Source organism: Clostridium nigeriense, assembly GCF_050585245.1.
Classification (GTDB): domain Bacteria; phylum Bacillota; class Clostridia; order Clostridiales; family Clostridiaceae; genus Clostridium; species Clostridium nigeriense_A.
This window is the reverse complement of record NZ_JBNOOF010000003.1, coordinates 1-57671: the sequence shown is the minus strand read 5'-3', so window position 1 is coordinate 57671 and position 57671 is coordinate 1. Positions and strand designations below refer to the sequence as shown.

At 28.9% G+C, this 57671-nt stretch carries 52 protein-coding genes (1 of these 52 running past the window's edge); 2 read left to right on the top strand and 50 right to left on the bottom strand.

The annotated features are described in order from the left end of the window. Nucleotides 1-77, top strand: partial view of a zinc-ribbon domain-containing protein gene (locus ACQPUY_RS06420; protein ID WP_430840316.1) — the 3' portion only. 76 nt of this gene lie to the left of the window's left edge; the window shows 77 of its 153 coding nt (coding positions 77-153); its start codon lies beyond the left edge, outside the window; it ends in the stop codon at nt 75-77. A gap of 204 nt (nt 78-281) precedes the next feature. Here ACQPUY_RS06420 and ACQPUY_RS06415 read toward each other — a convergent pair whose 3' ends face one another. The 46 genes from ACQPUY_RS06415 to licT (ACQPUY_RS06190) all read right to left on the bottom strand — a co-directional run bounded on the left by ACQPUY_RS06415 (nt 282) and on the right by licT (ACQPUY_RS06190) (nt 47748). Next, nucleotides 282-1715, bottom strand: a complete 1434-nt coding sequence (locus ACQPUY_RS06415; RefSeq protein ID WP_430840315.1) for a 6-phospho-beta-glucosidase — start codon at nt 1713-1715, stop codon at nt 282-284. 18 nt (nt 1716-1733) lie between these two features. Further along, entirely contained in the window at nt 1734-3575 is a 1842-nt protein-coding gene (locus tag ACQPUY_RS06410) for a beta-glucoside-specific PTS transporter subunit IIABC (RefSeq protein WP_430840314.1), read from the bottom strand. Nucleotides 3576-4123: 548 nt separating this feature from the next. Further along, complete coding sequence (gene licT / locus ACQPUY_RS06405) at nt 4124-4966, bottom strand: BglG family transcription antiterminator LicT (protein ID WP_430840313.1); 843 nt, start codon at nt 4964-4966, stop codon at nt 4124-4126. Nucleotides 4967-5274: 308 nt separating this feature from the next. Beyond that, nucleotides 5275-6072: a hypothetical protein gene (locus ACQPUY_RS06400; RefSeq protein WP_430840312.1), complete on the bottom strand. Its 798-nt coding sequence runs from the start codon at nt 6070-6072 to the stop codon at nt 5275-5277. A gap of 37 nt (nt 6073-6109) precedes the next feature. Next, the gene (locus ACQPUY_RS06395; RefSeq protein WP_430840311.1) at nt 6110-8095 is read right to left on the bottom strand and encodes a heparinase II/III family protein; all 1986 of its coding nucleotides are present in this window, start codon (nt 8093-8095) and stop codon (nt 6110-6112) included. 9 nt (nt 8096-8104) lie between these two features. Next, nucleotides 8105-8377 (bottom strand): preprotein translocase subunit YajC, encoded by a 273-nt coding sequence (yajC, locus tag ACQPUY_RS06390; protein WP_430840310.1) that lies wholly within the window; start codon nt 8375-8377, stop codon nt 8105-8107. A gap of 2 nt (nt 8378-8379) precedes the next feature. Further along, the gene (locus ACQPUY_RS06385; RefSeq protein ID WP_430840309.1) at nt 8380-8790 is read right to left on the bottom strand and encodes a PTS sugar transporter subunit IIA; all 411 of its coding nucleotides are present in this window, start codon (nt 8788-8790) and stop codon (nt 8380-8382) included. Nucleotides 8791-8801: 11 nt separating this feature from the next. Beyond that, nucleotides 8802-9617 (bottom strand): PTS system mannose/fructose/sorbose family transporter subunit IID, encoded by an 816-nt coding sequence (locus ACQPUY_RS06380; RefSeq protein WP_430840308.1) that lies wholly within the window; start codon nt 9615-9617, stop codon nt 8802-8804. After that, complete coding sequence (locus tag ACQPUY_RS06375) at nt 9607-10416, bottom strand: PTS mannose/fructose/sorbose/N-acetylgalactosamine transporter subunit IIC (RefSeq protein ID WP_430840307.1); 810 nt, start codon at nt 10414-10416, stop codon at nt 9607-9609. The genes ACQPUY_RS06380 and ACQPUY_RS06375 overlap by 11 nt, the downstream gene beginning before the upstream one ends. A gap of 12 nt (nt 10417-10428) precedes the next feature. Continuing rightward, entirely contained in the window at nt 10429-10929 is a 501-nt protein-coding gene (locus tag ACQPUY_RS06370; protein WP_430840306.1) for a PTS sugar transporter subunit IIB, read from the bottom strand. 49 nt (nt 10930-10978) lie between these two features. After that, entirely contained in the window at nt 10979-12166 is a 1188-nt protein-coding gene (locus tag ACQPUY_RS06365) for a glycoside hydrolase family 88 protein (RefSeq protein WP_430840305.1), read from the bottom strand. Between the two features lie 32 nt (nt 12167-12198). Further along, on the bottom strand, nt 12199-12942 hold the full coding sequence (locus tag ACQPUY_RS06360; RefSeq protein WP_430840304.1) for a GntR family transcriptional regulator: 744 nt from the start codon (nt 12940-12942) through the stop codon (nt 12199-12201). A 91-nt stretch (nt 12943-13033) separates the two neighbouring features. Then, a complete protein-coding gene (locus tag ACQPUY_RS06355; RefSeq protein ID WP_430840303.1) occupies nt 13034-13831 on the bottom strand; it encodes a gluconate 5-dehydrogenase in 798 nt (265 codons plus the stop codon). A 19-nt stretch (nt 13832-13850) separates the two neighbouring features. After that, nucleotides 13851-14681, bottom strand: coding sequence for a 5-dehydro-4-deoxy-D-glucuronate isomerase (gene kduI, locus ACQPUY_RS06350; RefSeq protein WP_430840302.1), 831 nt, complete (start codon nt 14679-14681; stop codon nt 13851-13853). Nucleotides 14682-14872: 191 nt separating this feature from the next. After that, on the bottom strand, nt 14873-15814 hold the full coding sequence (locus ACQPUY_RS06345; RefSeq protein WP_430840301.1) for a sugar kinase: 942 nt from the start codon (nt 15812-15814) through the stop codon (nt 14873-14875). A 64-nt stretch (nt 15815-15878) separates the two neighbouring features. Further along, nucleotides 15879-16499, bottom strand: a complete 621-nt coding sequence (locus tag ACQPUY_RS06340; RefSeq protein ID WP_430840300.1) for a bifunctional 4-hydroxy-2-oxoglutarate aldolase/2-dehydro-3-deoxy-phosphogluconate aldolase — start codon at nt 16497-16499, stop codon at nt 15879-15881. A gap of 325 nt (nt 16500-16824) precedes the next feature. Further along, on the bottom strand, nt 16825-18867 hold the full coding sequence (locus ACQPUY_RS06335; protein ID WP_430840299.1) for a cellulase family glycosylhydrolase: 2043 nt from the start codon (nt 18865-18867) through the stop codon (nt 16825-16827). A gap of 228 nt (nt 18868-19095) precedes the next feature. Next, nucleotides 19096-20145, bottom strand: coding sequence for a dTDP-glucose 4,6-dehydratase (rfbB, locus tag ACQPUY_RS06330; protein ID WP_430840298.1), 1050 nt, complete (start codon nt 20143-20145; stop codon nt 19096-19098). Between the two features lie 5 nt (nt 20146-20150). Beyond that, nucleotides 20151-21020 carry a glucose-1-phosphate thymidylyltransferase RfbA gene (rfbA, locus tag ACQPUY_RS06325; RefSeq protein ID WP_430840297.1) on the bottom strand — a complete coding sequence of 290 codons (870 nt, stop codon included), beginning with the start codon at nt 21018-21020 and terminating at the stop codon, nt 20151-20153. Nucleotides 21021-21043: 23 nt separating this feature from the next. After that, nucleotides 21044-22141 (bottom strand): DegT/DnrJ/EryC1/StrS family aminotransferase, encoded by a 1098-nt coding sequence (locus ACQPUY_RS06320; RefSeq protein ID WP_430840296.1) that lies wholly within the window; start codon nt 22139-22141, stop codon nt 21044-21046. 74 nt (nt 22142-22215) lie between these two features. Beyond that, a complete protein-coding gene (locus ACQPUY_RS06315) occupies nt 22216-22914 on the bottom strand; it encodes a WbqC family protein (protein WP_430840295.1) in 699 nt (232 codons plus the stop codon). Nucleotides 22915-22926: 12 nt separating this feature from the next. Continuing rightward, nucleotides 22927-23925 (bottom strand): glycosyltransferase family 2 protein, encoded by a 999-nt coding sequence (locus tag ACQPUY_RS06310; protein ID WP_430840294.1) that lies wholly within the window; start codon nt 23923-23925, stop codon nt 22927-22929. A 58-nt stretch (nt 23926-23983) separates the two neighbouring features. Beyond that, nucleotides 23984-25012, bottom strand: a complete 1029-nt coding sequence (locus ACQPUY_RS06305) for an ATP-grasp domain-containing protein (protein ID WP_430840293.1) — start codon at nt 25010-25012, stop codon at nt 23984-23986. A 64-nt stretch (nt 25013-25076) separates the two neighbouring features. Next, nucleotides 25077-26540, bottom strand: coding sequence for a lipopolysaccharide biosynthesis protein (locus ACQPUY_RS06300; protein ID WP_430840292.1), 1464 nt, complete (start codon nt 26538-26540; stop codon nt 25077-25079). Nucleotides 26541-26570: 30 nt separating this feature from the next. Next, the gene (locus ACQPUY_RS06295; protein ID WP_430840291.1) at nt 26571-27572 is read right to left on the bottom strand and encodes a glycosyltransferase family 2 protein; all 1002 of its coding nucleotides are present in this window, start codon (nt 27570-27572) and stop codon (nt 26571-26573) included. Between the two features lie 48 nt (nt 27573-27620). Beyond that, nucleotides 27621-28811, bottom strand: coding sequence for an O-antigen ligase family protein (locus ACQPUY_RS06290; protein ID WP_430840290.1), 1191 nt, complete (start codon nt 28809-28811; stop codon nt 27621-27623). 52 nt (nt 28812-28863) lie between these two features. Beyond that, the gene (locus ACQPUY_RS06285) at nt 28864-29874 is read right to left on the bottom strand and encodes a glycosyltransferase family 2 protein (protein ID WP_430840289.1); all 1011 of its coding nucleotides are present in this window, start codon (nt 29872-29874) and stop codon (nt 28864-28866) included. Between the two features lie 11 nt (nt 29875-29885). After that, complete coding sequence (locus ACQPUY_RS06280; RefSeq protein WP_430840288.1) at nt 29886-30788, bottom strand: hypothetical protein; 903 nt, start codon at nt 30786-30788, stop codon at nt 29886-29888. Then, entirely contained in the window at nt 30788-31537 is a 750-nt protein-coding gene (locus ACQPUY_RS06275; protein WP_430840287.1) for a WecB/TagA/CpsF family glycosyltransferase, read from the bottom strand. The genes ACQPUY_RS06280 and ACQPUY_RS06275 overlap by 1 nt, the downstream gene beginning before the upstream one ends. A 15-nt stretch (nt 31538-31552) precedes the next feature. Further along, nucleotides 31553-32485, bottom strand: a complete 933-nt coding sequence (locus tag ACQPUY_RS06270; RefSeq protein ID WP_430840286.1) for a GDP-L-fucose synthase family protein — start codon at nt 32483-32485, stop codon at nt 31553-31555. A 28-nt stretch (nt 32486-32513) separates the two neighbouring features. Next, nucleotides 32514-33584 carry a GDP-mannose 4,6-dehydratase gene (gene gmd, locus ACQPUY_RS06265; protein ID WP_430840285.1) on the bottom strand — a complete coding sequence of 357 codons (1071 nt, stop codon included), beginning with the start codon at nt 33582-33584 and terminating at the stop codon, nt 32514-32516. A 26-nt stretch (nt 33585-33610) separates the two neighbouring features. Beyond that, complete coding sequence (locus ACQPUY_RS06260; protein ID WP_430840284.1) at nt 33611-34657, bottom strand: mannose-1-phosphate guanylyltransferase; 1047 nt, start codon at nt 34655-34657, stop codon at nt 33611-33613. A gap of 55 nt (nt 34658-34712) precedes the next feature. Next, nucleotides 34713-35369 (bottom strand): CpsD/CapB family tyrosine-protein kinase, encoded by a 657-nt coding sequence (locus tag ACQPUY_RS06255; RefSeq protein ID WP_430840283.1) that lies wholly within the window; start codon nt 35367-35369, stop codon nt 34713-34715. A 10-nt stretch (nt 35370-35379) separates the two neighbouring features. After that, complete coding sequence (locus ACQPUY_RS06250; protein ID WP_430840282.1) at nt 35380-36057, bottom strand: YveK family protein; 678 nt, start codon at nt 36055-36057, stop codon at nt 35380-35382. A gap of 516 nt (nt 36058-36573) precedes the next feature. Continuing rightward, complete coding sequence (locus ACQPUY_RS06245; RefSeq protein WP_430840281.1) at nt 36574-37518, bottom strand: YARHG domain-containing protein; 945 nt, start codon at nt 37516-37518, stop codon at nt 36574-36576. A 70-nt stretch (nt 37519-37588) separates the two neighbouring features. Beyond that, nucleotides 37589-39148: an AAA family ATPase gene (locus ACQPUY_RS06240; RefSeq protein ID WP_430840280.1), complete on the bottom strand. Its 1560-nt coding sequence runs from the start codon at nt 39146-39148 to the stop codon at nt 37589-37591. After that, on the bottom strand, nt 39148-39708 hold the full coding sequence (locus tag ACQPUY_RS06235; RefSeq protein WP_430840279.1) for a hypothetical protein: 561 nt from the start codon (nt 39706-39708) through the stop codon (nt 39148-39150). Before ACQPUY_RS06235 ends, ACQPUY_RS06240 begins: the two co-directional genes overlap by 1 nt. Beyond that, the gene (locus ACQPUY_RS06230) at nt 39701-39844 is read right to left on the bottom strand and encodes a hypothetical protein (protein WP_430840278.1); all 144 of its coding nucleotides are present in this window, start codon (nt 39842-39844) and stop codon (nt 39701-39703) included. The genes ACQPUY_RS06235 and ACQPUY_RS06230 overlap by 8 nt, the downstream gene beginning before the upstream one ends. 16 nt (nt 39845-39860) lie before the next feature. Next, entirely contained in the window at nt 39861-41573 is a 1713-nt protein-coding gene (locus ACQPUY_RS06225) for a hypothetical protein (protein WP_430840277.1), read from the bottom strand. Between the two features lie 16 nt (nt 41574-41589). Then, nucleotides 41590-42081, bottom strand: coding sequence for a hypothetical protein (locus ACQPUY_RS06220; RefSeq protein WP_430840276.1), 492 nt, complete (start codon nt 42079-42081; stop codon nt 41590-41592). A 281-nt stretch (nt 42082-42362) separates the two neighbouring features. Beyond that, the gene (locus ACQPUY_RS06215; protein ID WP_430840275.1) at nt 42363-42578 is read right to left on the bottom strand and encodes a hypothetical protein; all 216 of its coding nucleotides are present in this window, start codon (nt 42576-42578) and stop codon (nt 42363-42365) included. A 56-nt stretch (nt 42579-42634) separates the two neighbouring features. Then, on the bottom strand, nt 42635-42931 hold the full coding sequence (locus tag ACQPUY_RS06210) for a hypothetical protein (RefSeq protein ID WP_430840274.1): 297 nt from the start codon (nt 42929-42931) through the stop codon (nt 42635-42637). Nucleotides 42932-43187: 256 nt separating this feature from the next. Further along, nucleotides 43188-43367 carry a DUF2922 domain-containing protein gene (locus ACQPUY_RS06205; RefSeq protein ID WP_430840273.1) on the bottom strand — a complete coding sequence of 60 codons (180 nt, stop codon included), beginning with the start codon at nt 43365-43367 and terminating at the stop codon, nt 43188-43190. An 87-nt stretch (nt 43368-43454) separates the two neighbouring features. Next, the gene (locus ACQPUY_RS06200; RefSeq protein WP_430840272.1) at nt 43455-44867 is read right to left on the bottom strand and encodes a glycoside hydrolase family 1 protein; all 1413 of its coding nucleotides are present in this window, start codon (nt 44865-44867) and stop codon (nt 43455-43457) included. 15 nt (nt 44868-44882) lie between these two features. Next, nucleotides 44883-46742, bottom strand: a complete 1860-nt coding sequence (locus tag ACQPUY_RS06195; protein ID WP_430840271.1) for a beta-glucoside-specific PTS transporter subunit IIABC — start codon at nt 46740-46742, stop codon at nt 44883-44885. Nucleotides 46743-46914: 172 nt separating this feature from the next. Next, nucleotides 46915-47748 carry a BglG family transcription antiterminator LicT gene (gene licT / locus ACQPUY_RS06190; RefSeq protein WP_430840270.1) on the bottom strand — a complete coding sequence of 278 codons (834 nt, stop codon included), beginning with the start codon at nt 47746-47748 and terminating at the stop codon, nt 46915-46917. Between the two features lie 301 nt (nt 47749-48049). Here licT (ACQPUY_RS06190) and ACQPUY_RS06185 point away from each other — a divergent pair, with 301 nt between their 5' ends. Next, complete coding sequence (locus ACQPUY_RS06185; RefSeq protein WP_430840269.1) at nt 48050-49120, top strand: acyltransferase family protein; 1071 nt, start codon at nt 48050-48052, stop codon at nt 49118-49120. A gap of 156 nt (nt 49121-49276) precedes the next feature. Here the strand turns inward: ACQPUY_RS06185 and ACQPUY_RS06180 are convergent, their stop codons facing one another. The 4 genes from ACQPUY_RS06180 to ACQPUY_RS06165 all read right to left on the bottom strand — a co-directional run bounded on the left by ACQPUY_RS06180 (nt 49277) and on the right by ACQPUY_RS06165 (nt 57352). Beyond that, a complete protein-coding gene (locus tag ACQPUY_RS06180; RefSeq protein ID WP_430840268.1) occupies nt 49277-50629 on the bottom strand; it encodes a PTS transporter subunit EIIC in 1353 nt (450 codons plus the stop codon). Between the two features lie 20 nt (nt 50630-50649). Beyond that, nucleotides 50650-52080 (bottom strand): glycoside hydrolase family 1 protein, encoded by a 1431-nt coding sequence (locus ACQPUY_RS06175; RefSeq protein ID WP_430840267.1) that lies wholly within the window; start codon nt 52078-52080, stop codon nt 50650-50652. A gap of 22 nt (nt 52081-52102) precedes the next feature. Further along, a complete protein-coding gene (locus tag ACQPUY_RS06170; protein ID WP_430840266.1) occupies nt 52103-52897 on the bottom strand; it encodes a MurR/RpiR family transcriptional regulator in 795 nt (264 codons plus the stop codon). A 369-nt stretch (nt 52898-53266) separates the two neighbouring features. Then, nucleotides 53267-57352: an immunoglobulin-like domain-containing protein gene (locus tag ACQPUY_RS06165; RefSeq protein ID WP_430840265.1), complete on the bottom strand. Its 4086-nt coding sequence runs from the start codon at nt 57350-57352 to the stop codon at nt 53267-53269. Nucleotides 57353-57671 lie beyond the last annotated feature (319 nt).

Here is a 57671-nt window from a genome sequence, read left to right as displayed (position 1 = left end):
AAGAAAAAGGATTCGAAAATGAGCCAACAAGATGTATTTCTTGTAGAAGAGCTAGAAAAGAACAAAATAGAAGATAATTTTAGATTGTTATAAGCTATAGTGAAAACTATAGCTTTTTTGTTATTTAATATATAATTTTGATTCCATTGTTCAATTAAATCACCTATGAACTAAATAAAGAAACTTATAATACGTTAACATTTTTAACTGGTCTATGGAATAAAAAAATTCACCCTAGTAAAACAAGTTTATATTTTACTAGGGTTACATATTATATTTGCTTAAAGTATTTCTCCATTTGATTCTATAACTTTTTTATACCAATCAAAAGATTTCTTTTTATATCTATTAAGAGAACCACTTCCGTCATTTTCTCTATCTACATAAATAAATCCATAACGTTTTTTCATTTCTCCAGTAGTGAAGGATATTGGGTCAATACATCCCCAAGTTGTGTATCCTATAACTTCTACACCATCTATTTCTATAGCTTTTTTCATTTCAGCTATATGATTAGCTAAGTATTCAATTCTATTATCATCTTCAATAGTTAAATCTTCTTTAAGAACATCTACAGCTCCAAATCCATTTTCTACTATAAATATTGGAATTTCATATTTATCATATAATTGATTTAAATAGAATCTTAGTCCTACTGGGTCAATTGTCCAGCCCCAATCTGATGTTTTTAAGTATGGATTTTCTACTACATCTGCCTTACCAGCTGAATCATTTCCAGTTCTCTTTATATCTTTATTAGCTGTAACTACTGTAGTTAAATAATAGCTACATCCAATATAGTCTACAGTTCCTTCTTTTAAGATTTCCTCGTCTTCTTTAGTTATATCTAATTTATAATTATTTCTTTTCCATAACTTTAAAGTATGCTTTGGATATCTTCCTCTAACATGAACATCTGTAAACATAAGCTGTTCTCTATTAGCTTCTTCAGCCTTCATAATATCATCTGGATTACATGAATAAGGATAACTTGGCATTGCTGCAACCATACATCCTATCATAAAGTTTGGGTTAATTTCATGTCCCATTTTTACAACCTTTGCACTAGCCACAAATTCATAGTGAGCAGCTTGGAACATTACTTCTTCTTTATTTTCATCTTCTTTATAAATTATTCCTGAGTTAGTGAATGCATATATAGGATTAGTAGTTATTGTTTGATTATTTATTTCATTAAAAGTCATCCAATACTTAACCTTATCCTTATATCTTTTCATAACTACTTCACAGAATCTTACAAAGAAATCAATAAGCTTACGATTACGCCATCCACCATAGTTTTTCACTAAATTATATGGCATTTCAAAATGACTTAATGTTATTACAGGCTGAATATTATACTTTAATAACTCATCAAATAAATCATCATAAAACTTAAGTCCTTCTTCATTTGCCTCTAAATCGTCACCATTAGGAAATATTCTAGTCCAAGCTATACTAGTTCTAAGACATTTAAAGCCCATTTCAGCAAATAACTTTACATCCTCTTTATATTTCTCATAAAAATTAATACCTTCATGGTTTGGATAATAATTACCTTCAATAATTCCATCAGTTATTTTTCTAGGAATTGTATGAGTCCCTGCTGTCATTACATCTGCAATACTTATACCTTTTCCGCCTTTATTATAACCACCTTCTACTTGATGAGCTGCTACTGCTCCACCCCATAAAAAGTCTTTTGATAATCCCATATTAAATACCTCCCTAGTTTAGTGAATAACTTTTATAATTACATCATTTTCTTTAACTTCTTTATTATCAACCACAATTACATCAGCTAAATCACTTGAATTAGTAATTAAAACTGGAGTAACTGTGCTATATCCTTCATTTTTAATTCCTTCAATATCAAAAGATACTAATCTTTGTCCTACCTTAACTTTATCCCCAGCATTTATATGTACATCATAGTATTTACCATCTAAAGAAACAGTATCTATTCCTATATGAATTAAAATTTCTGTTCCATTTTCAGACACTATTCCTATAGCATGTTTTGTTGGAAATATAGTTGATACAACTCCATTAACTGGTGAAGTAACTTCTCCTTTTTCTGGAACTATTGCAACTCCAATTCCTACAGCTCCTGATGAGAAAACTTCATCTGGAACTTCAGATAAATCAACTTGTTTTCCTTTAATTGGTGCTACTAATTCTTCAAGCCTATTGTCATCTTCACTTTCTACTTTAACTGTTTCAGATTCCATTTCTTTAATTTCTTCTTCCTTTAAACCAAAGAAATATGATAAAACCGCTCCAAGAACTAATGCTGTTCCAACTGCAATTACATATCCAAAGAATGGAGTATAAACTGGTGCTGAGAAAATATTGTGGAATACATATGCATTACAAGTAACTCCAAAAATACCAGCTATTGCACCACCAACACCACCAGCTATAGCTAGTATTGGAATAGTTCTCTTATATCTTAAAATAATTCCATATATAATTGGTTCAGTTACACCTGCTAATATACCAGTTATAGCTGTTGATCCTGATAAAGATTTAAGCTGAGAATGTTTCTTTGCTCTTAAGAATAAACCAATAGCTATACCAACTTGTGCAAATACTGCTGCAACTGCTGCTCCTTCAATTGGATCTCCTCCAGTTATTGCAAGGTTTTGTAGTGTAATAGGTGTAAAGCCCCAGTGTAATCCAAATACAGCTAAGAAAGGCATTCCTGCTCCTAAAACTATACCAGCTAATACATGACTCTTATCAATTAACCACATTACAGAGTTAGAAATAACATCACCAACAGTAGTTCCAAATGGTCCAAATAGTATAACTGTTAAAGGAACCATAATTAATAATGAAAACATTGGTACTAAGAATAATTGTAAGTCTTTTAAAATTATCTTCTTTAATAATTTATCAACCCAATAGTAAATAAACATTGCAACAAAGATAGGGAATACAGTTGATGCATAATCAATAGGTGTTACTGTCATACCTAAAAAGTCTACGATTCCTTCTGAGCCAATTAATCCAGTATAGCTTGGATCTAGAAGTGCAGCACCAATAGCACCACCAACATACATATTTCCGCCTAATTTCTTAGATAATGTTATACCTAAGAATACAGGTAGTAAATAGAATACTCCATTTCCAGCAGCTGATAATATAGCATAAGTAGTAGTTGAATCAGACATCCATCCAAATGATGTTAATACAGTTAATAAAGCCTTTACCATTCCTGCACCTGCTAAAGCTGGTATTAATGGTGAAAAAGCACCTGATATAACTTCAAAAAGCATAGATATTATAGAAACCTTCTCACCTTTTTCTTCAGATGAAGATTCTTTTAATCCTAACTTTTTAGTAATAGTGTCATAATAATCACTAACCTTGTTACCAATTACTACTTGGTATTGTCCACCACTATTAACAACAGATAATACATCCTTCATTTTTTCTAATTCAGCTTTATTTGCAACTGAAGTTTTCTTTAATTTAAAACGTAATCTTGTAGCACAATGGACTAAACTAACTACATTTTCTTTTCCACCAACTAATTTTATAATCTCTTCAGATTCTCTTTCAAATTTCATTATAAAACTCCTCCCAAAATATTAGATATATAAGATCTAAAAATTTTACATTTTATTAAGTTCCATTTCCTATTAGAAATATTTAAGATATAAAGTTATCTTAAAAACTTATATAAAAATTAAATAATCAATGCTTTCAATTACGATATTTTATTTAAAAATAATTTTGATTCATAATTCCATAAAACTATTTCTATAAATCAATAATTGAAAGATAAATATTTATATAAAAAGTTATGAAAATAATAATTATAAAAACTCGGCCAAGATTTAAAATTTTATAATCATTATTCATACTTTATTAAAAACAAAAAATTAAAAACAAAAAGACCTAAGCTTACTAAGATAGCCCGAGTGTAAACTATTTACACAAATATAATCTCTACATGCAATTATAATCTCTATATGAAAATATAATCTCTGCATGCAAATATAATCATCTATAGAATTATAATTTTTTATAGTTCCATAGCATTATATTTCATAGTTAAATGACTAATCTCTTAAACTTAGGTCACGCCTGCTAAACAGTAACGATCCTACAATATTTATTTTTTATTACTAATACTTGATAATCTATTTAAATGTAATGTTAAGTAAAGTAGTTCATTTTCACTTACGTTCCATTTATAAGTTACTTCAAGAAACACTTTAATTTTCTTAGCACATTTGTAATCCTCAGGATACTTAAGCTTTACTATCTCTAGTAAGGATGTATCAACATTTACACTTTCATTTTTTAATTGTCTTTGAATAAAACAACGTAAATGTGAGATAAACCTTGTATAATCAAAGGAATATTCATTCATATCTATTCCATAATTGTATTTAATAATATCTAATACACTATCTATAATTTTTGTTAATAATACTGTTTCTTCCATATTATCTGTCTCAAGATGAGCATTTGCAAAATGGAGTGTAATAAATGCTGCCTCTGAATCTGGAATATTCTTATTTGTTTTTTCTCTTAAATATTCAACAGCTCTTTTAGAAAATTTATATTCTTCAGGATATATCTGCTTTATTTCCCATTGAAGTGGATTTTTAAATACTAAACCATCATCTATTCTTTTAAGCATATAACTTATATGGTCTGATAAAGTAATTAAAATAGTGTCACTTACTTTATATCCTAAAGAGTCTTCTCCCATTTTAATAATTTCACTTGCAAGCTCTACATCTTTCAAAGGTATTCTAGCTAATAGTGTATTAAGCTCATTTAATGACTCTTCATTATTAAATATAAATCTTTTTTCTATTTTATTTGTATCTATTAAGTCCCTAGGATACTTCTGATAGCCAACTCCTTTACCCATAACAATTAATTCTTCTTTAAGATCATTTACAACAAGTACAACATTATTATTAAATACTTTCTTAACACGCATATATACCTCCGAAATAATAAAAAATGACCCAAAATAGTGATATGTATATTATAATACCATACCATTATTTTCGGTCACGCCTGATCAAATAAATACGTCAGTAACGATCCATATTAAATTCTAAAAAAAAATCATTTCTTTTTATCATAACAAACTTAATTTAATTAAATTATAAATGAAAACTTATTCATTGTCAATGTAATAATAATATTATAATTACACTATTTCTCCTTTTTTAAATATCAACTTACCAAAATCAGACCTCAGAGTATCAAACTTTGTATACTATGAGGTCTATGTATATAGCACTATTTAGAGAATTCTACCCATCCCCATGCTTCAATTTGTGTTAGTGCTGGAAATTCCGATTCATCGTCATGTTTTATTAGGTTTGATAACTTTATCCATTCAACCTTAGATTTAGGAATATCAAAGTATTGACATTCTGGACTATTAGTTGTTTCTAGTATCATTTCTTCTCCAGTTGATAATGATAATTTAACACTTGTCCAATAACTATCATGTGGATAATCGGCTCTTAAAAATAAACCTATTTTATTTATTAAAACTTCTTTTCCAAATTCAACAGTTATTTCTGCATCCTTTTGTTTATTTATTCCCCAAGATTGATATGGCCATCTTCCATGTCCATCTGTTACACAAATCCCATCTATTGCATTACTTGCAAAAAATACTGATTCATTTCTAGTTTCAACATTTGCTGATGCATGCGGATAAACATCAATTGCATTCTTTTGATCTGAAGGATTCAATGCTACATTTCTATACATCTTTAATTCTTCTTTACTAGGTCTTTCAACTGAAAAATAATATCTATCTCCTTCAAATGCTCCTATTGGATAAGCTACCTTAGCTTCTTCAGTAAAAGGAAATTCATAATTCATTTCAGTACCTTTAAAATAAACTAGTGATTTATCAATACACTTATTTATCTTAACCCATAAATATTCACCTGGATTAGAGTTTATAATTTTTACTAATGCTCCATCATCTAGAGTTCCCTTATAGCCTAAATATACACGATTTTCACTAAAGGCTTCTTTAACTATCTCTCCGTTACCAGAAATCAATTGAATTTTTAACATTTTACTATACTCCTTTTACTATTAATTAAAACTACTTTTATAAAAGCTTAATTCTTTTATTATTCTTATTAAAAACAGTTAATTTTCCGAAGATTCCTTGTCCCTTTTCGCTATAATATATCTTATCCCCTTTAAAAGTGTCAAAGGCACAATAGAAGATTGAAAATTCTTCATCACTCTTTAAGCTTTTTATTTCAAATCCAATCATCTTATCCTTCTCAGCTTGTTCAGATTTACCATTTTGATGAACATATAAAGGCTTAATAGAAACAGTATCCTTTTCATAAAAGGCTTCCACCTTCACACCTCTATCTATAAAAGAAGAAGTAGATACTAATTTATCATTATTACATAGCATATTATATTTAGTTGAGAAAATACTCTTTGATTTAACAAAAGTATCTCCATCTAAGGAATCTACTACAAAACTCATATTTTCAGATTCAATAACTGATTTTTCATCATTCTGAATACATCTTGCTGTTGGATGAAGATTGTATATTGAACGCCACTTATGTTCACCAGGATAATCAATTGCTGTAAATACTAGTACTACATTCATTTTGTTCTCTATAAAAGCAGTTCTTCTAATTGTATATAAATTCTTTTCTAAAATTTCACCATTTTCATTTTCTGTAATATTAGCCTTTCCAGACCATACTCCTTCTAATGCTACATAATTACCTTTTTTATTATAAGTATTACCTATTGGATCTTGGACTTCAGCATATGAAGAATCTCCACTTATTTTGAAATCCTCTTTATCATCAACATCAACAGTATTATGCATCCATTGTTTCTTTAAACCCGTTCTTAATGGAGAGTTGTGTTGATAAGTAAATCTTCCTGGATCACTTACAATATCCTGCTTATTTAAATTAATTGTTACACTACCAAGAGCAGCATGTCCATGAGCGCTTCCATGTCTTCCATTAAATAGTGTTACTAAATGATTTTCATCCTTATATGCTAAGAATCCACTATCTATTTGTTTGAAACATCCTTTAATTGGATTATTTTCATAATTACTATACTTATCTTTATACATACTTCCAACAAATAGTATTCCCTTTTCATTTTTTGAAGGAGCCTCAGTTGCTAATCCAAGACATCTATATATGCTATATACATATGAAAAGTCAACATTATCACTATCATGTAAAGAAAGTAGCTTTTCATTATGATTTATGTAAAATTGAGATGCAGCAACTAAAGGCTTTAATTTCTCTCTAATGTTCATTGGTACATAATGATTTGTATATTCAGCATGCATCATAACATATGCAGTACTTAAAACAACTTCATGGTGGTACATAGGACTTTGCTCCCATTGTATACCATCTTGATAGAATTGAATATCAAGCTGATCTTCTAACAAGTCCCATGCCCATTTCCTATGTTCATCATCTACAAGTTCCGGGAATAAGATAGATACCGAAAGTACACCAGTAATCAGCAAAACTCCCCAGTTACTTAATAGTTGTTTTGGTGTATAGTCTTTATATAAAAATTCTACATGTATTTTTAGTGATTCTTCAAACTGCTTTATTTCTTCTTCGGTTAATTCTAAATCAATTCCTAAATATACAAGACTTCTCATCCAATTAGATAATCTTATACCTGTATCAAGATTACGCCAAGCATCTTTATTATAATCCGAAGGAATTCCATTATACTTAATGAAGTTAAAAAGATATTCCTTCCACTTTTCTATGTACTTTTTATCTCCAGTAAGTCTATATGCAACTGCTAAGTCAATCATAAAGCCATTACGATTTAGCATAAATGTCCATTCTGGATCTAAATTAGCACTTATATTCCATTCTATTCCATCAAAAGTATATGGAATAGAAGTTGCCTCCATATCCATAGGATCATTATAAATTATTACATTTTTACAAAGTAAATCTCCTTGAAACTTTGCTCTTTTTATTTCTTTTTTACAATTTTCTTTAACAAATCGTTTCCAATCACCTGATAAAAAGTCATTGCTATATTTATTAACTAAATCAAAAGTTATCATAATTTAACCTCAACTTCTTCCTATAATACTAGATGGCAGAACTTTTATTACAATACCTTTACTTATTTCAATAGAGTAATTTTCTTCATTTTTCTCTTTTAAAGTTCCAAAAATACCGGAGCTTAGTATTACTTTATCTCCAATACTAAGTTTATTAAGAAAGTCAGAATGTTTTTGATTATTCTGCTGTATTCCCTTATATTTAATAATAGGAGCTATAATAAAATAGAATAAAAACATTAAAACAATTAATACTATAAATATTATATTTTGAGTATTCATTGCTACATCATCCTAGGGCATAATAAAGTTGTTGTTTCTTTACATTCCTCAATAGAATTAAGTATAGCATCTTGCATCTCATCATCTGATACTTCACCAATACAACATTTCATTGCCAAATCTATAACTAAAGCAAGATTAACTCCTGAAATAATATATTGATTCATTTTTCCTGATTCTAATATTAAACGAGCTGCTATTTGATGTGGTGCTCCACCCGTTAAGTCAGCAAGAACTACAACCTTATCATTATTATCTAATAACTCTTTTAGCTTCTTTTCAAAACCTTCATGTGTTTCTTTTTCATCTAAATCAAAACTATATATATTTTCATTTTTGCCTACTAATAAAGATGCTGCTGATAAAACTCCACTTGGAAAGTTACCATGTCCTACAATCACTAATTTATACATATTAAATCCTCCTAAACTAAAATACCAAAGTATGAAAGTCCTATACCTAATGCAAATAATAAAGCTAATAATTTATATGTTGACCACTTATACTTCTTAACTAATGTAAATACTGCTATAGTAATAATAGCTGGTAACATATTTGGAAGTATTTTATCTAAAATTGTTTGAATAGATACAACTTGTTCTTCTCCAGATGCAAGAGTAGTAGCATATTGTATACCTATCTTAGCTTTTACAAAGCTAACTGATAATGCAGATATAACTGTAACCCCTACTATACTAGCTGCACTAGAAACTTGACCAATTTTTTCACTTAAAGTATCTATTACACTTGTTCCTAACTTATAACCTAAATATCCCATTAATAACTTAATAGTTAACATAGAAATTAACATAGTTGCCCAGAAAGCCATTGGAGCAAAAGTTAATCCATCCATAGCTAAACCAGCAAAAATAGTTGAGAATAATGGTGCTAATCCGAATTGACAAATTGAATCTCCTATTCCTGCTAAAGGTCCCATTAATGCCATTTTTATGCTACGTGAACTTTCTATATCTTCACCATGATCATACATTGCTATATGCATACTTGTTTCAAATGGTAAAACATGAGGATTTATATTATAAAACTCAATATTAGATGCAGCAACTTCCTTTAATTTTTCAGGATCATTCTTATAAATCTTTTTCAAAGCTGGAAGAATTAAGAATAAATATCCTGTTCCTTGATATGAATTATAGTTAAATCCATTTTGTAAAAAATAACTTCTAAGAGTTGTCTTTAAATAATCTTTTTGTGTTAATACAGGTTTTCTAGATTCCATTTGAAAAATCCTCCTCATCAGAAACATTAACAGCGTTAGCAGTTGCTACTGTGTTTTGTGCATTGTTAGTATTTAAATTATACATAATTAATGCGAATACCGCCCCTACTAAAGCTATAGCCATAGTTGGTAATCCTAAATATGATGCACAAATATATCCTAATAAAACATATGGTATTAATTCTTTTTTAATCATAACTGACATAATCATTGCAAATCCAATTGCAGGTATAAGTCCTCCAGCTACTGAGAATCCTGTGATTAACCATTGTGGTAATATATCAACAAATGCTTGTAAAGCTGGTAAGCTTATAGCTGATGTAACACCTATAATAAATCCTACTACTACGAATGCAATTAAAGTACTATTTGCAAGTAAATTAAATTTGCTATACTTTCCTTCTTTTATTAATTTCTTAGCAGTATCTGTTGTTCCTGCTAAAGCAGTATATATAGCAGTTGTAACTAATTGGAATAATACAGCAAATGGGAATGATAAAGATAAAGCAGATTCAGGAGTAACTCCTTGATTCTTTAAAGTAATAGCCATAATTGTTCCTATTATTCCAGGTCCTAATTGGTTTGGAGGAACTGTTCCACCAGCGCCAGCACCAAATCCCATAAATGCTAGTTCAGCTAAAGCTCCGAAAGTTAAAGCTGTAGGAATATCTCCTAGAACAAGACCTACGAAAAATGCCATAACTATTGAACGGTTTGTATAAATCCCTAATAGTTGTCCTGCATAACAAAATGCAGTAATTAAGCCAATTAAAATTGCTTGAGTTATTGATATTTCCATGTTTTTCTCCTCCTATTTTAAAGCATTGTTTAAAGCTTCTATAGATTTAACACCGTCCTCTGAAACTGGTGATGTTTTAGTATTAAACTTTACATGATATTTATCTCTTAATATACGTAATGCTTCTTTATCCTCTTCCCCTAAATAAATAAATTGAGAAATTTTTTCTTTTCCTTCAGCAGCATGAACATTACCTATATTTAATTCTTCTATAGGGAATCCACCTTCTGCTAATCTAAGTGCATCTTGACAAGATTTGACAACTGTAAATATAGTTTGATGTGGAGCTGCCTTAAAAATTACTTCATTAGTTCTATCAATTGTCCAGAAACGCATTCCAACCTCTTTTGGAACAATCGATTTCATTAAAGTTTGTTGAATATTATCTGTTGAAACTTTATCGTTTGCAACTATTACTAAATTAGCTCCTAAACTTTTAATCCATAATTGTCCTTGTCCATGTATCAATCTTTCATCAACACGTACCATTTTAATATTTGGCTTATTTTCCATATTAATTCCTCCATTGTAAAATTATTTATTTGTTTTTTATTTCTTTATTTTACCAATACATTTCCCAATCCTTATAAAATCTAATTAAGGCTTCCATGTAAAAATAATCTCCCCAAATATTTCCTTCATCTACACCTTTGCCTGAATGCCAAGAATAAACTCCGTGATTTATAAGTGCTGTAGCTCCATCTGTTAAGTCATCTGTGTAGTTCTTTATTAAACTACCTAACATTGCATGTTGCACATATCTATAAACATTCTTCATCTCATTAGTTTCTGGTAGGAACTTGTCCATTAAATTTAATCCACAAACCGCAATTGCTGCAGAAGATGAATCTCTTGATTGTCCGGAACCATCATTAAAAATTAAATCCCAATAACATACAAAATCCTCTGGTAATCTATTTATAAAATAATTTGATACTGCTTCAAAAATGTGTACATTTTCTTCATTCATATCATGGAAGTAGTTTAATGCTATTCCATAAATTAACCAAGCTTGACCTCTTGCCCAACTAGAATCATCTGAATATCCTTGTCTAGTCTTACCTCCAACTGGATTTCCAGTTGCTGGGTCAAAGTAATATGTATGATATGCAGAAGCATTATCTCTTACTGCATTTGCAATAGTTGTTTTAAAGTGCTTCTTAGCAATTTCTTTGTATTTCTCTTCTCCAGCTACCTCTGTTGCCCAGTATAATAAAGGAATATTCAAAAGACAATCTACAATTAATCTATAATTGTCAGCTGCTCCTAATTCTCCCCAAGCTTGAATGAATTCGCCTTTTTCTTGATAACGTTTAATTAATGCATCTGCAGCCATAATTGCTGCATCATAAGCCATTTTATTGCCTGTTAATTTATAGGCACTAACACAGGAAGGTATATAAAGAAACCCAAGATCATGATGATCAACTTCAATATTATTTACAATTCTATTGTAAAATGATTCAACATTTTTCTCTGCTAATTCTTTGTATTTATTATCTTTTGTGTATTCATATGCTAACCATAGAATTCCAGTCCAGAATCCATTAGTCCATTCAGTATTATCCATAATACCATAAGCATTGTCTTTAGTAGCTGGAGTTGGAAATTTTTCTCCAAGTATTTCAATATTTCTATCTATTTTTTTTATACACTTATCTAATGCTGCTTCTATAGTTTCCTTTGTTAGGAAACCATTATTAAAATAACGTTCACTGCGAAGTAACGGTTCTTTTATAATGTTACGCATATTTTTAAAAACTCCTTAATGTCAATTTTTAATTAGACATTATCCTCAGTTTGAATTTCTATAGAATAAAACTTATAATTTATATAGTTTCTTGCGAACTCAAATGGTACCTGAGCAGGATAGTATGTAATTCTTTCAGTCTTATATACCGGTGTATTTTCGTCTATTTTTAATGCTTCACACACATTCTTCAGTGAAATAGGAAACTCTACTTGAATTTTTTGCTTCATAGGTAATGTTATTAAATTTATTCCTAAGGCCTTATTTAATTCATCAGAAAGCCTATCATTTTCACTCAAATTATTATAGTCAAAGTTTTTTAAATATTTCTTTGGAATATAGCTATTTTGAATTTGCCAAGGCGTATCATTTACATAACTTATCCTACAAACTTGAACTAATACTTCATTAGCTCTAACATTTAACTTTTCAGCAATTTCACTATCTTCTATTTCTTTTACAAATAAGATTTTTTTACTTTCTACTATCCTTTTCTCAGAATACTTATTCTTAAATTCTTCAATTATTGGGCTACCCTCATCAAAGAAAGCACGTCTATGCTTAAAAGATTTTCTTACATATGTTCCTTCTCCTTGTTTTCTAATAAGATAGCCACTTAAAACTAAATCTTGAAGAGCTCTAACAACTGTTGTACTGCTTACATTATAAAGTTTTTTTAACTCTCCCTCAGAATAAATCTTATCTCCAGGCTTAAACTTCTTCTCTTCAATCATCTGAATAATGTCTTGTTTTATAACTTCATATTTTGCTATCATAAATCTTAACTCCTTACTAATATAACATGTTAATATTATATGCCATATTATATTAGCATTCAAGTTTACATAATTAAGATATATATTTTCCCTATGCTTCTGGTTGTTTTCCTATAGATGCAAGTATTCCTCCATCTACATATAGAATGTGTCCATTTACAAAATTAGAAGCATCTGATGCTAAGAATACTGTTGGTCCAATTAAATCATCTGTAGTTCCCCAACGAGCTGCTGGTGTTTTAGAAATAATAAAATCATTAAATGGATTTCCTTCAACTCTTAATGGCGCTGTTTGTGGTGTTTCAATATATCCAGGTCCTATACCATTACATTGGATATTACTTTCACCATATTCTGCACATATATTTTTTGTTAGCATTTTTAATCCACCTTTTGCTGATGCATAAGCACTAACAGTTTCACGTCCTAATTCACTCATCATAGAACATATATTAATTATCTTTCCATGACCTTTTTTAATCATAGATGGTATCACTGCTTTAGAAACTATAAATGGTGCATTTAAGTCTACATCTATAACTTTTCTAAAATCAGCTGCTGACATTTCTGTCATTGGAATTCTTTTGATTATTCCAGCATTATTAACTAAAATATCAATAACTCCAACTTCTTCTTCTATTCTCTTAACTAAAGCTTGTACAGCATCTTCGTCAGTTACATCACATACATATCCTTTAGCATCTATTCCATCTGTCTTATATGCAGCAATTCCTTTATCAACTAATTCTTGATTTATATCATTAAAAACTATTGTAGCTCCTGCTTTTGCTAAACCTGATGCAATTGCATATCCTATTCCATAAGATGCGCCAGTTACTAAAGCTACTTTTCCTTCTAATGAAAAATTATTCATATTAAAATTATTCATTAATCTTTATCCTCCTGTTTTACTTTAAATCATCCATAGAAACCATATCCATATCATCATATGTTATGTTTTCTCCACACATTGCCCATATGAATGTGTAATTGCTTGTACCTACTCCTGAATGTATTGACCAGCTTGGAGAGATAACAGCTTCTTCGTTTCCAACTACAATATGTTTAGTTTCATCTAGTTTTCCCATTAAGTGGAAAACTTTTGTATCTTCATTCATATCGAAATATAAATATGTTTCCATACGTCTTTCATGAGTATGACATGGCATTGTATTCCATGCGCTACCCTCTTCAAGAATTGTATATCCCATTTGTAATTGACAACTTTCACATACATTTGGATGAATGTATTGAAATATCTTTCTCTTATTTAATGTTTTACCTTCACCAACAACTCTTGGTGTAATATTATCTATGCTTATTTTCACATTTGGATATTTATGATGTGCAGGTGTTGATACAACATAAAACTTTGCTAAGTTATTTAAGTCATTAGATTTAAATATTACTTGCTTTGTTTCCTTTCCAATATAATATCCATCTTGTTTTTTCATTTCTTCTTCTTTACCGTCAATAATTATTGTTCCAGGACCACCAATATTAATAATTCCAAGCTCACGACGTTCTAAGAAGTAATCTACTCCTAGTTCTTTTGTAAGAACGATTTCTAAAGGATTGTCCTTAGGTGTTACACCTCCAAATATTTGACGATCATAATGTAAATAAGTTAAACAAATTTCACCAGGCACAAATATTCTTTGTTGTAAAAATTCACTACGTAATTCTTCTGTTGAATAATGCTCTATATCCTTAGGGCTATGTGCATATCTAGTTTCCATTCAAACCACTCCTTTCTTTGTGTTAACCACTTAACACATTAAGATGTTAATATTATATTACTACCATTTGAAACCGTAGTCAATGACTTTTCAGAAAATTTTTTATAAAAAATAAATTTATATTGTAAACCTTTTTGAAATTGCTGAGCAAATAAAAAAAGGAGATAAGAAATCTCCTTTTTTTTATTTATTTAGATTCTTTTTTCTATAAATTCTTTTAGCTCATCTTGTGTCGGTAAACCCTCATTATCACTTGAATATGTAACTTGAATTGCACCAATTGCATTGCCTCTTATAGCACACTCTTTAATTGATAATCCTTCTAATTTTCCGCTTAATACTCCTACAGCAAAGCCATCTCCTGCCCCTACTGTATCTACTACTTTCTCAACTTTAAATCCTAGTTGTTCAAAACTATCATTTCCACTTCTCACATAAGCTCCCTTGCTACCATTCTTTATAACAACTTCTTTAATACCAAGGTTTTGATAAAAATCAGCTATTTTTTCTACATCGTCACTTCCAGTTAATATTAAACCTTCTGCTACACCTGGTAATATTAAATCACATTTTTTTGCTAAATCATTTATAACTTCAATCATAACTTCTTGACTTTCCCATAAAGCTGGTCTTAAGTTTGGATCAAAAGTTACATAAACTCCTCTTTCTTTTGCTCTTTCAATTAAACGATATGTAGCTTCTCTACAGCTTGATGATAATGCTGGTGGTATTCCGGTTACATGAAGAAGTTCAACTCCATCAAAATCAACATTATCAATATCTTCTGGAATAATATGTGAAAATGCTGATCCCTTTCTATAATAAGCCGTTACAGGATCCCCATTAGAAACTTTACTTTTAAACATTAATCCTGTTTTATTTAAACTATCAAATGTTATAAATTCTGTTCCTATTTTCTCTTTATCAATAAACTTTTTAACATATAAACCTAAATGATCATCACCTAATCTTGTTATATATGAAACAGCATGTCCCAATCTTACAAGACCTGTACAAACATTCAGCTCTGCACCTGCTACAGATTTTTCAAATAAATTTACATCCTCTAATTCTCCTTCAACTTGAGCTGTAAATAGAGCCATTGGCTCCCCAAATAATAGTACTCTACTCATATTACATTTTCTCCTTGATACCTTAATAGTATAAATTATATAAACAATTTATTTTCTCAAATTATTATTTAGTAGCTTGTATTAATTTTTCACAACGTTTTCTTAACAAGTCAAGGTTAGATACATTTATTCCCTTAGTTAGATATCCACCAAATCCTGTTGCATAAGCACCATTTTCGAACCACTCTTTAACATTCTTATCATCAACTCCACCAGTTGGCATCATTTCAATAAATGGCATTGGAGCCTTAATGTCTTTAATCATTTTCATTGAAATACAATCTCCTGGAAATAACTTAACTACATCACTACCTGCTAAATATGAATTATAAACTTCTGTTGGTGTTGCAGCTCCCATTGAGCAAAATACATCTTTTTCCCTACAATAAGCCCCTACTTCTTCTACAATACAAGGTGACACTACAAAGTCAGCTCCATTATCTATTGCAAGTTTCGCTTGTTCTTTAGATAATACTGTTCCTGCTCCTATAAGTGCATTTGGTAACTCCTTCTTTAAATCAGAAATTAATTTTTCTGCATTTGGAAGACTAAATGTAATTTCTAAAGAAGTGATTCCTGATTCTACAAGAGTTTTACATATAAGCTTTGCTTCTTCAATATCATTACCTCTAATTACTGCAATTAATTTGTTCTTCATTAACTCTTTTACTTCTTTTTTATTCATAACACTATCTCCTTTACTTATCTTTTTTAATTTATTTTTATAAAAATGAAATATATATTAATATACCTATTTCCATGCATTTAACATTTTGCTTATAATAACGTTTCCATAAAAACTAGCATCTGATAATTACTCTATTTTTAATAAAAAATAATTATCACTACTAGAAATTCAATCATACTGACATTATAGCAATTTAACGTATTAACATATTAATATTATACGTTCACTGTTATTTACTGTCAATGCTTTGATTTATATATAAATAAACCCTTAGTGGAATAATCTTAGTTATTCCGCTAAGGGTCCTTATTTTAAACTCTAATTAAATTTTTTTAACTAATGTGATACCAGCACCTAATACTACAACTGCTGTAACTAATAAATACATTGGATTATTTTTACCTGTTTGAGGTAATTTATTAGTTGTAATATTATTTTGATTTTGTCCTTTATTTTGACCTGGTTTGCTATCATCTTGATCTTTTCCTTGATTATTGTCATCTGGGCTTTCTCCTGAACTGTTATCATCAGGATTTTCTCCTGGATTGCTATTATCTTGGTCTTGTCCTTGATTATCATCTCCAGGAATTTCTTCTGGAACTCCTATTACATTCTCTCCGTTTTTAACTAAAGTATAATTTATTACTTGTCCATCATAAAACTCAAAAGTAAACTTAATTTTTCCATCTTGTACAGAAGAATCATTAAAGAAGCTATTTAAAATATCTATTGTTCCATTATTATAATCTACTGAAAATGAACCATTAAGTTGCAAATAACCCCACCAGCTAGAATTTGGCCCAACTATATTTCCATTTTCATCATAGGCTGTAACTCTTCTTAATTTTGCTCCATTGAAATCTACTGGAATACTAATTTTTGATGTTGTTCCTGTAGTTTCTGATAATACAGGCTTTGAATATTTTACTAGATATTGATGCCAATTAGCTCCTGAAGAGAATTTAATTAATAAGTCATCAATTTCACCATATTCATTAGCATCTAAAGCATTAAATTTATTATTTACATATGTTGATAAAAGAGTTATTGTTGCATTTTCTTCATTATAAGTAAAATCAACACCTTCTATTAAACCTTGAATTCCTTCAAAAGTATTACCATTTAAAGTAAGCTTTATTTCTAAAACTGAATCTATAGCCTTAGATAAATATATTGTATTTAAATCTGTTACATAGGAAGATCTTTGTCCATTTAGTCCTGCATCTAACATTTCACCAACTATTGGCTTCTTCCAAGAATAATTTTCAGTATCCAACCTATTAATTCCTGATCCATTATCCCAGAACATTAAGCTTACTTCATTTTCCCTTGCTAAGTAATTCATATATTCATAATACTTTAATTCTTCTCCTAATTGATTAACTTCACTCCCAGCATCATATCCTAGAAGTCCCCATTCGCCAATTACTACTCCAATACCATTAGAAGTAAAGGTATTATTAAGTATATTAAATAAATCATTTGCTGCTGCTCTTGCAGTATATTCATTACTCCAATCATAAAGAGGTTCATCAAACCCTGTCTTTCCAAGATTTGAGCTAAATACCCATTCACTATAATAATGTACTGTAGCTATAATATTTTCATCATTTAAACTCTTAATAAAATTATAAGTTGCCTCACTTTTTTCAGTTCCATGATTAGTGTTCATTGTAGGAATTATTATCATTCTTGTATCATTATTTCCACCAGAATTTCTAATAGCATTATAGGCAGCTAAATTAATCATATCTAATTTATCTTGAGCTGTAATTTCCCCTGTATCACTAAAATCAGGCTCATTTATTGTTTCAAATGAAACCTTATCTGAATAATCTTTAAAAGTATCTGAAAGTTGTTCCCATATATCTATAAACCTTTTATACTCCTCAGACTCCTTATTGCCATCCCATTTTGAAAGCCATATCCAAGAATCATGATGCATATTAATCATAACGTAAAGACCTTCATCAACAGCCCAGCTAACAACTTCTTTATATCTTTCTACCCAATTGCTATCTAATATATATTCTCCATCAATTTCTGAATATCTTCTATAACTTGTCATTGGAATACGAATACTATCATATCCCTTTTCTTTAATTGAGTGAATAAGCTCCTTAGTAACAGTAGGATTACCCCAAGCTAATTCTCCTCCATCTTCTTTATTTAGATCTCCATCAAAACCATCAAAAGAATTCCCTAGGTTCCAGCCATTTCCCATAGCTTCAACATAAAGCTGTGAAGGTGTCTTAAAATTTTCTTCTGCAAATGCAATCTTAGATTTGCCAATAGCACTTGATAGTACCATAGATAATGTCATCGTGTAAGCTATTATCTTACTAAATGCTTTCAGTTTTCTCATAAATTCTCATCTCCTCTAACTTAATAAAAATTAACTATCCAAGGAAATGATAACATTTTCATAGTTTTAATTATACACAAAAAACTTCACTTAAAAAGCAGTATTTTTTACATGTTTTACCAAACAAATTAACCCATAGTATCCTACTATGGGCCCTTATATAAGCTCTAACCTATAAATTGAATTTATTTAAGATTAGAATTCAATTTCTGCATTATTACTCATTAATTATTTATACATATTCTCATAATATTTTTGATAATCTCCAGATGTTACGTTATTCATCCATTCTTTATTATCTAGATACCACTTAATAGTTTTAACTATTCCAACTTCGAATGTTGTTTCTGGATACCATCCTAATTCATCTTTTAGCTTTCTTGGATCTATTCCATATCTTCTATCATGACCTTTTCTATCTTCAACAAACTTCTTCAAGTTTTTAGTTACTTTAATATCAACATTTTCATTTATATATTTAATAACTTTATCTACTATTTGGAGGTTAGTTCTTTCATTATGTCCACCAACATTATAAACTTCTCCAATTCTTCCATTATTAATAACCATATCTATAGCCTTAGCATGATCTTCAACATATAGCCAATCTCTTATATTTAACCCATCCCCATAGATAGGTAAATCTTTTAATTTAAGACAATTGTTTATAATAAGTGGTATTAATTTTTCTGGGAATTGAAATGGTCCATAGTTATTAGAACATCTAGTTATATTAACAGGCATTTTATAGGTATCTCCATATGACTTTACCATCATATCTGATGCAGCCTTGCTTGCTGAATATGGGCTATGAGGATCTAATGGCGTTGTCTCCATAAAATATCCCTCATCTCCTAATGATCCATATACTTCGTCTGTTGAAACATGTAAGAATTTAACTCCTGCTTTCCAGCCTTCTTCTCTTTCCCAAGAATTCTTTGCACAGTTTAATAAATTTACTGTTCCAAGCACATTAGTTTTAACAAAAACTTCTGGTTCTCTTATACTTCTATCAACATGGGATTCTGCTGCAAAATGAACTACATAATCTATTTCATACTTCTCAAATAATGATGATACAAGCTTAGCATCACATATATCACCTTGAACAAATATATGTCTTTCATCATTTTCTATCCCCTTTAAGTTTTCTAAATTTCCCGCATAAGTTAATTTATCTAAATTTATTATTTTTATATCTTTATATTTTTTAAGCATATATAATACAAAGTTTGAGCCTATAAACCCTGCTCCACCAGTTACTAAGTAAATTTTCATAGTATCTACCCCTCATTTATTATATCTAATAAATATTTACCATACCCTGTATTAATCATTTTTTCTGCTAATACTTTAACTTGCTCCTTAGAAATCCAGCCTTTTCTATATGATATCTCCTCTAAACAAGCAATATAGGTTCCTTGAGTGTTTTGTATTGCCTCTACAAAGTTAGAAGCCTGCAACATTGAAGCATGAGTTCCTGTATCTAACCATGCCATTCCTCTACCAAACAATTCAACCTTTAAAGATTTCTCCAACATATAAAGTTTATTTAAATCAGTGATTTCAAGTTCTCCTCTTTTTGAAGGCTTTAAAGATTTGGCTTTTTCTACTACCCTATTATCATAAAAATATAATCCTGGAACAGCATATTTTGATTTGGGATGCCTTGGCTTTTCTTCTAAAGAAATAACATTTTTATTTTCATCAAACTCTACTACCCCAAATGCTTTTGGATTATGAACATAATAACCAAATATCTGAGCTCCATATTTTAACCTACTTGCAATATCTAAATAATAGCCCAATCCTTGTCCATAAAAAATATTATCTCCTAATATTAGTGAAACACTATCATTATCTATAAATTTTTCTCCTATAATAAATGCTTCTGCTATCCCATTAGGCTTTTCTTGTATAGCATATTCAATATTTAAACCTAAACTACTTCCATCACTAAATAATTTTTTAAAATTCCCAATATCTCCAGGAGTAGAGATTATTAAAATATCCTTTATCCCAGATAACATCAATACAGACATAGGATAATAGATCATTGGTTTATCATAAATTGGAACCATTTGTTTTGACATAGCCTTTGTTACAGGATATAACCTGGTTCCACTTCCACCCGCTAAAATTATCCCCTTCATTATATACCTCCAATTTATAAGGATTAATTTAGTATAACATCACAAATTCTATCTACATCTTCTAAAGATAAATCTGCATAAAGTGGCAATGTTAGAACTCTTTCAGATATATATTTAGCAACCGGAGTTGTATTTACTTGAAATTTATCTTTATAACATTCAAAAGAATTAGTTAATGGATAGAAATACTTTCTTGCTATTATTCCTTCACTTTCTAATTTTTCAAGTATTTCATCACGATTATATTTATAATCATCAAAAACTACTGGATAATATCCATAATTGCTCTTTACTCCATCTTGTGGTTTACATATCTTTATTCCATTAACATTTCTTAATCTAGAGTTATATTTTTCTACTACTAACTTTCTTTTATTTATCTCATTATCTACATGTCTAAGATTACAAATTCCCATGGCTGCTTGAAATTCATTCATTTTTGCATTTCCAGCTACAGATTTCACAGATTCTGGCCCATTAAGCCCAAAGTTTTTTAGTCCTTCTAGTACATCTTTTAATAATTCATCCTTAAAAGTTACAGCTCCCCCCTCAATTGTGTTAAATACCTTTGTAGCATGAAAGCTAAACATTGATGCATCACCAAAAGTTCCGATTCCAACACCATTTACTTTAACACCAAAAGTATGAGCAGCATCATATATAACTTTTAAATTATATTTTTTAGCTATTTTATCTATTTCTTTAACATTACATACATTTCCATATACATGAACTGGAATTATCGCCGAAGTTTTTTCAGTGATTAATTTTTCAATTTTAGTAACATCTATTGTATAATCTTCTGAATTAATATCACAAAAAATAGGTGTAAGACCATTTCTAAATATTGCATTAGTTGTTGAGACAAAAGTAAAGGGAGTGGTTATTACTTCCCCCGTAAGCTTTAAAGCCACTATTATAGACTCTAAAGCAAGATGTCCATTTGTAAAAAGTGATATATTTTTATCTTCTAAATAATCTAATAATCTCTTTTCTAGCTCTTTATGCTTTACACCCATATTAGTTAGCCAATAACTATCCCATAATTCTCTTATTTCTTGAATATACTCTTCAAATTCAGGCATAGATGAGCGAGTAACTTGAATTAAAGACAATAACATCACACCCCTTTATTACTAACTATTTCTTAATTATAAAAATATGAAATTTATTTTTCATAAACTCTACTCATATTTCACAATAATTTAAACTTAACTAACTTATCATTTATATCTTCCTTTGAGTTGAACATCATAACATCAATAATTGATAAATTATTAATAAAATCATTATTGAATTGTTTATACTCAATTGGATCTGTATTTAAAAATTTAAGTTCTATTCCACTTTCTGAAAATTTTTTATAAGAATATAATTTTCGACCACCAATTGCATTATAATATTCACTTCCCCCAAGAATCCTACAAATTTCTATAATCTTATCCTGTGCTTTTAAATCATTATTTTTACTTATATTAGATGAAATAATTATCTCAGTATTAATTGATAAGTACTTAGAAATCCTTCTTATCGAATATTCAAGATTATTTGCTAAATTTTTCTTATCACAATTAATTATTTCTCTAATAATAGGAAATACCTCATTAAAATATGGAGCCTTTTTATAACATTTATCTATAGTTGTAAGAAGTTTTCTATTATAAACTTTATCATTAGCAGCTTCTATCTCATTAATCAATTTATTTGGGCTAGCTCCTTTCATTTTTAAATTAATGAACTTTGCTTCACCATTAATAAGAATTCTATTTCTATTTATCCATCCACCCTTTTTAAAATTTACATCATCATATATAACGTATTTATCTACAGCATTAATCAATTGCCAATACCCTATATAAGGGAAAAAATATGGTTGCATTATTCCTATCTTCATTTCTTTATCCTCTTAAGTTTTAAAATTATATATACAAATATTTATATATTTTATTACTTCCTTTATTATTTGGGTTACTTTAGGAAAATAATATTTTATATTAACCTTAAATTTATCATTAATTTTTAGATTATTATAATATTCCTTACATTGTGATTTCTTTATCTCACCTTTTTTCCTACTTATTAATAATATCAACATTTTCCTATTATTAATCACCAGATCAATTGTTTTCTTATATCTATGCATTGTATAAATATCAAATCCCTTTAGCAATTTAATATCATTTTCACAATTTTTAATATCTTTATCTTTTGAATCATTTCCTGAATTTAAATTTGTTGTCCAAGAGCCCTGAATTCCAACTCTATATGAAGACATAGATTCATCTATATAATATACTTGTCCTTTGCTTGCAAGTATTAATTGAAGTGGGTAATCTTCAACGTGAGCATCCATATAAAACTGTGGTATGTCTTTAAGTGCATTTTTGTAATACATAATAGATGCTGTTGCACAAAAACCTCCCCCACCCATTATTAAATCATCTATTGAAACAATACGGCTCTCTTTATATGGTCTAACTTTTTTCCCTTGAAACATTTTATTAGCATCTACTATATCTGCTGAATGAATACACATGCTACATTCAGGATTTTTTCTCATATAATCTACCTGCTTTTGTAACTTATATGAATCAGTCCAATAATCATCCCCCTCACACAATGCAATATATTTACCAATTGCTCTAGGATTATTAAATGTATAGAACATTTTTTGCAACCCTTCTTTGTATTGATTTTCAGTTTGATATATTGGCTTAATGATATTAGGGTATCTTCTTTCATAATCTCTTATTATATCAACAGTTCCATCAGTTGAAGCATCATCATGAATAATTATTTCAAAATCAAAATCTGTTTTTTGCATTAAAAAGCTATCTAATGCATCAGATATATATTTTTCATGATTATATGTTATGCAACTTATACTTACTAAAGGTCTATTCATGATTTCCTCCTTACATGATAAAACATAGACTTTACTATTTTTCATTCTCATTCTCCCTCTAATTTTCTGATATATCAGTTTTAATAGGAACTATATTAATATCCTTATGAGCTATTAATACTTTCTTCTCAATTAAAAGCGATTTATCAACCTCTTTACCTTCTAACCAATAAACTATTGCCTGAGGTAGGTTTACTCCTGACATATGAGAGAATGGATATCCCCCTCCAAATCTTGCATTCATATCTAGAATATATGGAATGTCATTAGATAAAAAAACATCCATATCTAAATTAGAAATATGCTTCAATTTACTACTTATTTCTTTACCTAAACTCTTCATAATCTCACTTTCAATAATTTCAGCACAATCAGTTTCTCCAGAACGCATCATTAATTTTTTCTTTACTATAGTATTTTGATATTCTCCATTTAAATTATTTATTACATCTAATCCATATTCTTGACCTTTAAGCTTTTCTTGTATTAAGATACTTTCTTCCATCTTTTCCATTGATTCATACTTAAGATAGGTATCCGTTACATTTCTAATTGCTCTTTTATATAAAACCACTAACTCTTCTTCATTTTCAGCCTCATAAACAGAAATAGAGCCCATTCCCCATCTTGGCTTAATTATTACTGGATATTCTATTTCTTTATCTCTTAGAGCTAAAATAGCTGAATTTAATCCTAAAAATGTCTTAGGAGAATTAAAATTATTATTAATTAAAAAATCATAAGTTTGCCACTTATCATTACATATATTAATTACAGCTTCATCAGATACAATAACTTTGGTACCAATATCTTCAAACTCCTTCTTATTTGAAGATAGAATTGGTAGATCGATGTCAAATAAAGATATTATTGAGTTAATATTATTTTCTATACAATAATTTTTTAAAAAAGATACATAATTATCATCATATATTAATGGTGTAACTACACTTTTATCAGCATATTGAAAAGCTGGGCTAATATAACTACTATTAGAGACATGAACTTTGCCCGTTTCACATAATGCTTCCTTAAAATACTTAACTAAGTAGCTTCGTCTTCCCACTGATGTTAGTAATATATTCATTATTACTCCTCCCAAATGAATTTTCCTTACTATTCAATACTTCTAAATTATGAAACAAATATAATTACTTATTATTTTTAATTAATATGCCTTTTATTGTAGATATTAAATATTCATAACATTCTAGTTTAAATAATTTAGCTAGACCAATATATACTACCGCACCTGTAAACACTTGAATTACTAATATCAAATATGGAGATATATTTAAAAATAAGAATCCATAGACTGCTAATCCCATAATTAAAGATAAAATTAATGAAGGAAGTATATCTTTTATTTGTTCTTTATAGCCATAATTTAAAAGCTTCAAATTTGGATATGCATTTATAAACGAAGAAATTATTCCTGATAACAATCCACCTAAAGCAATTGCATATATACCATAATTCATAGAAATAATTAAAATAGTAACTCCAAGAATTTTTTTAATAATTTCTAGTTTTAAAAATATATCGCTTCTTCCAAGGGCATTAATAGCTTGTAAGTTAGAAGTGTGTATAGGCCATAAGGCATATGTTAAACAGAAAATCTGCATAAATGGTACACATGGCAACCATTTATCTGTTAAAAGTATTTTTATTAAAGGCTCTCCTACAGCAGCTAGCCCTATCATAAGTGGAAATATTAAAAATGAGCTTGTTACAATTGATCTTCTGACTAATTCTTTTACTCTTTTTCTATTCTCTTGTTCTGCAGATAAGGTAGGTAGCATAACGGATTGAATTGAACCATTAATATTATTAACTATTAATTGAGGAAACTGCTCGCCCCTATTATAGAAAGCTAACATATCAGATGTATAAACTTTTCCTACAATAAGTCCTCTTAAATTCATATATAATGTATCTATTAAAGAAGATACTAATAACTTCCACCCATAAGAAAATAAATCTCCTACCCTATTAATAGAAAAAATTAGTTTTGGCCTCCATTTTAATGTAAACCAAAGTATAAAGGTTATAGACACTTGATTTGCTATTTGTTGTGCCACTAGTGCCCAAACTCCAAGCCCTAAATAAGCTAAAGTTATCCCAACTATACCTGATATTAATATAGAAAATACGCTTACTATGAATAATTTTTTAAACTGCATGGTTCTTGCAATTATTGAATTTTGGATAGAATTAAATGCTCCAAAGAATAATATAATTGATAATACTCTTAATACTTGTTTTAATTCTAAAATTCCGTAAAAATCAGCTATAAAAGGAGAAGTAAAAAATAGAAGAATATAAAGTACAATAGATACAAATAAACTTATATATAGTACAGATGAGAAATCCTCTTCTTTTACATCCTTTTTTTGAATTAATGCAGTATTAAATCCACTTTGAATAAAAACATTAGCTAATGATATAAATATTGTTATCAGTGATATAATTCCATAATCGTTAGGTGATAGAATTCTAGCTAATACAACTTGTACTATAAATTGTATTCCTTGAACTCCCCCTCGTTCCATCAACTTCCAGAATAAACTATTGATAACTTTTCTTTTAGTATTTTGGCTATCACCTTCAATCATTTGAATATCCCCCCCATATAACGTAAGCTACTATTTTATATTTAAATTATATACACATATTCTTATATACCTTATTATCGTTTTTATTTCTTGAATTATTTTAGGAAAATAATATTTCATATTAACCTTAAATTTATCATTAATTTTTAGACTATTATAATATTCTTTACATTGTGATTTCTTTATCTCACTTTTTTTCCTACTTATTAATAATATAAGCATTTCCCTTTTGTTAATTGCTAAATTAATTGTTTTCCTATATCTGTGCATAGTATAAATATCAAATTTCTTTAATAGTTTAATATCATTTTCGCAGTTTTTAATATCCTTCTCTTTGGAATCATTTCCTGAATTTAAATTTGTTGTCCAAGATCCTTGAATTCCAACTCTATAGGCAGACATAGATTCATTTATATAATATACTTGCCCTCTACTTGCAAGTATTAATTGAAGTGGGTAATCTCCAACATGAGCATCCATATAAAATTGTGGTAAGTCTTCAAATGCTTTCTTATAATACATAATAGATGCTGTTGCACAGAACCCTCCACCTCCCATTATTAAATCATCTATTGAAACAATACAACTTTCTTTATATGGTCTAACTTTTATCCCTTGAAGCCTTTTTTCACCATCTATTATATCTGCTGAATGAATACACATACTGCATTTAGGATTTTTTTTCATATAATCTACTTGCTTTTGTAACTTATATGGATCAGTCCAATAATCATCCCCCTCACATAGTGCAATATATTTACCACTAGCCCTGGAGTCATTAAATATATGAAACATTCTTTGTCTTCCTTTGCTATATTGATTTTCACTTTGATATATTGGCTTAATAATATTGGGATATTTTTTTTCATAATCTCTTATTATATCAGCAGTTCTATCATTCGAAGCATCGTCATGAATAAGTATTTCAAACTCAAAATCTGTTTTTTGCATTAAAAAACTATCTAATGCATCGGATATATACTTTTCATGATTGTATGTTATGCAACTTATACTTACTAAAGGTTTATTCACACTTTCCTCCTTTATAATAAAAACATAGAATTTACTATATTTTTATTATTATCCTCTTGATTCAATAGTAATATTAGTATTTTCATAAAGAAGTGATAAGCACAAACTAAATGGAGCCCAAAATTCAATTGCTGAAATTGTATTATCTGTAAAACTATAAAACATAAATCCGATAATCACTGCTCTTACCATTCCTTTCCTACTTTTGCCAAAACAATTATTTTTATAAACTATAGAAAATATAATTATAAAGCAAATTAATAATATTCCTAAGCCTATATAACCACCTTCTACAAAAAATTTAATATATTCATTATGTGGAGAAAGAAACCCTAAGCGAGTGAAAAATTCATCAAGAGTTTTAATATAACCAATACCTAATCCCATACTTCTATTCCCCTGAGATAACTTCAATGTCTCCTGCCATACATAAAATCTACTTGATGTATTTAAAAAACCTACTCCATAATCAGCTCCTATATTTAGAGTTCTAGATATCATTCTGCCAAACATTAAATAACCAATAAAAATAATTATCGGTGAAAATAATACTCCATATACTAATGTCCTTTTCTTTAACTTTTTTATATGTGGTATAATGATTGGAATAAATAAAATAAGAGAAAAAATAGTACCACCTCTCATTTGCGATAAAAATGTAATTATTAAGTTAATAATTATGAACTTTCCATACTTCTTTTTACCAAATCTCTCAACTAGAACTGCAGCTGCGTACATACCAATGGAAGAATAAAAGACTAAATGGGATGTCATACCAGCAGATACTATTCTCAAGTCACTTGATAAAAAAAATCCTTTCATTAAAATTCCTATAGCAACATTAATAATCGCTAAATAACTCAATACTTTTAATCCCTTTATTACATCATTTTCATTCCATTTTATATAGAACATTAAAACCCCTATTGAAAGTGTAGAAAATGCAGTAATAAAATCAATAAATGAATATGCGGTTGTTTCCGAAGAAAATACTACTATTAAATTTATACAAAATAATATTCCTAATAAACCCAGTGGAATCTTTGTAGTTCTTTTCATACCATATTTGAATATACATATAAGAATTGAAAATAAAATCAAGAATTTATTAATAAATAAAAAGTTTGTATATTTATCTAGTCCAAATTCACATATAAGCATACCTACAGATAGAAATATTGAATACTTTGGTTTAATAAATAAACATACTATATACATAATTAAACTAATAATTCCCATAAAGTTAATTATTATAATCATAGCTCACCTTTCTAATAATTATATTTTTAAACTATTCTCTATATAATCCATTCTCCTTTAATAGAAATAATATATTAAATATCCTAGCAAAAATATAAATATTATTTTTACTTATACTTTTCATATATAAATGTCGCTTTGATTTTATTTTATTTAAATATAAATTTCTCTTCCAATTTGGAAAGTTTTTGTAGATTAGATCATATGTTTTCTTTAGTAATTCATTTCTTATTTTTTTATCTTTTATTCTACAAATACGCTCCATAGAACTACCTAGCATAATTCTTATATATAGGTATTCTAACTCACTATAATATTCTTTAAACAAGCCATTTTCTTTATAATAATTAATTATATTTTCTAGAATTCTAAAAATGTGAGCATTTTTTTCACCTTGAGTATTAGCAATTGAACCACGACGTTGAATATAATATACAAAAGGTTCCGAAACATAACTAGCTACCTTAATATAAGGAATTAGTTTGCAAAAAAACTCTGTATCTTCATAAATTAGCCCTTTTGGAAAAATCACACCAGACTTCATAATCATTTCTCTACGATAAATTTTATTCCAAGCTGCTGCAAGGGTATCAATAAACATATTTTTTTTATCAACATATTTTTTTGCCCTTACTAATTTCATTTTTCTGTTATAGACCTTATTATAATCACAAACAACAATATCACTATTTTCATCCTTTGCTTTACTATACATCTTCTCATACATCTTAATATCTATATAATCATCCGAATCAACAAAGCCAATGTACTCTCCATTACAGTATGACAATCCATAGTTTCTTGCATCAGATAGTCCCCCATTTTTTTTTATAAATGATTTAAGTAGGTGAGGAAATTTACTGGCATATTCATCTATTATATTTTGAGAATTATCTGTGGATCCATCATTTACAACAATAATCTCTATATCTTCTAAAGTTTGATTTACAAGAGACTCCAGACATTTTCTTATATACTTTTCAACATTGTAAACTGGAACTATTATACTTACCTTTACCATTCCTATTTTCTCACCCCTCATTTCATCATATACTACCAGTAGCTCCCCCCCTCCACTTTCTCCTTTTCTTTAGGAGTTTCCATACTTGATGGGCGAACCCAATACTCATTAAATAATTCTTTATATTCCGTCCTATCTTCCCAGCGCTTACCTTTTATACCAAATAGCAATTGTGTAGCACCTGCCATTAGAATTGCTTGTTTTCCCAAACTTTTAATATAACTTGCTAAAGGTACACCATATGCACCTGTCCCTATAATCGCTACATCAAAATCAATTTTTTCAATCTCACTACACATACTTTTTAAAGCTTCCAACCAACTTTCATATTCATCAGAACCTCCTAATGACTGTACAGCTTTAATATATGACACTTCTTTAAAATCAGGTAGAACTTCATCATTTTTAAATAATTTCTCCTTATTAATCAATTGCTTCTTTATAGTTTCAACAAAAGGATGAAGTATTAATAATTTCTTCCCTCTAATAGCCGATGACCATGGATTATCATAGAAGAAAGGTTCTAAAGACATAATATTTATCAACTTAGCAGTTGGACAATACTTTTTGTAAATATTTCTTTCTGCAGTAACCCCCCAGACAGCAAGGACATCGATATCTAAAATCCCTTCAGTATAAACTTCACAAAACTCTGCAATACTATTACTATCATTAGGGAAAACCCCTGATAGTTGTTTAATATTTTCTAAGTTTTCCTTATCAAAATCTTTATGATTCATCCATTTTTCTATACAACGACTTTCTGTTGCACCAAGTCTAGCAATCATACATGGTTCACCAGAAAGAATTAACTGTCTAATTAAGTCATTTCCGTCATATTCAGAAAGAATATTTTCATTTCTATATGAAGTTTTGAACCTAATAATTTTATAAATATTGGCTAAAACCTTTTTAACCTTATTATCATTATCCATTACAGTCCCCTTCTTCTCTTGTTTTCTTTAGTAATCTTCAATAAGAATTTTATATTAGTCTTCAAATACCTATTAAAAAGTCTCTTTGGATCTTGCATCAATCTATATAGCCATTCTAAACTACACTTTTGCATCCAAATTGGTGCTCTTTTTATCTTCTCTGCATAATAATCAAATCCAGCACCAACACCAAGCATTATTGCATTTATTTTATTTTTATGAATATGCATCCATTTTTCTTGTTTAGGAGCTCCAAGTCCTACCCAAAGAAAATCTACATCTTTAGAATTTATTTCATTTAAAATATCATCATTTTCTAGGGATACCTCTGATTTAAATGGAGGAGAGTACATTCCTACAATATTTAATTTAGGGTATTTCTCATTAAGTTTTATCTTTAATAACTCTAAAGTTTCTTGTGTACTTCCATAAAAATAATGCTTATATCCTTTTTCTTCTGATTCCTTAAATAAGGCTCCCATTAAATCTGGACCTGTTACTCTTTCAGCATTTTTAAATCCTCTTTTTTTACTTACAATTGAAAGTGGTTTGCCATCTGGAAGAGCTAGTGCTCCTCCGTTTTGAATTTGTCTATATTCTTCATCTTCATAAGCTGTAACAGTAGTATGAACATTTGAAATACAAATATAATTTCCTCTTAACTCTTCTAAATTTTCTTCAATGTATCTTACTGTTTCACTAAGATTGGTAACGGCTATATTAACACCTAATATATTGCAGAAGTCCACCTTTCTCCTCCAAATTTAAATTGCTACATTTTCCATAAACCATTTATAAGCCTCTCTTATTCCATCCTTTAATTCCATCTTATATTTCCAACCTGCATTTTCTAATTTACTTACATCTAATAGCTTTCTTGGAGTTCCATCTGGCTTTGTTGTATCAAAAACTATTTTCCCTTCATATCCAACAACTTCTTTTATAAGTTCTGATAAATCCTGTATCGTAATTTCCTTACCTGTCCCTATATTGAAGAAATCATTTCCTTCATAATTTTCCATTAAATAAATACATGCATCTGCCATATCTTCAGAGTATAGAAATTCTCTAAGTGGTGTACCACTTCCCCATACTACTACTTCCTTTTTACCACTTACTTTTGCTTCATGAAATCTTCTTATAAGTGCTGGCATCACATGAGAGTTTTCTGGATGAAAATTATCATATGGCCCATAAAGGTTAGTTGGCATTACGCTTATATAATTTGTTCCATATTGCTTATTAAAAAACTCACACATTTTAAGTCCAACTATTTTAGCTAAAGCATATGCTTCATTAGTTTCTTCTAAATATCCTGAAAGTAAATATTCTTCCTTTATTGGTTGTGGGCACATTTTAGGATAAATACAAGAGCTTCCTAAAAACATAAGCTTTTTAACTCCGTACTTATATGAATTTCCTATAACATTATTTTGAATTTGTAAGTTTTCATATATAAAATCTGCAGGATAAATTGAGTTTGCATATATTCCTCCAACCTTCGCAGCTGCTAAAAATACATACTCTGGTTTTTCTTCTTTAAAGAAATTTTCAACTTCCATTGAGCTCATAAGATCTAACTCCTTATGAGTTTTTCCTAGAATATTTGTATATCCTTTTTCATGTAATTTCCTAACTATAGCAGAACCTACAAGTCCTCTATGTCCAGCAACATAAATTTTACTATTCTTATCCATACGCCACCTTCTTATTAATTAATAGCACCTACTTCTTTTTCTCTATAAAATCTTGGGATCCAATTCCCGCTATTTCTTTCATATCAGCATCTACCATCATTGAAACTAATCCTTCAAAACTTACTTTTCTTTTCCATCCTAATTCTTTTTCTGCCTTCCTTGAATCTCCCCATAATAGGTCAACTTCTGATGGTCTAAAGTATCTTGGATTTACATCTACTAATAATCTTCCAGTGGCTTTATCATATCCCTTTTCATCTACTCCAGTACCTTTCCACACTATTTCGATTTCCACTTCCTTAAATGCTAAATTAACAAATTCTCTTACAGTGTGAGTTTCATTAGTTGCAATTACATAGTCACCCGGCTTATCTTGTTGAAGCATTAGCCACATTCCATATACATAGTCTCCTGCAAATCCCCAATCTCTCTTTGCATCCATATTCCCAAGAGATAATTTTTCTTGTTTTCCTGCTATAATTGATGCAACTGCTCTTGTAATTTTTCTAGTAACAAAGGTTTCACCTCTTCTTGGAGATTCATGATTAAATAAAATTCCATTACATGCAAATAAACCATAACTTTCTCTATAATTAACTGTTATCCAATAGGAATAAAGCTTAGCAGCTCCATATGGACTCTTTGGATAAAATTGAGTATTTTCACTTTGTGGTGCTGTATCAGGAAGCCCACCAAATAATTCTGATGTAGAAGCTTGATAGAATTTACATTTAACTCCTGTTTCCTTTATAGCATCTAAAATTCTTAATGTTCCAACTCCTGTTACTTCCGAGGTATATTCTGGAACCTCAAAAGATACAGCAACATGAGATTGTGCTGCTAAATTATATATTTCTATAGGCTTTATTTTTTCTATTAATCTATTTAAATTAGATGAATCTGTTAAATCACCATAGTGTAAGAATAAACTTTTATTACCTACTTCTGGATCTTCAAATAAATGATCTATTCTTGAAGTACTAATACTTGAATGTCTTCTAATTATCCCATGTACTTCATATCCTTTTTCTATTAATAACTCTGCTAAATATGATCCATCTTGTCCCGTTATTCCCGTAATTAAAGCAACTTTTTTCATTTATAGTTCCTCCAAATTTTAATCTATTAAACTATATTCTTTAATTCTTTAACATTAACTACATTTGATTTTTTACCAATTATTATTTTCCCATCACTTTCTATAACATATATATCGCTTAGTCCTTCAACTATCACATTATAGTTTGAAGAAACTAATAAATTGTTATTTCCTTTTAAACTTTTAGCTTGTCCTATAACTGAATTTCCCAAATCATCTTTTTTAGTATATCTTTCAAGTGCTTCCCAGCTTCCAATATCATCCCAACCAAAATTGCTAGGTATTACATATACCTCTTTTGATTTCTCTAAAACTGAGTAGTCTATTGAAATTGCTTCAGTATTTTTATACTCTCTATTAATTAAATCTTGTAACATTTCTTCTTTAGCATCATGAATATTATTAAGTGCTTTAAAAGTTTTTGGTGAATACTTACTTATTTCACTTAAGATATTATCTACAGTCCAGATGAACATTCCACCATTCCATAAATAATTACCATCATTTAAATACTTTTCTGCTAAATTTTTATTTGGTTTTTCAACAAAACTATCTACTTTTATAACTTCTCTTTCCATTGATTTGTATTTTTCGTTACTACATTTTATATATCCATATCCTGTTTCTGACCTAGTAGGTTCTATTCCAAGAGTTATAATTGCCTTCTTATTATTTTCTATAAATATCTCAGCAGCTAAAATTATTTTTCTAAATTCATCTTCATTACTAATTAAGTGATCTGATGGTAATACCACCATAGTTGCATCTTTATAATATCTTTTTATAATAATTGCAGATAATGCAATACATGGAGTTGTATTTCTTCCTTCTGGTTCAACTATAATGTTTCTATCTGCTAATTCAGGAAGCTGTTCTTTAACTAAATCTACATACATTTCTCCAGTACATACAAATATTCTTTCTATAGGAATAATAGGTTTTATTCTATTTACAGTCATTTGTATCATAGTTTCATCACCTATTAATTTTAGGAATTGCTTAGGTTTTTCTTCAGTGGATAAAGGCCAAAATCGTGTCCCTTTTCCACCAGCCATAATTAAAGCACATAACATTCTCATTCCCCCGTCTAATAAGCATTAATTCCTTCTAAATGTACCTAATAGTCCTTTATTTCTTATATTCGTAGTAATAATCATACTTATTTCTACTTGCATCAATTCCATTTAATACTATTCCAATTATATTGGCATTTACATTTTTTAATAAATCCACTGCATTTTTAACAGATTCTCTCTTTGTTTTCTCAGCCCTAACCACTAATATAGTTCCATCTGCCTTTGTAGATAAAATCTGAGCGTCTGTAACAACCTTCAGTGGAGGAGTGTCTAATATTATATAATCAAAAGTCTCTTTTAGAGATTCTAGTAAGTAACTCATAACCTTTGATGAAAGCATTTCAGATGGATTAGGAGATATTTTCCCCGATGTTAACAAAAATAAATTTTTATTATACATATGTGTAGCCATAGTTAAATCTGCTTTACCTATCATTACATCTGATAAACCAATTAAATTTGAAACTTTAAATCTCTTATGCATGCTTGGCTTTCTTAAATCGCAGTCTATTAGCATAACCTTTTTATCTACTTGAGCCATACATAATGCTAAATTCCCTGCTGTTGTAGACTTACCTTCTTCTGGCTCTGAACTAGTTACAACTATTACTTTATACTCCTTGTCAAAAGATGAATATTCTATATTTGTTCTTAATATTCTATAGCTTTCTGCTGCCATAGACTTAGGTTCTTTTTCAACTATAAACATAAACTTCCCCCTATAGCTCCTTTACTTTAGGAATCAAACCAATTACAGGAATATCTAATTCTAGTTCTGCTTGATCCTTATTTTTAAAGGTATTATCTAAGTATTCTAATAAAATTGCTATTCCAACTCCTGACATTAATCCTAGTAAGAATGCAATCCCAATATTCATTTCCTTATTGGGGCTAATCGGTTTTTCTGGTAATTCTACAGCTTCTATAATTTGAATATTTCCATTTGGAACCAGTTTATTAGAAGTTTTTATAAATTCATCAGATACTACTTCAATAACAGCCTTTGCTACTTGAGGGTTATTACTTTTATATTTAATTTCTAATATTTGTGTATCTGTTACTGTGACTACTGTTAAGTCTTCCAATATATCTAAAGGATCTATATCAAGATTAGTACTATCCAATCCTCTAGTAATTAAATCCTTAGTTTTAATAGTTTCAGAATAAGTCTTCATTAAATTTTGATACATAAGTACGTCACTTTGACTATAACTCTGATTTTCACTTTCATCTTTACCTATAAAAACCTTAGTACTTGCTTCATATTTAGGCTTGATTATAAAAAAACTAAGTACAGCTGAAATTATGGTTGCTATTAATGTTATTGATACTATCATTAACCATCTTTTCTTCAGCGCCTCAAACAGTTCGTCTAAATTTATTAATTGATCTTCCACTCTTTCTCCTCCCAATTAAAATAACTTCCTATATCCCAATAATTTATTATTAAAGTGCATATATAATACTATTTTTATCCACAAAACATTATTCCCAATTAACTATCTCTGAAATAAAAAATTATCTTTCTGATAAAGATTTATTTAACTATGATTCTAAAAAATATTCTATAAAAAAAATACATAATCCCTCATTTTAATATTCATTATATTCAGACATATTTAACAGTGTGCAAACTATAAAAATTACTTCTATAATTTAGATATTTGCCTAAAAATTTTTCTTAACTTTGTTATTTCCTACTTATTAAGAGGATAAACTTTTTATACTTTCCTATGCATTAAAAAAGCCCTTAGTAGAATACATATAATTGTTCTACTAAGGACTTTTTTATAATATGAATATTTATATATTATTAGCTTCATATATGGAAGCCATTGTTAGAGTCTTCATCAAATATTGGCCATTACTTCCTGCTGAATCTCCCATTTTAATAACTTCTAGTACCTATACCTTTATTCGCCTAAATCATAACTAAGTCGTAGTTCAGTTCTTCTTTCTTCTTCCTCTAAAATTGTAGCGACATTTTTATTTTCAATTGCTGTTAATGCCATATCATTTCCAAGTGAAGAATCAATTACAAACCAACTTCTTTCTTTAAAGTGTTGTAACAATTCCTTTGTTGAAAATCCCAATCCATATCTTGCAAATATTTCATTTCTAGCAACTACCAATTCCCAATCATTTAATTCTGAAACTTCACTTGATGTTATTTCTAAAGTATTACTATTAGGGATTACAAAGGAACTAGTTATTGATATATTACTTTCTCTAGCGAACTTTAAAAATTCTAATGATTTAATCATACCTAAGTTATATTCTTCTACTTCTTTTAATAACTCTCCAGAATAACTTGGATTAGCTTTATACCAACTCTTACTTTCAAAATATAATTGTAAATTAGGCTGGCTCTTAAATATATATCCATATCTTGCAAATATCTCATTTTTAGCAATTAATAACTCTTCTGCATCATAGTCATTTAATGATTTAAAATCTAATTCAACACTATCACTTGAGGAAATTATATAATCTCTATCTTTATACTTACCTATATAATAATTAGCAACTTCTGATAAATTATCATCATTATAACTTACATCTTCATTATAATTATCATCTATAGCTAAATTATCATTATTTAATTCATCACTTATATTAATTGAATTATTACTTTCTATATCTAAATCTTCTTTGCTAGGTAATTTTTTTAGAATTCCTATTGTAGAAAAAGCTGCTCCGATTACAGCTATAGTCACTAATCCTATTATAACCATTTTATCAATTTTAGCTTTACTTTTTGTATTAATATTAGTTTCATCAACTACTCTACTACCACAACTTGTACAGAAACTTTGATTATCATTAATTTCAGCTCCACATTTATTACAATACCTCAATTTTTTTCTCCATTCTTAAATAATAGATTTATATTATACTTAATGTAATTACATAAATTAACTCACTAAACTACATAAGTATGGTTCTACCTCTATTTTTAGATGAGTTATTAGGACTTTCTCCACCAATAGGGGCCCCCGATGCAGAAACAGCTCTTTCTTTCCCCCAATTTCTTATATCCTCAATCTTTTCAGGATTAGTTTTAGTCATAGGTACCACATTAATAAATGCCTTTTTAAAGAAATCTTCGGTTATAGATTCAAATCCATCTAAATACGCCTTTTTAGCAACATCATTCACTGCTGACTCTATATCTGCACCTGAAAATCCGTCTGATAATTCAACAAGTTCATTCATTAGATCTTCATTTATTTCAGACTTTAATCCTTTTTTAATATATATACTAATAATCTCTCTTCTTTCTTCTCTTGTTGGTAAATCAACGAAAAATAACTCATCAAATCTACCTCTTCTTAAAAGCTCAACAGGAAGCTTAGAAATATCATTAGCTGTTGCAACTATAAATACTCTTGCAGTAGCCTCTTGCAACCAGAATAAGAATTGCCCAACTAATCTTGTAGATGTGCCACCATCACCGCCACCAGTAGCTCCAGCTAATCCTTTTTCAATTTCATCTATCCAAAGCACACAAGGTGCAACATGGTCTGCAGTTGCAAGTGCTTCTTTTAACCTACCTTCACTTTGCCCAAGGTATTGTCCATGTATTGTAGATAAATCTAATCTATATAAAGGTAGATTCCAATCTACAGCAATAGCTTTTGCAGATAATGACTTACCACATCCTGGAACACCAACAAGCAACACTCCCCTTGGTGGCTTTATTCCTGTTCCTCTTAAATCAGCAGTTACTAATTGACTATTAACATTTAACCATTGTCTCAGCCCAGCAAGTCCACCAACATTTAAAATATCATTATTAACCTTTATTCTTTCTAATCCTGATATATCTGAGAATATTCTTTCCTTAGCACTCATTACTTCATTAATATCCTCTTTTAAAATACTCCCTTTTGCTAATAGAGTCACAATAATATTTTCTGTTTCAATCTTACTTATTCCATTCAAAAATGTTGCAGCTTTTTTCACATCCGTATCATCCCATTGAATTTCCATAGATCCTCTATATGGATCTATGCATTCTTTAATTATCTCAAGTATTTCTTCCTCATCCGGATTATCAAGAGTTAAAGACATTCCTAATCTTTGAAGTTGTCCCCATACTGGCTTATTTCCAATAACAACTATTGAACCACCATTTTCAGTAGCTAATAATGTCAGATCCATTAATTGTCTTGCTGTATCTGTATCATCTTCAATATCAGGCATTTCAGTTAAAATAATAGTCAAATTACTTTTCTTTGGCATATTTTCACTAATAAAATCTAATGCTCCTGGTAGTGACCTATCATCGCTAACTTGAGTATCTTCAATTAACTCTCTCATTCCTTTTGATATTGAATGAACGTATATTGGAATACCTATTTCTTGTGATGATTTTCTAAATATATCTAACACTCTACTTCTCTCACAAGTTCGAACTGAAATAAATGGTATTCTTGCTTTTAAATAATTATCTACTATTTGTGAACATTCTTTTATGTTAGCCATTAAAATAAAATCCTCCTTTTAGCACCAATATGTCCATTATTAGCACTACTTGCTCTTTCTTCGTCAGTGTCTATTACCTGTGATACCGAGTGTTCTTTCACTTCTACATCATTAAATTTATTAACTGGATTTTTTCTAACTAAACTTGCTATAACTCCAGTCCTATCTCTCTTTGCAGAATCTAATAACGAGTTTTGCATTGCATCTGCTGTTTTAGTTATATAACTTTCTATATGCTGACAAAGTTCTTGAGGAAATACCTTTATTTCACTAAACACCATCAATCGTTTAAATTCTCTTCTTGCATATAAAAGATTTCTTTCTATTTCTCTGCTAGATTTAGCCGGCTTAGAAATTCTATTATTAAAATTATTTTGCATAATATTTAGCTTATATTCAATTAAATCAAAAATAGACTTTGTAAATCTTTCAGCAACTCCACTTTGCCATTCGATACTTCCTTGCATCATAGCATATAAAGCTTCATTTTCCATTTTTTCATCTCTAAATGCATCTAAACACTTCATCCATTCATTATAAGTATGTGGTACTTTAAGCATTTCTCTTTATCCTTATTATATTTGTAGTTTTTGGTACTAAGCTCCATTCTGGTAACTTAACTGCTATTTCAGCATTCTTATCTTCTATCTTAATTTCATTATTATTATTTTTATTTAATATTTCTTTAAATGTCACTATTATTTCCCCCTAATTATAATATTTGTCTAGTATCGCTATATTTATTATAGATAAATTGAGATGGATTTATATTTTCTAAATAATTTAAAGTATCTTTACACATATTATCCTTATTTTGGACATCTCTTATAAAGTCTGTAACTTCAGCCATAATAGCTTTAATTATCCCTATACCATTTTTTCTCATTTCATTATATTTATTACTTATAGTCTCTTTTCTTTTATCTAATCCCTTATAGTCTTTATAGAACCAATACCCTAGTCCTACAGAACCAATAAGTAAAAATGGATTAATAAATGGTAATACCGCTGCACTTAAAATTTTTAAGTAATTACTTCCAGATAGTTTAACAGTAGCAATTTCACTATTTTCATTTCTTATGCAATAATCACCAAAACTCTTAATCATTTCTTCTTCATTCTTTCCATCATTACTCTGACCCTTCCATTCCCCTATAGCAAATGGTATTTTAGTTGAAAACTTAGTTCGTATTTCTGTAACTTTATCATTATATGCATCTATAATCCATTTTTTTGATAAAGCTATAGACAATCTTTGAGTTGCTTTAGATGCATTATTTTTTTCTGCAAACATAGCGGAGTTTGTTAATAATGTTGTAAATTCTATAAATGAATTATAAATACTTTCTTCAGCTTCAAACCTAATTTTTGCTTTTGTTTCATCTCCACCTTCATCTATGATAGAGACAAGTCTTTTTTCTTCTTTCTTTAATGGTAACTCTTCTGTATCAAATTCAGATACAAGTTTATCTAATAATTGATCTAATGCTACTTCTATTCTTTTGGTTGATTGTATTTCACTTTCAAATATTTCTTTAAAGTACTCATATAAGTTTTCATGAATTGTTGTATTATCCATAACTTCTTGTAATTTCTCTAAATTTTCTGAATATTTATTTAAGTAAGTAAATCCTGATATATCAGTCTTTGTTATCTTACTTCCTAATGCTTTCTTCCAATTTTCTCTTTGTTTTTCTACAAATCCAACCTGTTCTGAAAGTTCAGTTATCCAAGTATCAATTTTTTCATAACATTGATTTGTTAAACCTTGTCCAAATAAACCATTTGAATAAGCATCAAGAACCACAACCATATCTTGTGGTAAATGCTTTGGATCTTGCATTTCTATATATCTGTTTAACCATTTTTCACTTGCTTCATATCTACCATATCTTCTATTTATTAAAGTAAAGAATAGAGATGCTTTTTCATCACTTCTTCTTATAGATTCTTGCACCGCTCTATCTGCAATTTCTTTATTATCAATTACCCAAGCTGATAATGCTACTAAAGCTGGTGCTAACCAATATCCTGGTGTGTTTAACATCATTTCTTCTGTATTAGACACTATAGCTTCTTTTCTTATTATTTTTGCATCTATCCCTTGAAGAATACCAGTTGTATTTCTTCTAACAATCTTATTATGACCAAACTTACTTTCAATTTCTTGTCTTACTTGTAGTATTTTAGTCTCAGCTAATTGTAAGTTCTTCGCCAAAGTATCTTTTCTTATAAATTCTAATAAGTCATTTTTTATTTCTTCAATAGCTTGTTCAACTCCGATGACTTTTCCCTCAACAGTTATTACTGATTTATTTACTTCATGTATGTTATTCTCTAAAACTTGTAAGTTTTTATTAACTACATTAACACTACTAAGCACCTTACCAATATTATCATTTATAATCTGCAATCCTTCTGCCATATTATTTCCCCCTAAATTATATTCTTACTTCACTTACTGAACCATCATGATAGATAGCTCTTAAGTAATCAGTATATACTTCTATAAATTCATAATTTGGATTTTGAGATAGGTTTCTAGCTCTTTCACTTAAAGGATCCATTTTTTCATAATCTCTAAAATGACAAACTATTCTTCCTATCATATCTAGTTTATGAACTTCAAAATTTTCACCTAAATAGCATTTGGCAACTATAGTAATTGGCATTTTATCTTCCGGTATTCCTAGCTCATTAAACTCTCCTTTTATTCTATTAACAATATCATCAACATATTGTTGTGGTAATGAGCATCCATTAGCATCAAGTATTTTACATAAGTCCATATACTTGTCACTTCTTTTTTTTCTAAGTTCTTTTTCCACATTAATAGAAGATACTATACTTGGTTTAGTGTTTATATTAGTATTAACACTTAAATCTATTCCAAATTTAGTATCTTTCTTTGAGAAAATTAATGGTCTTGCCATAATCTAAGCCCCCCTATACTTATCTATTTTATTTGTATTAATAATTATTTTTATCATTCAATATATACTCTATTTTCTTTAATTATATAACTCATTTTTATTACACAAACTTCTAACTACTATCGCTTAATTTTTCTCCAACTCCACAATATGCTAATTCCCCTTTAGCTTCAAATAGTTTTAAAGTTTCGTAAGATAGTATGAATCTCCTACCAATTATATATCAATCCTTTAAAAAGCCATGATTTTTATATCACTCAAGAAATCTTTTTCTATAAATATTATTGTTTCGCTGTTAATATAACATTTACTAATACTATTAATAAAATTGTAAATAATACTTTTTTAGTAAAATTACTTTTTCTTATATAAATTTCTTCACCATTTTTTTTATTAATCTTTACTGTTTTATTTTTAGGCTTTCCTATACTCATATATGAAAAGCCAAAAATAGCTATTAAAATTAATAATAAATTAGATAATATATTTTCTAACATCTTATAACTCCTATATGCTAATTATACAAAAATTAGTTCTTTAACAATTTAAAAATTTACAGAATATATTCTATATTTTCATGTTTTTTACATATAACTCCTAAAGAAAATACTCCTAATCTTTCACCACATATCCAACAATATTTTTTGCCTCTATATAATTTTAAATCTTGTAATGCCGAAAAATATGCATTTGCTGAAACTAAATATTCATCTTCATGACCTATATATTTTCCAAATAGACTTTTTATATTTGCTATTGCATTTTGTGTTAAATCAGACTTACATTTTAAATCAATAAAATCTTGGTAATTAGTATAATCATCTTTAATAAATCTCCCCTTTGCACCCAATCTTTCTGCTAAATTTTACCACATAACCTTTATCATAATTTGTCTTCTTTTGTATATATCCAAATTATTTTTCCTGGCTAAATTTAAGAAAATATCACGTAGTAAAAACTCAAGCATTACACTACATAATCTTTATTAATTGAATATCATAATAAACTTTATTTGTTTTTTGTAAAGTAAAAAAAACCATAGTAAAATACTTATAGTATTCTACTATGGGCCCTTATATGAAACTTTAGCCTATAAGACTAAAGTTCTAAAGTTCAATTTCTGTTGTATCTTTAACAACTACTTGAGCTGCTTGCTTTTCAACTAGATCTCCATTTTCTGTTTTTATAAGATTGTTGTCTATAATAGTATCCATTAAAGATACCACTGCTACATCTTCAACATCTTCCTTAATATCCTTTATAGATAAGGATATAATTCCTCTCAAGTTCGGAATTATGAAATATTAGATAATCTCAAAATACCAAAATATCAATAATATATATTCGTAAATTGATTAAATTTTTCTAGTTTGTTAATCTATTAAACTTCCACCATTAGTTCTTATAACTTCTTTATACCAATTGAAGCTCTTTTTCTTATAACGTTCTAAAGTACCTGAACCATCATTTTGTCTATCAACATATATAAATCCATATCTCTTCTTTAATTCTGCTGTAGAAGCGCTAACTAAGTCAATACATCCCCAGCTTGTGTATCCCATTATTTCAACACCATCTTCTATAGCTTTTCCTACTTCAACTAAATGGTCATTTAAATATTTAATACGGTAATCATCAATTACTGTTTTTTCACCATCTACTTCAACTAATTCGTCTACAGCACCTAAGCCATTTTCAACGATAAATAATGGTTTTTCATAACGATTATAGAAGTAATTGCATATATATCTTAACCCTTGTGGGTCTATTTGCCATCCCCATTCTGATTCTTCTAAATACGGATTCTTAACTCCTGAAGTTAAATTCCCTCTTCCTTTTTCATACTTTGATAAATCTTTAGCTGTACATTTACTCATATAGTAACTAAAAGATATAAAGTCTACTGTATTTTTTAGTATTTCTTCATCTTCTGGTTCCATTTGAATATTAACACCTAATTCCTTAAATAGCTTCTTTGTATATCTTGGATACTTACCTCTTACATGAATATCTGTAAAGAACATAAGATCCTGATCACGTTCCATTGAAGCTATCATATCATCTGGATGTGGAGTCATAGGATAATTTACTACTCCAAGTACCATACATCCAACCTTTGCATCTGGCATAATTTCATGAGCTAGTTTAACTGCTAATGCACTTGCAACTAATTCATGATGAGCTGCTTGATAGACATCTTGCTTAGTTAACTCTGCTTTTGGAGTTAATATTCCAGCTCCCATTAATGGAAAGTGTATTACAGAATTTATCTCATTAAATGTAAGCCAATATTTTACCTTGCCCTTATAACGTTCAAAAACTACTCTACAATAATTCTCAAAGAACTTTATTAGTTTTCTATTTCTCCATCCATCATAAGTCTTAGCTAAATGAAGTGGTGTTTCATAATGAGATAAGGTTACTAATGGTTCAATGCCATATTTTAAACATTCGTCTATAACATTATCATAAAACTTTAATCCTAATTCATTTGGAGTCTCTTCATCTCCATTAGGAAATATTCTAGACCAAGCAATTGAAAATCTTAATGTCTTAAATCCCATTTCTGCAAATAGTTTAATATCTTCTTTATATCTATGATAAAAATCTATACCAACTAACTTTAAATTTTCCTCTACTGGCCCATCAGAAATTGGTCCAACTATTCCATGTGGCATTATATCTTGAATAGATAGTCCCTTTCCATCTTCATTATAAGCACCTTCACATTGGTTAGCTGCTATAGCACCTCCCCACAAGAAACCTTCATTAAATCTTGATCTCATTAAAATTCTCCTTTCTTAATTAAGAACTCTTATTAATGTATCTTCCTTCTTAACATAAGTTTTTTCAGTTCCTAATACATCCATATAATCTGCTGTATTAGTAACAATAACTGCTGTAGTTATATCATATCCAGCATTCTTAATAGCTTCTTTATCAAATTCTATTAATAAATCTCCTGATTTAACTACATCACCTTGTTTTATATAAGACTTAAAATATTTTCCTTCTAACTTAACTGTATCTATTCCAATATGAATTAGTAATTCTACACCATTTTCATCCTTTAATCCAATAGCATGATTAGTTTTAAATAGAGATTCAACTGTACAATCAAATGGAGCAAAAACTTTTCCTACTGTTGGTATAACAGCCATACCTTTACCCATAAGCTCTTGTGCAAATACATCATCATTCATTTCTGATAATGGAATAACTTCTCCTTCTACTGGAGCAGATACAGATACTTCGCCTACTATTGATTTACTTGTATTTTCAACTTTTTCTGTGGAAACTTCTTTATTTTCTTCTTCAATATCATCAAATCCTAGTATTAACGTAACTATTGTAGTAGCAACTATTGCAACAACTATTGTAATACATGCATTTAAAACATTTGACATATCATCACTAATATAAACTGGAATTGCAGCAAGTCCTGCTGTTGCTGATGCATATGTTCTTATTCCAGTAATACCAGCATAAAGACCAGCTATACCTCCACCTATCATAGATGCATATAAAGGTTTTTTAAGCTTAAAGTTTACACCATATAAAGCTGGTTCTGTAATACCCATAAATGCAGTTGTACTACTTGATAAGCTTAATTGCTTTAATGATTTATTCTTAGTTTTTAATCCCACTACTAAAGCTGATGTTGCTTGAGCAATATTAGATGATAACATACCAGGTCCTAAAATTGTACCATATCCTAAAGTTGCATATTGAATTTGTTGGATAGGTGCAAAGCAATAATGCATACCAGTCATAATAAATAATGGAGTAAATGTACCCATAATTACAGGAATAAGCCATCCAGCTCTATCATTTATAAAGTTCATTCCGATAGCAAGAATTTGTCCAATATAATTTCCTAATGGTCCTAAAACAGTAAACCCTATTAAAGAAGTTATTATTAAAGTAATAAGTGGTACTAAAAATACTTTTACTGAAGCAGGTGATATCTTCTTTGCAAATTTTTCAATATATGATTGTGCAAATACTATTAAAAGTATAGGAACAACACTTGAACTATAAGAAATTATATTTACAGGTATTCCAAAGAAAGCAACTGGATCACCAGTATTTAAAGCTGAAAAACTTGGATGTAATAAAGCAGCTCCAAGTACAGCAGCTAAATAAGGACTACATTTAAATCTCTTAGCAGCTGAATAAGCTAATATAACTGGTAAGAAATAGAATACTGTATCACTTAAAAAGCTTAAATAAGCATAAGTTTGAGTACCTGCATCTACTAATCCAAAAAGCTTTAATACTGCTAATAAAGCCTTTATCATACCTGATCCTGCAAGAGCTGGGATAACAGGAGTAAATATTGCTGTAATAGTGCCTAAAACTTTATTTATAACTCCTGTTTCTTTATCTTCAGAATCTGATGCTGAGTTTTCAGCAAATTTACCTAGTTTATGTATTTCATCGCAAACTTTACTTACGTTTGTTCCAATTATTATTTGAAATTGTCCATTTTTATTTACTACACCTTGAACTCCTTCAAGTTTCTTTATAGACTCTGTGTCAGCCTTACTAACATCATTTAAATTAAATCTTAATCTAGTCATACAATTTGTAACACTAGCTACATTTTTTTCTCCACCAACTAACTTTAATATTTCGTTGGCCATCTTTTTAAAATCCATAATTCTTCTCTCCTTTAAATTTTTATAAAAAAAACCTAGAGTATTAGAAAGAAACTTTAAATATAAACTAAATTTATAAAAAATTAGTTTATAAACAAACTCTTTTTAATACTCTAGGTCTTGCCTGCACTACCAGTAACAATCCTATTAAATAGGTCTCATTCAATTTTTACTAACTTGTAATAATTCTCTTAATATGAACAGTTAAATAAACTAATTCATCTGAATTTAATTCTTTATTATACTTATCCTTAATCAACTTAGCAATTTTTAAAGTACATTCATAAGCTTCTGGATATCTTAACTTAACAACCTCTTCAAAATCTTCATCTCCAAATTCACTTAAAGTACTATTTAGTATTCTATAAGCAAAAAACTTTAAATGAGTTAAAAATCTACTATAATATAATGAATCTTCATCAATATCAATTTTAAAATGATATCTTATTACATTTAATACATTTTGAATAAATTCAGTAACTTGTATAGTATCCCTTATAGCTTCTCCCCCAAGTTCTGCATTTACTATATGCATTGCAATTGAAGCTGCTTCATCCTCTGGTAAAGTTATATTAAACTCTTCATTTAAAAGCTCTAATGCTTTCAATCCTATACTAAACTCCTTAGGATAGAATCTTTTTATTTCCCATAATAACGCATTACTAAAAGGTAACCCCTTTTCCTGTCTTGCTATAGAAAAACTTATATGATCTGTTAATGTCAAATAAATATTTTCACTTAGCTCTTCATTAAGGGTTTCTTTAGCATACTTTATAATACTCTCTGTAACCCTCATATACTCCATAGGAATTTGAGTTAATATGGAGAAAAGCTTTCCTGATACAGATTTAGATTTTAAGAAAAATTCCTTTTCCACTTTACTTTTATCTACTTTTTCACCTTTTTTCTTTTGAAATCCAATTCCTGCTCCTAAAAGAATTCTCTCTTGATTTCTTTCATTTACTGCACATATTACATTATTATTTATTATGCGTGTAATCCTCATATATAAAACTCCTAGCATATATGAATTTTAAAAAAGACCTAATAGGTATATAAATATAATTCATTACACCTAAAATTACATTTATATACCTATTAGGTCTTGCCTGCTATCCAGTAACAATCCTAATTACTAACATTATTAACTTGTCTACATAATATCACATCAGTATAACGTTGTCAATAATGAATTTGTAACGTTATCAAAAGAATTATATTATTAGTATTTACTACTGACTAATAATGTTATAATATTAAATAGTTATCCGTAAATGGTTACATTAAATTTATAAGGAGGATTACTAATGCTTAAAAACGCAGACTATTTTAATGAAGTAGATTATATGAAAGGGATAGCAATAATTCTAGTGTTTATTGGACATGCTGCTACCCCTTCATTTTTACCACGTCCAGATATATATGAATTTATAGTACAATTTATTTATATGTTCCATATGCCTGTTTTCTTTTTCGTATCAGGTTTTCTTTCATTAAAATTATTAGATATGAATTTAAAAACACAGTACTTACCTTTTATAAGAAAAAAGCTTTATCGCTTAGGATTACCTTTTTTAACAATTTCTATAATAACTAATGCTTTAATTATTATTTTAAAGCAAATAACTAATTCACCTGTAGGAATAAAAGGACTAGCAGATATGATAAAAGTAATTTTCTTATATCCTGAGAATGGAATAATGGGTGCCTTATGGTTTTTATATACTTTACTTTTTATTTCTATTTTGGCTCCATTGATCTTAAAGATTCCTATTAAATTTACTTTAGCAATAGCTATAATGCTAAATATATTTTTCCCAAATAATATAAGTTTTTTAGCCCTTAATAGAGTTACTTTTTTCTTAGTTTTCTTTTTATTAGGTATTATATTTAGAAAATTCTATTCTAAGTCAAAGATATTATTTGAAAAAAGATATTTTATATTTATTTCTCTTTTAATAATTAGCATTACTACGTATATCTATACTAGCAATTTTCCAATTAATAATTATTTTCTTAATTCATTAATATTTATATCTGGTTTTTTTGGAATAATACTAGTTTATAATTTAGCAACAAAGGTAAATTCATCAAATAATATGCTAAAATTTATTGGACAACGTTCCATAGATATTTATATCTTCTCATGGTTTTTCCAAATAGCATCAATGATTTTAATAAGTACTATACTTAAAATTGAAAATTACTCTATCTTTTTTGTAAGCAACCTTATTATAGGTTCACTGTGTTTACCTTTTTCAAATTATGTAATAAGAAGATTTAAATTATTTAGAGTTATCTTCTTAGGAAATGTTGCAGAATTAAAAGTTAAAGATGAAGACTTCAAAGTTGATGAAAATACTCTTAATATATTGTAGATTAATCTATGCCCCAGGATATCAGAAAGTTGAGATATCTCAAAATTCTGCTACCCTACTCAAAAGTTCTAACTTTTTATAATTATTTTTAGTCCTAATACTTTTTCAAGTGTCTTAAAAGGAATGGAAATAAAAACTCCATTCCTTTTAAGACACTTATTTAGATTCATCTTCAAACCCTAATATCCATGTAGCTATAAATGCACATACAACAGATATTGCTATTGTAACTGCTGCTAAATAAAAATTAGTCATTACTCCTAATCCATCTGTAGGAATAAATGTAGGTAATGCTGCTATACCTGGAGAAACTACAGCATATTGTTTAACCTGCATTATACCTGCAAATAATCCTCCAATTCCACCACCTATCATTGCTCCAATAAATGGTTTCTTAAATCTTAGTAATACTCCAAATATTGAAGGTTCTGTTATTCCTAATACTCCAGTTAATCCTGAAGATAATGCTAGCCCCTTAACATCTTGATTCTTTGATTTAAAATAAACTGCTAAAGCTGCCGCTCCAATTGCTACATTGGAAGCTAGCATTCCAGGCATAACAAATGCATCATATCCATACTCAGCCATAGCTGCGAATACTAATGGGAATAATGCTTGGTTCATTCCTGTCATTACAAGAACTGGAGTTAAAGCTCCAATTAATCCTACTGATAACCATCCAAGCTTAGTATTAATAAATGTTAATCCTTCTGCTACATAATTACCTATTATTACTCCTAAAGGTCCAAGAGCAATTAAAGTAACAGGAGCTACTATTAATATAGTTATTAAAGGCTTTGCAAAGAATTTGATTTCTTTTGGAGTAATTTTATCTACAATTCTATCAACTAAACTCATAAATAATACACCAAGAATTATTGGGATAACTGATGTATTATAAGTCGCTTGAGTTATAGGAATCCCTAAAAAATCTAACCCTGCAACACCATCTATATTGGTATGAACAAGTATAGCTGCTAAAAAAGCTCCCATCATAGGGTTTACACCTAATTTTCTAGCTGCACTATATCCAACATAAACTGGTAAAAAGAAAAATCCAGCATTATTTATTGTATTTAAAACCACATATGTTCCTGTGTCTGTAGCAAGTCCAAAGAAGGTCACACATATATTCAATACTGCTGATACCAGCCCAGCTGCAACTAATATTGGGAGTACTGGAACAAAAGTTCCACTTATAAAGTCAACAATAGTACCTAAAATATTCTTTTTTCCATCTTCATTAACTTTTCCACCCTTTTTAAAGTTACCTAGTTTAATAAACTGATTATAAACATTTCCAACATCAGTTCCAATAACTATTTGAATTTCTTTTCCTCTGGAAACTATCCCCATTACACCTGATATACTTTTAATATTTTCTTCACTAATTTTTGTTTCATCATTTAAAGTCAGTCTTAATCGAGTTGCACAATGATTTACCACAGCAACATTATCAATTCCACCACATTCCTTAAGAATATTTGTTGCCATATTTTTGTAATTCATAAAATTTCCCCCTTATCAATCTACCACTCTTTACCATTAGACTTAATTAACTTTGAATACCAATAGAATGAATCCTTTTTGATTCTTCTTAAATCAAGAACATCTTCATCAGTTGTATTTACATAAACTAATCCATATCTCTTTGCCATACCATTACCTGTACTTAATAAATCTGTAAAGGACCATAGATTATATGAAATAACTTCACACCCATCCATTATAGCTAGTCCAACTTGATATATTTGATTTCTTAAGAAATTAATACGCTCTTCATCATGTACACATCCATCTTCTCCAAGAGATTCATGAGCTCCATAGCCATTTTCAGTAATCATCATTGGCAGTTGATAGTGATCCCACATATAACGTAACATATATCTCATAGCAATAGGATCAATTTCCCAATCCCAATCTGTAGTTTCAACATTTGGATTAGCTGCTAATTGATATACACCTGGGTATTTAGGATAGATAAACTGTCCCTTTACTCCATTTTTATTAAGTTGCAGTTCTAAATACTCTTCTTCTGGCTTACAATCCTTTGCCACATTACTTCTGTAGCAATTTAAAGCAAAAAAGTCAATTTTAGCTTCTTTGATTAGCTCCATATCCCCTGGTCTAATATCTGGATCTATATCATTGTCATCCCAATATTTTTTTATAAATCCGTTATATTCTCTATGAACATATAAGTCATTCCAAACTTTTTCAGTAAGCTCTTCAGCATTCATTGCTGCTATTTGATCTTCTGGTTTACAACTTTCAGGATAAATTGGAACATATCCTGGAACTGGTCCAATCTTTCCTCCATCGACTAATTCATGGCACGCTATTACAGCTTTAGCATGACAAAGATTCATTATATGATTAATCTTCCACTTCTCCTTTTCCCAATCATCACAACCTTTATCTATTCCTAGCCAATTACCATAGCATATTTGCATATTTTGTTCATTAATTGATAGCCAATACTTAACTCTATCTCCAAAAGCTTTGAAACAAACTCTAACATAATGATCAAAAGCATCAATAACAGTTCTATTTCTCCATCCTCCGCACATTTCATCTACCCAAACTGGCATATCATAATGGTATAGAGTCACAATTGGAGTTATATTATTTTTTAACAGCTCATTTATTAAATCATTATAAAACTTAACTCCTTCTGAATTCACTTCTCCATCTTCATGAGGAATAATTCTTGACCATGAAATAGAAAATCTATAAGATGAAAATCCACATTCAGCCATTAATTGTACATCTTCTTTATAATGATGATAGTGATCTGCTGCAATTGAATTATCTGCAAAAGGCTTCTTTTTCTTACTATTTAAATCTATAATTGCTGGTGTCCTTCCACCTTCTGCAACCGCTCCTTCAACTTGCCATGCTGCACTAGATGCCCCCCACATAAAATTTTTCGGAAAAATAGGATTAGTTTTGTAGTACATAAATTCTTCATTCCTTTCAATATTAATTCTTTATATTTCCATACTTTCTTACATATGCACTATAGATAATATCAAACATATAGCTTATACCATACTTTTCATAAACACTTCTGCCATCCTTTGATCTATCAATAGCACTCAAATGATAGACTTTATCATACCATTTTTTAAACTCTTCATTTCTATTTACAGTTACTAAAATTTTAAATGCATTACTTTGTGAAACATATTCACGAGATGCCATTGCAAAAGTTCCCATAGCAGATATAGTTACTATCATATCTCCTTTATCTAAAGTACTTATTAAAGGCTTGTCCGTATATAAATCAGAAACTATATTAATGATTTTGCCATGAAAAATCATAGATTGTTGAAATTCTTGAATTATAGACATAGCTGCTCCCGCGGTAAGAAAAACTACAGTTTTACTTTTATATATCCTATCTGCAATTTTATCAACTTCATCTACATTCATTCTTTTATCAAGCTCAACTATCATTTCATTTATTTCCCTAGTTAAACTATCTCTATAATTCTCCCTATTAGAGTGCTTAATATAATAAGAATATTTATCATCATATTCTTTAAAAGCAGTTTTCAAATCTAAAAAATTATCAAACCCTATAGATTTACAAAACCTTCTTATACTAGATCTTGAAACAAAACATTCTGCAGCAACATCATATATATTTAGTTCTGATAGTTGATGATAGTGTTTCAAAAAATAGTGAGCAATCACATAATTTGAACTTTCTTGATGATTCTCATTTATTATTGAAAACAATGAATTCAATAAACTTAACCTATTAATATTCATAAAAATTACCTCATCCTTATAAAGTATTTTTACTACCATCTTTAATTTTATGATAACATTTTCAAGAAGGTAGTGGGGTGCAGTTTTTGCTCCCTATTTGTATATATTATTTAACTAACTTGAAGAGTAATTAAACTATCTCAAGTGAATTTACTGCTCTAAATTAATTAAATTATAATTGAATCAAAAAAAATCTTCAAAGACATATAAAATAAGCATTTTTAAAATATAAAGGAAGTCGCAAAAACGCCACTCCCTTTGTATTTGATTAATTTAATTTTTCATTGTATAACAGCACCATACCCCAAGGTATCAGGCTTTAAAATTTCCAAGCTTTCTGATACCCTAGGGCATTATTTATTTATCTTACTATTTACTTTTAAGTCTTAATACTTTCTTCTTTGCTAAGGCAATCCCAGCTCCAATTAATGATAAAGCTCCTAAAGCAAGGTATATAACTGATTCGCTTCCTGTTTTAGGTAAGCTTTCTTTATTGGAAGTATCTAATTTATTTCCTGAGTTAGATCCGGAGCTTGTTCCTCCGTTGTTATTTCCATTATTATTTCCACCATTGCTACCATCATTATTGCTGTTATTGTTATCTTCTCCTGGAGTAGAATCATCTATCTTCCTAACAGTGATAATTCTTGATACTACTTCTATATTTCCTGCATTATCAGATACTGTATAGGTAATTGTATATTCTCCTTCTCTAGTTGTATCAACAGTACCTTCTACAACTATTTTAGAAGTTAAATTACCATCTCTATCATCACTTGCAGTAACTCCATCCATTGGATTAAATTCTGTTCCTAAAGGAATTTCATTATTCTTAGGTAAAGTTATACTTGGCTTTACAATATCTTTATCTACTGTAAAGTAATTTACATTTGTTCTAGAAAGTCCACCAAACTCATCTGTAACTTCTGCATACCATCCATATACACCATTTTCTGCATTTTCTAATGTATATGAAATTTCAGTGTCGTTAGTTACATCATTTACTGTACCAATTACTTCATCAGTATACACATTTACATCTAAGTTTGTTGTTTCAATTGTCTTTTTCTCTGGCTCAATTCCTAAATCAGCAAAAGAAATATCAAAGGATTCTTCTCCTAATATAGTATCTCCACCTGAAACTGTATCCTTTGCATTATAATCATCTAATGAAGGTGAATAAGTTCTAAATAAAACTTTTCCAGACTCTAAATCAAAATGCATTAATCTCATATATCCCATACCACCTTCTGGTAATCCTTGATAATCAAATAGCATTTGATATACTTTTCTATCATTCACTCCATCACCATCATCATCAAACTCATTTACTACAGTTTGTGCATTATGATAATGACCTGATAAAACCATGCATACATTTGAATTTGTAGAAACTACTTCATTAAATATTCTTTGTGGTTCTTCCCCAAGGCCTCCACTTGCAAGTAAGTATTCATGGAAGTTTAAAATTGCCTTTCTCTCTGGATATTTCTTAAGAACATCATTCATCCATTCTATTTCTTCATCAGAAACTCCCCAACCTACATACATCATTATAAAGTCAATTCCACCTACAGTAATTAAATCATAGTGACCTCTATTATTTTTATAACTTCCCCCATACCATGGATTATTTATAAATCTATTTTCTCCAAAGTAAGTACTGTAATTTGTATAATCCCCTGTTAGATGACCAACATCATGATTACCAGCTAATACACCATAAGGTAGTCCTGCTTCATCTAACTTTTTATAAGCAGCATCAGCATTTTCCCATTGAGAAATCATATCTACATCATCAATAATATCTCCATCATGGAATAAATATTGTATATTCATCCTTGAACGATTTGCAAGTAACCAATCATGTATATTTAATTGATGTTCATATTTACCTACAATATTAGGATTATCTGCTGTATCTTCATTATAATATTGTGTATCACTTTCCAGTGCAAAACTAAAGTCATAAGTATTTCTATCTACATCATTTTCATTACTTGTTGTAATATTGGCATTTTCAGAAGGAACTGCAGGAGTTCCTGCCTCATATTGTGTTGGAGTATATCCTTCTCCATTTTGCACCATAACTTTTACTTTATTGTCTTTTAAATGATCCTTTAAAGAAACTGTACCAATTAATTTAATTTCATCGCCATTTTGCTCCATTTCAGTTGTAACTATATCAAAAGATCCTGTTGTATAATTATATACATACATTTTAGTTTTTAAATTATTTGAAGTTCCAGTCCAATCTACTTGAATTGTAGAATTTTCATTTATCGCATCGCTTAATTGGATGTCAAACTCTTCATAAGGGAATCCATTACTAGAATCTTTATTAAATACCTGTCCATTACTTCCTGCTGTTTGGCTAACCCCTTCAGTTTTAGAAATATTATAATCACCTAAAACATATCTTTCACCCTTTTTAAATGAAACAGTCATAATATCATTTGTGCTATCAGTTGCTTCTATTTTAAATACTGGATCAGAACTTAATATTGCTCCAGCTCCTGGAGTTATTTTTAAACCTAACTTTGCACTTTCTTCTGGAATAATAAATTTAACTTCCTTAGTATATTCATTATTACAGTTATCAACAGCATAAATTGTTAAAGTATGCTCACCTGGGGATAATTCTAATGCTCTAAAGGCATATGGTAATTCTATTTTTTTATCATCTAATTTTACTACTACTTCCTTAACTCCTGATATTTTATCTGTAGCATCTACTGTGATTTCATTTGTACCCTTATATATTTCATTATCTTTAATATTAGTAGTTATTACAGGTGCAGTGTTATCTACAATAAATTTTACATCTTCACTTTCTTTTGATGAAGTTAAGTTTCCAGTTATAATATGATCTCCATCACTAAGCTTTGTTGTATCTATTTCATATCTTAGTGCATTAAAAGAATCATTGCTTGGTGCAAATATAGCATTTAATATTTCTATTTTCCCTGCTGAGTCTCCCATTTTAATAACTTCTTCAGGATTTTCAAACCCTTCTGGACGTAGAATGCTTCCATCTGGTAATATTAATCTAATATTCTTAACAACAAAATCATCATTATTTTCTTCATTATGCTCTAATGCATTTGCCTTATTACCTGCATGAATATCAATTTGAATCTTTTCACCCTTAACAAAATAAGTTGGATCTACATCATAGGCTATTGTATCCCAATTATCATAGGTTCCTTCATTAAATATTCCAAGAACATCATTACCAATTGCAACTGCATTTTTAAAGAATGTATCTGTATCTTTAATATCAAAAACAATTTTAGCCTTATTTTCTATAGATGGAACTGCTTCAGAAGTTTTATCTTCTCCATCAATAAGCAATTTATCACCTGTTGTAATTAAATTATCTAGACCAAATAAGTACTGATTTTCATCTATGTTAAATCTAATATTTGAAATGTCTACTTCAGAATTTTCAATTCTCTTTATAGGAGTTGTTACAGTTGTAAAACCATCGCTAACTTCAAAATAATAATCAAAATAAGCCTTCCCTATTAAATCATACTTAGAAATTTCTTTTGAAAATATGTCTCCATCTTCTTTTAATAAATTATATGTTTCATAATCACTCATCTTATTACTTTTATAGCTTAACTTAACAGTTTTAATATTAGTTTCATCAGAACTTGCATTTACTTTAAAAAGTAAGCCCTCTTCACTACTAAATTTTTCAGCAGTGATATTTTCTACTGTTGGTGGATTTACTGGAGCATTAGAGGTAGATTGTACAGGTTTATCCTCATCTTTAACAGTACCTGGATCTGGAACAGATTTATTGCTTGTCATAATACTTTCACCAGTTTCTTTATCAAAAAGATACTTTATAGATTTATCTGCACTTGTATCTTTTACACCATTCATATTGTAAGCAACGAAATCTACTTCCTCATATGTGCTTGTAGTAAGTCTAAGAGCTCTTGCCCCACTATTAGCCATACCTGCACTATAAACTTCAAATAAATTCTTATTAATTTCTAACTGTGTACTAAAATGTTTATTAAAATCTTCTGCTGTTAAATCGTTGTTACTTCCATTCTTAATCCAGAAAACAACAGCCTCTCCACTTTTAACTTTAATATCATCATTAATATCTACCCATAATACATCGCTTGAATCACCCTTATCAGGATAATTGTAATATATCTTATAATCCTTTAAACTTATTTCTCTATCTGAGTTATTATAAAGTTCTATGAACTCATAAGCATCTGCCCCATTTATATTTGCAGAATCTGGTAATATCTCTGTAATTAATAATTCTGGGATTTGAACTTTTTCTACCTTAACACTTTCCTTAATTGTATCAGCTTGTACTAATAATATTTTAGTGCTTACTGCCATAGCTTCCATTGGTGTAGTACAAATTAAAGCCGTTAACCCCAAGATAAATAATTTACTTTTATATAATTTTCTTTTAGCCATAATATCCTCCCTTAATATCTACTTTTCCCATTTCTAAATTTACATCTGATAGGAGTATATCATGTAGAAAAATTAACCAATATCATATTTATGTAAAATAAAGTAAAGCTTTTTTAACGATTGTTGGAATTTTTTAACACAAACGAAATAACCCATAATAAAACACTTATATATTTTACTATGGGTCTTTATATGAAACTCTAATCTATGATGTTAGATTCTAAAGAGTAATTTCTGTTGTGTCCTTAACAACTACTTGAGCTGCTTGCTTTTCAACTAGATCTCCATTTTCTGTTTTAATAAGATTGTTATTTATAAT

Excerpts from the sequence above, each read along its gene's own strand:
- ACQPUY_RS06415 (WP_430840315.1), bottom strand. The coding sequence starts at position 1,715 with ATGGGATTATCAAAAGACTTTTTATGGGGTGGAGCAGTAGCAGCTCAT.
- ACQPUY_RS06410 (WP_430840314.1), bottom strand. The coding sequence starts at position 3,575 with ATGAAATTTGAAAGAGAATCTGAAGAGATTATAAAATTAGTTGGTGGA.
- licT (WP_430840313.1), bottom strand. The coding sequence starts at position 4,966 with ATGCGTGTTAAGAAAGTATTTAATAATAATGTTGTACTTGTTGTAAAT.
- ACQPUY_RS06400 (WP_430840312.1), bottom strand. The coding sequence starts at position 6,072 with ATGTTAAAAATTCAATTGATTTCTGGTAACGGAGAGATAGTTAAAGAA.
- ACQPUY_RS06395 (WP_430840311.1), bottom strand. The coding sequence starts at position 8,095 with ATGATAACTTTTGATTTAGTTAATAAATATAGCAATGACTTTTTATCA.
- yajC (WP_430840310.1), bottom strand. The coding sequence starts at position 8,377 with ATGAATACTCAAAATATAATATTTATAGTATTAATTGTTTTAATGTTT.
- ACQPUY_RS06385 (WP_430840309.1), bottom strand. The coding sequence starts at position 8,790 with ATGTATAAATTAGTGATTGTAGGACATGGTAACTTTCCAAGTGGAGTT.
- ACQPUY_RS06380 (WP_430840308.1), bottom strand. The coding sequence starts at position 9,617 with ATGGAATCTAGAAAACCTGTATTAACACAAAAAGATTATTTAAAGACA.
- ACQPUY_RS06375 (WP_430840307.1), bottom strand. The coding sequence starts at position 10,416 with ATGGAAATATCAATAACTCAAGCAATTTTAATTGGCTTAATTACTGCA.
- ACQPUY_RS06370 (WP_430840306.1), bottom strand. The coding sequence starts at position 10,929 with ATGGAAAATAAGCCAAATATTAAAATGGTACGTGTTGATGAAAGATTG.
- ACQPUY_RS06365 (WP_430840305.1), bottom strand. The coding sequence starts at position 12,166 with ATGCGTAACATTATAAAAGAACCGTTACTTCGCAGTGAACGTTATTTT.
- ACQPUY_RS06360 (WP_430840304.1), bottom strand. The coding sequence starts at position 12,942 with ATGATAGCAAAATATGAAGTTATAAAACAAGACATTATTCAGATGATT.
- ACQPUY_RS06355 (WP_430840303.1), bottom strand. The coding sequence starts at position 13,831 with ATGAATAATTTTAATATGAATAATTTTTCATTAGAAGGAAAAGTAGCT.
- kduI (WP_430840302.1), bottom strand. The coding sequence starts at position 14,681 with ATGGAAACTAGATATGCACATAGCCCTAAGGATATAGAGCATTATTCA.
- ACQPUY_RS06345 (WP_430840301.1), bottom strand. The coding sequence starts at position 15,814 with ATGAGTAGAGTACTATTATTTGGGGAGCCAATGGCTCTATTTACAGCT.
- ACQPUY_RS06340 (WP_430840300.1), bottom strand. The coding sequence starts at position 16,499 with ATGAATAAAAAAGAAGTAAAAGAGTTAATGAAGAACAAATTAATTGCA.
- ACQPUY_RS06335 (WP_430840299.1), bottom strand. The coding sequence starts at position 18,867 with ATGAGAAAACTGAAAGCATTTAGTAAGATAATAGCTTACACGATGACA.
- rfbB (WP_430840298.1), bottom strand. The coding sequence starts at position 20,145 with ATGAAAATTTACTTAGTAACTGGTGGAGCAGGGTTTATAGGCTCAAAC.
- rfbA (WP_430840297.1), bottom strand. The coding sequence starts at position 21,020 with ATGAAGGGGATAATTTTAGCGGGTGGAAGTGGAACCAGGTTATATCCT.
- ACQPUY_RS06320 (WP_430840296.1), bottom strand. The coding sequence starts at position 22,141 with ATGTTATTGTCTTTAATTCAAGTTACTCGCTCATCTATGCCTGAATTT.
- ACQPUY_RS06315 (WP_430840295.1), bottom strand. The coding sequence starts at position 22,914 with ATGAAGATAGGAATAATGCAACCATATTTTTTCCCTTATATAGGGTAT.
- ACQPUY_RS06310 (WP_430840294.1), bottom strand. The coding sequence starts at position 23,925 with ATGAATAGACCTTTAGTAAGTATAAGTTGCATAACATATAATCATGAA.
- ACQPUY_RS06305 (WP_430840293.1), bottom strand. The coding sequence starts at position 25,012 with ATGAATATATTACTAACATCAGTGGGAAGACGAAGCTACTTAGTTAAG.
- ACQPUY_RS06300 (WP_430840292.1), bottom strand. The coding sequence starts at position 26,540 with ATGATTGAAGGTGATAGCCAAAATACTAAAAGAAAAGTTATCAATAGT.
- ACQPUY_RS06290 (WP_430840290.1), bottom strand. The coding sequence starts at position 28,811 with ATGGGAATTATTAGTTTAATTATGTATATAGTATGTTTATTTATTAAA.
- ACQPUY_RS06285 (WP_430840289.1), bottom strand. The coding sequence starts at position 29,874 with ATGAGGGGTGAGAAAATAGGAATGGTAAAGGTAAGTATAATAGTTCCA.
- ACQPUY_RS06280 (WP_430840288.1), bottom strand. The coding sequence starts at position 30,788 with ATGGATAATGATAATAAGGTTAAAAAGGTTTTAGCCAATATTTATAAA.
- ACQPUY_RS06270 (WP_430840286.1), bottom strand. The coding sequence starts at position 32,485 with ATGGATAAGAATAGTAAAATTTATGTTGCTGGACATAGAGGACTTGTA.
- gmd (WP_430840285.1), bottom strand. The coding sequence starts at position 33,584 with ATGAAAAAAGTTGCTTTAATTACGGGAATAACGGGACAAGATGGATCA.
- ACQPUY_RS06260 (WP_430840284.1), bottom strand. The coding sequence starts at position 34,657 with ATGTTATGTGCTTTAATTATGGCTGGTGGAAAAGGGACACGATTTTGG.
- ACQPUY_RS06255 (WP_430840283.1), bottom strand. The coding sequence starts at position 35,369 with ATGTTTATAGTTGAAAAAGAACCTAAGTCTATGGCAGCAGAAAGCTAT.
- ACQPUY_RS06240 (WP_430840280.1), bottom strand. The coding sequence starts at position 39,148 with ATGGCTAACATAAAAGAATGTTCACAAATAGTAGATAATTATTTAAAA.
- ACQPUY_RS06235 (WP_430840279.1), bottom strand. The coding sequence starts at position 39,708 with ATGCTTAAAGTACCACATACTTATAATGAATGGATGAAGTGTTTAGAT.
- ACQPUY_RS06225 (WP_430840277.1), bottom strand. The coding sequence starts at position 41,573 with ATGGCAGAAGGATTGCAGATTATAAATGATAATATTGGTAAGGTGCTT.
- ACQPUY_RS06220 (WP_430840276.1), bottom strand. The coding sequence starts at position 42,081 with ATGGCAAGACCATTAATTTTCTCAAAGAAAGATACTAAATTTGGAATA.
- ACQPUY_RS06215 (WP_430840275.1), bottom strand. The coding sequence starts at position 42,578 with ATGTTAGAAAATATATTATCTAATTTATTATTAATTTTAATAGCTATT.
- ACQPUY_RS06200 (WP_430840272.1), bottom strand. The coding sequence starts at position 44,867 with ATGAGATCAAGATTTAATGAAGGTTTCTTGTGGGGAGGTGCTATAGCA.
- ACQPUY_RS06195 (WP_430840271.1), bottom strand. The coding sequence starts at position 46,742 with ATGGATTTTAAAAAGATGGCCAACGAAATATTAAAGTTAGTTGGTGGA.
- licT (WP_430840270.1), bottom strand. The coding sequence starts at position 47,748 with ATGAGGATTACACGCATAATAAATAATAATGTAATATGTGCAGTAAAT.
- ACQPUY_RS06185 (WP_430840269.1), top strand. The coding sequence starts at position 48,050 with ATGCTTAAAAACGCAGACTATTTTAATGAAGTAGATTATATGAAAGGG.
- ACQPUY_RS06180 (WP_430840268.1), bottom strand. The coding sequence starts at position 50,629 with ATGAATTACAAAAATATGGCAACAAATATTCTTAAGGAATGTGGTGGA.
- ACQPUY_RS06175 (WP_430840267.1), bottom strand. The coding sequence starts at position 52,080 with ATGTACTACAAAACTAATCCTATTTTTCCGAAAAATTTTATGTGGGGG.
- ACQPUY_RS06170 (WP_430840266.1), bottom strand. The coding sequence starts at position 52,897 with ATGAATATTAATAGGTTAAGTTTATTGAATTCATTGTTTTCAATAATA.
- ACQPUY_RS06165 (WP_430840265.1), bottom strand. The coding sequence starts at position 57,352 with ATGGCTAAAAGAAAATTATATAAAAGTAAATTATTTATCTTGGGGTTA.